Annotated in this window: 57 protein-coding genes and 1 pseudogene (2 of these 58 cut by a window edge); 31 read left to right on the top strand and 27 right to left on the bottom strand. The window is 55.4% G+C overall.

Features of this window, described 5'->3' with window-relative positions:
- Both mepM and lpxM read left to right on the top strand, forming a co-directional pair.
- Positions 1-255 carry the 3' end of a murein DD-endopeptidase MepM gene (mepM, locus tag ACOTZC_RS13525; protein WP_023312231.1) on the top strand. The gene continues 1065 nt to the left of window position 1, outside the view, so only the last 255 of its 1320 coding nucleotides appear in the window; its start codon lies off the left edge, out of view; the stop codon is at positions 253-255.
- A 121-nt stretch (positions 256-376) separates the two neighbouring features.
- Positions 377-1348, top strand: coding sequence for a lauroyl-Kdo(2)-lipid IV(A) myristoyltransferase (lpxM, locus tag ACOTZC_RS13520; RefSeq protein ID WP_023312230.1), 972 nt, complete (start codon positions 377-379; stop codon positions 1346-1348).
- 45 nt (positions 1349-1393) lie between these two features.
- Here lpxM and pyk read toward each other — a convergent pair whose 3' ends face one another.
- Positions 1394-2836, bottom strand: a complete 1443-nt coding sequence (pyk, locus tag ACOTZC_RS13515; RefSeq protein ID WP_008500455.1) for a pyruvate kinase — start codon at positions 2834-2836, stop codon at positions 1394-1396.
- A 140-nt stretch (positions 2837-2976) separates the two neighbouring features.
- The gene (locus ACOTZC_RS13510; RefSeq protein WP_023312229.1) at positions 2977-3846 is read right to left on the bottom strand and encodes a MurR/RpiR family transcriptional regulator; all 870 of its coding nucleotides are present in this window, start codon (positions 3844-3846) and stop codon (positions 2977-2979) included.
- A 356-nt stretch (positions 3847-4202) separates the two neighbouring features.
- Between ACOTZC_RS13510 and zwf the strand changes: the two genes are divergently transcribed.
- The 3 genes from zwf to kdgA all read left to right on the top strand — a co-directional run bounded on the left by zwf (position 4203) and on the right by kdgA (position 8403).
- A complete protein-coding gene (gene zwf, locus ACOTZC_RS13505; RefSeq protein ID WP_023312228.1) occupies positions 4203-5678 on the top strand; it encodes a glucose-6-phosphate dehydrogenase in 1476 nt (491 codons plus the stop codon).
- A 232-nt stretch (positions 5679-5910) separates the two neighbouring features.
- Positions 5911-7722, top strand: a complete 1812-nt coding sequence (gene edd / locus ACOTZC_RS13500) for a phosphogluconate dehydratase (RefSeq protein ID WP_045404461.1) — start codon at positions 5911-5913, stop codon at positions 7720-7722.
- A gap of 39 nt (positions 7723-7761) precedes the next feature.
- The gene (gene kdgA, locus ACOTZC_RS13495; RefSeq protein WP_014884307.1) at positions 7762-8403 is read left to right on the top strand and encodes a bifunctional 4-hydroxy-2-oxoglutarate aldolase/2-dehydro-3-deoxy-phosphogluconate aldolase; all 642 of its coding nucleotides are present in this window, start codon (positions 7762-7764) and stop codon (positions 8401-8403) included.
- Positions 8404-8444: 41 nt separating this feature from the next.
- On the opposite strand, the gene purT is transcribed toward kdgA, so the two are convergent.
- Entirely contained in the window at positions 8445-9623 is a 1179-nt protein-coding gene (gene purT, locus ACOTZC_RS13490) for a formate-dependent phosphoribosylglycinamide formyltransferase (protein ID WP_045404464.1), read from the bottom strand.
- 170 nt (positions 9624-9793) lie between these two features.
- Here purT and ACOTZC_RS13485 point away from each other — a divergent pair, with 170 nt between their 5' ends.
- Together ACOTZC_RS13485 and ptrB are read left to right on the top strand one after the other, a co-directional pair.
- Entirely contained in the window at positions 9794-10441 is a 648-nt protein-coding gene (locus tag ACOTZC_RS13485; RefSeq protein WP_045404465.1) for a tellurite resistance TerB family protein, read from the top strand.
- A gap of 85 nt (positions 10442-10526) precedes the next feature.
- Positions 10527-12587 (top strand): oligopeptidase B, encoded by a 2061-nt coding sequence (ptrB, locus tag ACOTZC_RS13480; RefSeq protein WP_213751476.1) that lies wholly within the window; start codon positions 10527-10529, stop codon positions 12585-12587.
- Here the strand turns inward: ptrB and exoX are convergent.
- The 3 genes from exoX to ACOTZC_RS13465 all read right to left on the bottom strand — a co-directional run bounded on the left by exoX (position 12584) and on the right by ACOTZC_RS13465 (position 14262).
- Positions 12584-13246, bottom strand: a complete 663-nt coding sequence (gene exoX, locus ACOTZC_RS13475; protein WP_045355977.1) for an exodeoxyribonuclease X — start codon at positions 13244-13246, stop codon at positions 12584-12586. The two genes, ptrB and exoX, sit on opposite strands and share 4 nt — an antisense overlap.
- A 24-nt stretch (positions 13247-13270) precedes the next feature.
- Complete coding sequence (locus tag ACOTZC_RS13470) at positions 13271-13921, bottom strand: carbon-nitrogen hydrolase family protein (protein ID WP_045355978.1); 651 nt, start codon at positions 13919-13921, stop codon at positions 13271-13273.
- Positions 13922-14031: 110 nt separating this feature from the next.
- The gene (locus ACOTZC_RS13465; RefSeq protein WP_013096102.1) at positions 14032-14262 is read right to left on the bottom strand and encodes a DNA polymerase III subunit theta; all 231 of its coding nucleotides are present in this window, start codon (positions 14260-14262) and stop codon (positions 14032-14034) included.
- Positions 14263-14398: 136 nt separating this feature from the next.
- On the opposite strand from ACOTZC_RS13465, the gene yobA reads away from it, so the two are divergent.
- Genes yobA through ACOTZC_RS13450 form a run of 3 tightly spaced genes read left to right on the top strand, consistent with a single transcriptional unit; the run spans position 14399 to position 15996 of the window.
- Entirely contained in the window at positions 14399-14770 is a 372-nt protein-coding gene (yobA, locus tag ACOTZC_RS13460) for a CopC domain-containing protein YobA (RefSeq protein WP_045355979.1), read from the top strand.
- A 1-nt stretch (position 14771) separates the two neighbouring features.
- Positions 14772-15641: a copper homeostasis membrane protein CopD gene (gene copD, locus ACOTZC_RS13455; protein ID WP_421635820.1), complete on the top strand. Its 870-nt coding sequence runs from the start codon at positions 14772-14774 to the stop codon at positions 15639-15641.
- Between the two features lie 16 nt (positions 15642-15657).
- Positions 15658-15996 (top strand): YebY family protein, encoded by a 339-nt coding sequence (locus ACOTZC_RS13450; protein ID WP_045404471.1) that lies wholly within the window; start codon positions 15658-15660, stop codon positions 15994-15996.
- Positions 15997-16435: 439 nt separating this feature from the next.
- On the opposite strand, the gene ACOTZC_RS13445 is transcribed toward ACOTZC_RS13450, so the two are convergent.
- Together ACOTZC_RS13445 and ACOTZC_RS13440 are read right to left on the bottom strand one after the other, a co-directional pair.
- On the bottom strand, positions 16436-17332 hold the full coding sequence (locus ACOTZC_RS13445) for a benzoate transporter (protein ID WP_045405219.1): 897 nt from the start codon (positions 17330-17332) through the stop codon (positions 16436-16438).
- A gap of 175 nt (positions 17333-17507) precedes the next feature.
- Positions 17508-18449, bottom strand: coding sequence for a VirK/YbjX family protein (locus tag ACOTZC_RS13440; RefSeq protein WP_047173215.1), 942 nt, complete (start codon positions 18447-18449; stop codon positions 17508-17510).
- A 166-nt stretch (positions 18450-18615) separates the two neighbouring features.
- On the opposite strand from ACOTZC_RS13440, the gene pphA reads away from it, so the two are divergent.
- The gene (pphA, locus tag ACOTZC_RS13435; protein WP_047173214.1) at positions 18616-19260 is read left to right on the top strand and encodes a protein-serine/threonine phosphatase; all 645 of its coding nucleotides are present in this window, start codon (positions 18616-18618) and stop codon (positions 19258-19260) included.
- A 34-nt stretch (positions 19261-19294) separates the two neighbouring features.
- On the opposite strand, the gene ACOTZC_RS13430 is transcribed toward pphA, so the two are convergent.
- The 4 genes from ACOTZC_RS13430 to yebS form a co-directional block, all read right to left on the bottom strand.
- Positions 19295-19534, bottom strand: a complete 240-nt coding sequence (locus tag ACOTZC_RS13430) for a YebV family protein (RefSeq protein ID WP_008500472.1) — start codon at positions 19532-19534, stop codon at positions 19295-19297.
- Positions 19535-19640: 106 nt separating this feature from the next.
- Entirely contained in the window at positions 19641-21083 is a 1443-nt protein-coding gene (gene rsmF / locus ACOTZC_RS13425; RefSeq protein WP_421635819.1) for a 16S rRNA (cytosine(1407)-C(5))-methyltransferase RsmF, read from the bottom strand.
- Between the two features lie 77 nt (positions 21084-21160).
- Complete coding sequence (locus ACOTZC_RS13420; protein WP_045355985.1) at positions 21161-23794, bottom strand: PqiB family protein; 2634 nt, start codon at positions 23792-23794, stop codon at positions 21161-21163.
- Positions 23763-25046, bottom strand: a complete 1284-nt coding sequence (gene yebS, locus ACOTZC_RS13415) for a membrane integrity lipid transport subunit YebS (protein WP_023312213.1) — start codon at positions 25044-25046, stop codon at positions 23763-23765. Before yebS ends, ACOTZC_RS13420 begins: the two co-directional genes overlap by 32 nt.
- Positions 25047-25178: 132 nt before the next feature.
- On the opposite strand from yebS, the gene ACOTZC_RS13410 reads away from it, so the two are divergent.
- The 4 genes from ACOTZC_RS13410 to htpX all read left to right on the top strand — a co-directional run bounded on the left by ACOTZC_RS13410 (position 25179) and on the right by htpX (position 29602).
- Positions 25179-25676 carry a GAF domain-containing protein gene (locus tag ACOTZC_RS13410; RefSeq protein ID WP_008500476.1) on the top strand — a complete coding sequence of 166 codons (498 nt, stop codon included), beginning with the start codon at positions 25179-25181 and terminating at the stop codon, positions 25674-25676.
- 96 nt (positions 25677-25772) lie between these two features.
- Entirely contained in the window at positions 25773-26459 is a 687-nt protein-coding gene (gene proQ, locus ACOTZC_RS13405) for an RNA chaperone ProQ (RefSeq protein WP_421635818.1), read from the top strand.
- Positions 26460-26478: 19 nt separating this feature from the next.
- Positions 26479-28527, top strand: a complete 2049-nt coding sequence (gene prc / locus ACOTZC_RS13400; protein ID WP_029741991.1) for a carboxy terminal-processing peptidase — start codon at positions 26479-26481, stop codon at positions 28525-28527.
- Positions 28528-28720: 193 nt separating this feature from the next.
- Entirely contained in the window at positions 28721-29602 is an 882-nt protein-coding gene (htpX, locus tag ACOTZC_RS13395; RefSeq protein ID WP_014884290.1) for a protease HtpX, read from the top strand.
- Between the two features lie 50 nt (positions 29603-29652).
- Here htpX and ACOTZC_RS13390 read toward each other — a convergent pair whose 3' ends face one another.
- On the bottom strand, positions 29653-31026 hold the full coding sequence (locus ACOTZC_RS13390) for an MFS transporter (RefSeq protein WP_045620335.1): 1374 nt from the start codon (positions 31024-31026) through the stop codon (positions 29653-29655).
- Positions 31027-31205: 179 nt separating this feature from the next.
- Here ACOTZC_RS13390 and kdgR point away from each other — a divergent pair, with 179 nt between their 5' ends.
- Positions 31206-31997 (top strand): DNA-binding transcriptional regulator KdgR, encoded by a 792-nt coding sequence (gene kdgR / locus ACOTZC_RS13385; RefSeq protein WP_045405207.1) that lies wholly within the window; start codon positions 31206-31208, stop codon positions 31995-31997.
- A gap of 68 nt (positions 31998-32065) precedes the next feature.
- Here kdgR and ACOTZC_RS13380 read toward each other — a convergent pair whose 3' ends face one another.
- On the bottom strand, positions 32066-32305 hold the full coding sequence (locus ACOTZC_RS13380) for a YobH family protein (protein ID WP_023312207.1): 240 nt from the start codon (positions 32303-32305) through the stop codon (positions 32066-32068).
- Between the two features lie 161 nt (positions 32306-32466).
- Here ACOTZC_RS13380 and mgrB point away from each other — a divergent pair, with 161 nt between their 5' ends.
- From mgrB to rlmA, 7 genes and pseudogenes are all read left to right on the top strand, one after another.
- Positions 32467-32610 (top strand): PhoP/PhoQ regulator MgrB, encoded by a 144-nt coding sequence (mgrB, locus tag ACOTZC_RS13375; protein WP_006175995.1) that lies wholly within the window; start codon positions 32467-32469, stop codon positions 32608-32610.
- Between the two features lie 74 nt (positions 32611-32684).
- Positions 32685-32975: a YebO family protein gene (locus tag ACOTZC_RS13370; RefSeq protein ID WP_023312206.1), complete on the top strand. Its 291-nt coding sequence runs from the start codon at positions 32685-32687 to the stop codon at positions 32973-32975.
- A gap of 23 nt (positions 32976-32998) precedes the next feature.
- Positions 32999-33988, top strand: a complete 990-nt coding sequence (locus tag ACOTZC_RS13365) for an MBL fold metallo-hydrolase (RefSeq protein ID WP_421635817.1) — start codon at positions 32999-33001, stop codon at positions 33986-33988.
- A gap of 525 nt (positions 33989-34513) precedes the next feature.
- Positions 34514-34658, top strand: a pseudogene (locus ACOTZC_RS13360) (DUF2627 domain-containing protein).
- Between the two features lie 13 nt (positions 34659-34671).
- Positions 34672-34881, top strand: coding sequence for a transcription antiterminator/RNA stability regulator CspE (gene cspE / locus ACOTZC_RS13355; RefSeq protein WP_001062678.1), 210 nt, complete (start codon positions 34672-34674; stop codon positions 34879-34881).
- A 218-nt stretch (positions 34882-35099) separates the two neighbouring features.
- The gene (gene ftsI / locus ACOTZC_RS13350) at positions 35100-36818 is read left to right on the top strand and encodes a peptidoglycan glycosyltransferase FtsI (protein WP_045404379.1); all 1719 of its coding nucleotides are present in this window, start codon (positions 35100-35102) and stop codon (positions 36816-36818) included.
- A 65-nt stretch (positions 36819-36883) separates the two neighbouring features.
- Entirely contained in the window at positions 36884-37699 is an 816-nt protein-coding gene (rlmA, locus tag ACOTZC_RS13345; RefSeq protein WP_126303777.1) for a 23S rRNA (guanine(745)-N(1))-methyltransferase, read from the top strand.
- Here the strand turns inward: rlmA and mntP are convergent.
- The 5 genes from mntP to manX form a co-directional block, all read right to left on the bottom strand.
- Entirely contained in the window at positions 37696-38262 is a 567-nt protein-coding gene (mntP, locus tag ACOTZC_RS13340) for a manganese efflux pump MntP (RefSeq protein ID WP_126303775.1), read from the bottom strand. The genes rlmA and mntP overlap by 4 nt on opposite strands.
- Positions 38263-38660: 398 nt before the next feature.
- On the bottom strand, positions 38661-39119 hold the full coding sequence (locus ACOTZC_RS13335) for a DUF986 family protein (RefSeq protein WP_045404374.1): 459 nt from the start codon (positions 39117-39119) through the stop codon (positions 38661-38663).
- Positions 39120-39173: 54 nt separating this feature from the next.
- The gene (locus tag ACOTZC_RS13330; protein WP_006810994.1) at positions 39174-40025 is read right to left on the bottom strand and encodes a PTS mannose transporter subunit IID; all 852 of its coding nucleotides are present in this window, start codon (positions 40023-40025) and stop codon (positions 39174-39176) included.
- Between the two features lie 12 nt (positions 40026-40037).
- The gene (gene manY / locus ACOTZC_RS13325) at positions 40038-40838 is read right to left on the bottom strand and encodes a PTS mannose transporter subunit IIC (protein ID WP_008500490.1); all 801 of its coding nucleotides are present in this window, start codon (positions 40836-40838) and stop codon (positions 40038-40040) included.
- A gap of 46 nt (positions 40839-40884) precedes the next feature.
- Positions 40885-41850 (bottom strand): PTS mannose transporter subunit IIAB, encoded by a 966-nt coding sequence (manX, locus tag ACOTZC_RS13320; protein WP_045404371.1) that lies wholly within the window; start codon positions 41848-41850, stop codon positions 40885-40887.
- A gap of 266 nt (positions 41851-42116) precedes the next feature.
- Between manX and ACOTZC_RS13315 the strand changes: the two genes are divergently transcribed.
- Positions 42117-42326 (top strand): protein YoaL, encoded by a 210-nt coding sequence (locus tag ACOTZC_RS13315; RefSeq protein WP_416178197.1) that lies wholly within the window; start codon positions 42117-42119, stop codon positions 42324-42326.
- Positions 42314-43873, top strand: coding sequence for a CNNM family cation transport protein YoaE (gene yoaE, locus ACOTZC_RS13310; RefSeq protein WP_126303773.1), 1560 nt, complete (start codon positions 42314-42316; stop codon positions 43871-43873). The genes ACOTZC_RS13315 and yoaE overlap by 13 nt, the downstream gene beginning before the upstream one ends.
- A gap of 6 nt (positions 43874-43879) precedes the next feature.
- Here the strand turns inward: yoaE and ACOTZC_RS13305 are convergent, their stop codons facing one another.
- The 4 genes from ACOTZC_RS13305 to pabB form a co-directional block, all read right to left on the bottom strand.
- Positions 43880-45478 carry an EAL domain-containing protein gene (locus ACOTZC_RS13305; protein ID WP_248162045.1) on the bottom strand — a complete coding sequence of 533 codons (1599 nt, stop codon included), beginning with the start codon at positions 45476-45478 and terminating at the stop codon, positions 43880-43882.
- Between the two features lie 130 nt (positions 45479-45608).
- A complete protein-coding gene (gene sdaA, locus ACOTZC_RS13300) occupies positions 45609-46973 on the bottom strand; it encodes an L-serine ammonia-lyase (protein ID WP_023312197.1) in 1365 nt (454 codons plus the stop codon).
- A gap of 184 nt (positions 46974-47157) precedes the next feature.
- Positions 47158-47736: a CoA pyrophosphatase gene (locus ACOTZC_RS13295; RefSeq protein ID WP_045404359.1), complete on the bottom strand. Its 579-nt coding sequence runs from the start codon at positions 47734-47736 to the stop codon at positions 47158-47160.
- A 6-nt stretch (positions 47737-47742) separates the two neighbouring features.
- A complete protein-coding gene (pabB, locus tag ACOTZC_RS13290; protein WP_421635843.1) occupies positions 47743-49068 on the bottom strand; it encodes an aminodeoxychorismate synthase component 1 in 1326 nt (441 codons plus the stop codon).
- A gap of 61 nt (positions 49069-49129) precedes the next feature.
- Between pabB and ACOTZC_RS13285 the strand changes: the two genes are divergently transcribed.
- Positions 49130-49312, top strand: coding sequence for a YoaH family protein (locus tag ACOTZC_RS13285; RefSeq protein ID WP_008500497.1), 183 nt, complete (start codon positions 49130-49132; stop codon positions 49310-49312).
- 6 nt (positions 49313-49318) lie between these two features.
- Here the strand turns inward: ACOTZC_RS13285 and ACOTZC_RS13280 are convergent, their stop codons facing one another.
- Complete coding sequence (locus tag ACOTZC_RS13280) at positions 49319-49663, bottom strand: RidA family protein (protein WP_008500498.1); 345 nt, start codon at positions 49661-49663, stop codon at positions 49319-49321.
- A 133-nt stretch (positions 49664-49796) separates the two neighbouring features.
- On the opposite strand from ACOTZC_RS13280, the gene ACOTZC_RS13275 reads away from it, so the two are divergent.
- The 5 genes from ACOTZC_RS13275 (at position 49797) to rnd (ending at position 56176) form a co-directional block, all read left to right on the top strand.
- Positions 49797-51707, top strand: coding sequence for an ATP-dependent DNA helicase (locus ACOTZC_RS13275; protein WP_023293935.1), 1911 nt, complete (start codon positions 49797-49799; stop codon positions 51705-51707).
- Positions 51708-51773: 66 nt separating this feature from the next.
- On the top strand, positions 51774-52469 hold the full coding sequence (gene tsaB / locus ACOTZC_RS13270) for a tRNA (adenosine(37)-N6)-threonylcarbamoyltransferase complex dimerization subunit type 1 TsaB (RefSeq protein WP_248162052.1): 696 nt from the start codon (positions 51774-51776) through the stop codon (positions 52467-52469).
- Between the two features lie 37 nt (positions 52470-52506).
- Complete coding sequence (locus tag ACOTZC_RS13265) at positions 52507-53088, top strand: Slp family lipoprotein (RefSeq protein WP_047173205.1); 582 nt, start codon at positions 52507-52509, stop codon at positions 53086-53088.
- A gap of 203 nt (positions 53089-53291) precedes the next feature.
- Positions 53292-54977 (top strand): long-chain-fatty-acid--CoA ligase FadD, encoded by a 1686-nt coding sequence (fadD, locus tag ACOTZC_RS13260; protein ID WP_023312189.1) that lies wholly within the window; start codon positions 53292-53294, stop codon positions 54975-54977.
- Between the two features lie 71 nt (positions 54978-55048).
- Complete coding sequence (gene rnd, locus ACOTZC_RS13255) at positions 55049-56176, top strand: ribonuclease D (protein ID WP_421635816.1); 1128 nt, start codon at positions 55049-55051, stop codon at positions 56174-56176.
- Positions 56177-56250: 74 nt separating this feature from the next.
- Here the strand turns inward: rnd and minE are convergent, their stop codons facing one another.
- The 3 genes in view from minE to minC are tightly spaced (at most 23 nt apart) and all read right to left on the bottom strand, a layout consistent with a single transcriptional unit that may run on beyond the window.
- Entirely contained in the window at positions 56251-56520 is a 270-nt protein-coding gene (minE, locus tag ACOTZC_RS13250; protein WP_008500504.1) for a cell division topological specificity factor MinE, read from the bottom strand.
- A gap of 3 nt (positions 56521-56523) precedes the next feature.
- Positions 56524-57336: a septum site-determining protein MinD gene (gene minD / locus ACOTZC_RS13245; protein WP_023312187.1), complete on the bottom strand. Its 813-nt coding sequence runs from the start codon at positions 57334-57336 to the stop codon at positions 56524-56526.
- 23 nt (positions 57337-57359) lie between these two features.
- Positions 57360-57671: the 3' portion of a septum site-determining protein MinC gene (minC, locus tag ACOTZC_RS13240; protein WP_023312186.1), read on the bottom strand. 396 nt of this gene lie beyond the right edge of the window; the window shows 312 of its 708 coding nt (coding positions 397-708); the start codon falls outside the window, past its right edge; its stop codon occupies positions 57360-57362.

Raw genomic sequence — 57671 nt, 5'->3', positions numbered from 1 at the left:
ACGACCCGCTACATGCACCTGCGTAAGCTGCTGGTCAAACCGGGCCAGAAGGTGAAGCGTGGTGACCGTATCGCGATCTCCGGCAATACCGGACGCTCTACCGGCCCGCACCTGCACTATGAAGTGTGGATCAACCAACAGGCCGTGAACCCGCTGACGGCGAAACTGCCGCGTACCGAAGGCCTGACCGGTAAAGATCGTACTGATTATCTGGCGCAGGTGAAAGAGGTGATGCCGCAGCTGAGCTTAAACTAAGCCCTCTGTTTTTGTTAAAAAAGCCGGCGCACACTGACGCCGGCTTTTTCTTTTGTGCGTGGACGACTGCCTCGCTACACTATCTGAATAAAATTTTGCGTCATCAGACCCTGGATCCAGCATGGAAACCAAAAAAAACAATATTGAATACATTCCTGAGTTTGAAAAATCCTTCCGCCATCCGCGCAACTGGGGCGCCTGGCTTGGTGTTTACGCCTTTGCGGGGATGGCGATGCTGCCTGCCTCTGTTCGCGATCCCGTTCTCGGTAAAATTGGCCGTCTGGCCGGGCGTTTAGGCAAGAGCGCCCGCCGCCGCGCGCAGATCAACCTTTACTACTGTTTTCCTGAGAAAAGCGACGCCGAGCGCGAGGCAATCATTGATGAGATGTATACCACCGCCCCGCAGGCAATGGCGATGATGGCTGAACTGGCGCTGAAAGGGCCGGATAAAATCGTCGATCGCGTTGACTGGAAAGGGCTGGACATCATCGAGGAGATGCGCCGCAACGACGAGAAAGTCATTTTCCTTGTCCCCCACGGCTGGGGTGTTGATATTCCGGCTATGCTGATGGCGTCTCAGGGCCAGAAAATGGCGGCGATGTTCCATAACCAGGGAAATAAAATCTACGATTTTGTCTGGAATACGGTGCGCCGTCGTTTTGGCGGACGTTTGCATGCGCGTAACGATGGCATTAAGCCCTTCATTCAGTCGGTACGTCAGGGCTACTGGGGCTATTATCTGCCGGATCAGGACCACGGCCCCGAGCACAGCGAGTTTGTCGATTTCTTTGCGACCTATAAAGCGACGCTCCCCGCGATTGGCCGCCTGATGAAAGTCTGCCGTGCCCGCGTGATCCCGCTGTTCCCGGTCTATGACGGGAAAACGCATCGCTTGAGTATTGAAGTTCGTCCGCCGATGGATGATTTGCTGACCGCAGACGACCACACGATCGCGCGTCGAATGAACGAAGAGGTGGAGATACTGGTGGGGCCGCATGCCGAACAGTATACGTGGATACTGAAGCTGCTTAAAACGCGGAAACCGGGTGAAACAGAGCCCTATAAACGTAAAGAGCTTTATCCGAGGAAATAAAAAAAGCCCTCTCCATCTGGAGAGGGCTTTTTAACACAGACGTTATTACTCGACGGTCATAACGCGCGTGGTGTTGGTTGAGCCGATGGTGCTCATCACGTCGCCCTGGGTCACAATGACGATATCACCGGATACCAGATAGCCTTTGTCGCGCAGCAGGTTTACGGCATCGTGCGCCGCAGCTACGCCGTCGTTGGTGCTGTCGAAGTGAACCGGCGTCACGCCGCGGTACAGCGCGGTCAGGTTCAGCGTACGTTCGTGACGGGACATGGCGAAGATCGGCAGACCAGAGCTGATACGAGAGGTCATCAGCGCGGTGCGGCCAGATTCGGTCATGGTGATGATCGCGGTAACGCCCTTCAGATGGTTTGCCGCGTACATCGCAGACATCGCTATCGCTTCTTCCACGTTGTCGAACTGCACGTCCAGACGGTGTTTAGAAACGTTAATGCTTGGGATCTTTTCAGCGCCCAGGCAGACGCGCGCCATGGCGGCCACGGTTTCTGCCGGATACTGGCCTGCAGCGGTTTCCGCAGAGAGCATCACCGCATCGGTACCGTCCAGCACGGCGTTAGCCACGTCCATAACTTCTGCACGGGTTGGCATTGGGTTGGTGATCATCGATTCCATCATCTGAGTGGCGGTGATCACCGCGCGGTTCAGCTGACGTGCGCGACGAATCAGCGCTTTCTGGATCCCTACCAGCTCAGGGTCGCCAATTTCCACGCCCAGGTCTCCACGCGCAACCATCACCACGTCGGATGCGAGGATCACATCGTCCATGGCATCCTGATCGCAAACGGCTTCCGCGCGTTCAACTTTCGCGACGATTTTAGCATCGCAGCCTGCATCACGAGCCAGGCGACGCGCATAGTTCAGATCTTCGCCGCAGCGCGGGAAGGAGACCGCCAGGTAGTCAACGCCGATCAGCGCAGCCGTCACGATGTCCGCTTTGTCTTTATCGGTAAGCGCTTCTGCAGAGAGGCCGCCGCCCAGTTTGTTGATGCCTTTATTGTTGGAAAGCGGGCCGCCGACGGTGACTTCGGTGAACACTTTCATGCCCTGAACTTCCAGCACCTTCAGCTGTACGCGACCGTCGTCGAGCAGCAGGATATCGCCTGGCACAACGTCAGCCGGCAGGCCTTTATAGTCGATACCGACTTTCTCTTTATCGCCTTCGCCTTTGCCCAGGTTGGCATCCAGCAGGAATTTGTCGCCGATATTGAGGAAAACTTTACCCTCTTTAAAGGTCGATACGCGGATTTTTGGACCCTGCAAATCGCCGAGGATAGCAACGTGGCGGCCCAGTTTGGCTGCGATTTCACGCACTTTATCGGCACGTAACTTATGGTCTTCTGGCGTACCGTGAGAGAAGTTCATACGCACCACGTTGGCGCCGGCAGCGATAATTTTCTCAAGATTATTATCGCGATCGGTGGCCGGGCCTAAGGTGGTTACGATCTTGGTTCTGCGAAGCCTTCTGGACATGTAATACTCCGTTGACTGAAACAACTTTGGTGTTGCGTGAACATTGAATCGGCCTTCATCTGCTGCAAGGCAGCGGAGAGTGGACCGAATGCCGTAAATCGTTACATCGTAATTATTGGTTACGTCTTCGTTATCAACTATCAGGGAACATCGCTCTTTATAAGCAATTCTTTATCAAAACGCGATTCCTTCAGCGCTTCCTTGACCCGCTTCAAGTTATCCCGGAATTTTGCGCCCCGACGTAAGGTAAAACCGGTTGCCAGCACGTCAATCACGGTAAGCTGCGCCAGTCGGGAAACCATCGGCATATAAATGTCGGTGTCTTCCGGCACGTCGAGGGTGATCGCCAGCGTCGCCTCACGCGCCAGCGGCGTGCCTGCCGTGGTGAGGGCAATCACCATGGCATCGTTTTCACGGGCCAGCTGTGCCAGCTCTACCTGACTCTTGGTGCGGCCGGTGTGCGAAATCAGTACCACGACGTCATCTTCACTGCAATTCATACAGCTCATGCGTTGCAGCACAATGTCATCGGAATAAATAACCGGGACGTTAAAGCGGAAAAATTTGTTCATGGCGTCATGCGCCACGGCTGCCGACGACCCGAGACCAAAGAACGCAATCCGCTTGGCCTGGGTGAGCAAATCCACCGCGCGATTCACGGAACTCATGTCCAGAGACTGGCGCACGTGGTCAAGCGAAGCCATGGCCGATTCAAAAATTTTCGCGGTATAGGCATCAACGCTGTCGTCTTCATCCACATTACGATTAACATATGGGGTGCCGTTAGCCAGACTTTGTGCCAGATGCAGTTTAAAATCAGGAAAGCCGCGCGTTTCCAGGCTACGGCAAAAGCGATTGACCGTGGGTTCGCTAACACCCGCTTCCTGTGCCAGAGCGGCGATGCTTGAATGAATCGCCTGAGCGGGAGAGGCGAGAATGACCTCAGCCACTTTTCGCTCGGATTTGCTAAGGTGTTCCAGTTGAAACTGGATTTTTTCCAGCATGTTCATGTTAACAGGATGCTCATGGGTGTAAACGATTTCATAAATTGATGAAATCGTGATTCGATTTAGCCGATATTACCCCTGTGGCTTCCATTAAGGGTAACAATCGACAAGATAATGTTGTTGTTTTTTTTCATTACTTGATCGGTGTCGGGTTTTGCTGTGACCCTGTTGCGCAAAGAAACGACGGTTGTTGCGTCATTACGCCGTCGTAATCACCCAGATGGTGAAAAATCGCGGTATCGCACGCGACGATAAGCGCTAATGGTTTCGGGAATGACGTAAAAGCAGTACAGTGCATTGTAATAAAATTACAACGATACCTGGCAGAAGTACCAGGTGATCCAACTGAGGAGAATGACATGGCGGTAACGCAAACAGCCCAGGCATGTGACCTGGTCATTTTCGGCGCGAAAGGCGACCTTGCACGCCGAAAATTGCTGCCTTCCCTGTATCAACTGGAGAAAGCGGGCCAAATTCATCCGGATACCCGTATCCTGGGTGTCGGGCGCGCTGACTGGGACAAGGACGCTTATACCAAAGTCGTCCGCGAGGCGCTCGAAACTTTCATGAAAGAAAAAATTGATGAAAGTTTGTGGGATACCCTGAGTGGACGCCTCGATTTCTGCAACCTGGACGTCAACGACGTCAGCGCGTTTACCCGCTTAGGCGCGATGCTGGATCAGAAAAACCGTGTCACCATTAACTATTTCGCCATGCCGCCAAGCACCTTCGGCGCCATCTGCAAAGGTCTGGGCGAAGCCAAACTGAACGCCAAACCGGCGCGCGTCGTGATGGAGAAGCCGCTGGGTACGTCGCTGGCAACCTCGCGTGAAATCAACGACCAGGTGGGCGAGTTCTTTGAAGAGTGCCAGGTCTACCGCATTGACCACTATCTCGGTAAAGAGACGGTTCTGAACCTGCTGGCGCTGCGTTTCGCTAACTCCCTGTTTGTGAATAACTGGGACAACCGCACTATCGACCACGTGGAAATCACCGTAGCGGAAGAGGTGGGGATTGAAGGTCGCTGGGGTTACTTTGACCAGGCCGGCCAGATGCGCGACATGATCCAGAACCACCTGCTGCAAATTCTGTGCATGATTGCCATGTCTCCACCGTCTGACCTGACGGCTGACAGCATCCGTGACGCAAAAGTGAAAGTGCTGAAGTCACTGCGCCGCATCGACCGCTCCAACGTGCGTGAGAAGACCGTCCGCGGTCAGTACACCGCCGGGTTTGCGCAAGGCAAAAAAGTGCCGGGCTACCTGGAAGAAGAGGGCGCGAACAAGTCCAGCAACACCGAGACGTTCGTGGCGATCCGCGTGGATATCGACGACTGGCGCTGGGCGGGCGTTCCGTTCTACCTGCGCACCGGTAAACGTCTGCCGGCTAAATGTTCCGAAGTGGTTGTGTACTTCAAAAACCCGGAACTGAACCTGTTCAAAGAGTCCTGGCAGGAACTGCCGCAGAACAAGTTGACCATTCGTCTGCAGCCGGACGAAGGGGTGGATATCCAGATCCTGAACAAAGTGCCGGGGCTGGATCATAAACACAACCTGCAGACCACCAAGCTGGATCTGAGCTACTCCGAAACCTTCAACCAGACGCACCTGGCCGATGCTTACGAGCGTCTGCTGCTGGAAACCATGCGCGGTATCCAGGCGCTGTTCGTGCGTCGCGACGAAGTGGAAGAGGCGTGGAAATGGGTCGACTCCATCACCGAAGCCTGGGCTGCCGATCAGGATGCGCCAAAACCGTACCAGGCTGGTACATGGGGACCTGTCGCGTCGGTGGCGATGATCACCCGCGATGGCCGCTCCTGGAACGAGTTTGAGTAAGATAATCCTCTAGCTCGAAAGTGTTATTTTACCGGTAACATGATCTAACACAGCTAGTGGCACAATTTTCAACTTTTAAGCTCCGCGTGGATTCACCCGCGGAGCTTTTTTTATTACACTGCCGGAAGTGATTTTGCCCCTGAGCTCCGGACAGCAAGCGTTTCAGCGTTGTTAACAACTGCCAGCGACTTTGTAAACTCCCGAGCCGGACAGATAATTTAGAGGAGCTTTTATGAATCCGACATTGTTACGCGTAACACAGCGCATTATCGAGCGCTCGAAAGAGACCCGTTCGGCCTACCTCGCCCGGATTGAACAGGCAAAGAGCAGCACCGTCCACCGATCTCAGCTGGCCTGCGGGAACCTGGCGCACGGCTTCGCCGCCTGCCAGCCTGATGATAAAGCGTCGCTGAAAAGCATGTTGCGTAACAATATCGCCATCATTACCTCCTATAACGATATGCTTTCCGCCCACCAGCCGTATGAGGTCTATCCCACTATCATCCGTAACGCGCTGCACAGCGTGAATGCGGTGGGCCAGGTGGCGGGCGGCGTGCCTGCCATGTGTGACGGCGTGACGCAGGGGCAGGACGGTATGGAGCTGTCCCTGCTGAGCCGCGAAGTGATTGCGATGTCTGCCGCGGTGGGCTTGTCACACAATATGTTTGATGGCGCGCTGTACCTCGGCGTGTGCGACAAGATTGTCCCGGGCCTGGTGATGGCGGCGCTGTCGTTTGGGCATCTGCCTGCGATCTTCGTCCCGTCCGGCCCAATGGCGAGCGGTCTGCCGAACAAAGAAAAAGTGCGTATTCGCCAGCTGTACGCGGAAGGGAAAGCAGACCGTCAGGCGCTGCTGGAGGCGGAAGCTGCGTCTTACCATGCGCCGGGGACCTGTACGTTCTACGGTACGGCTAACACTAACCAGATGGTCGTTGAGTTTATGGGGATGCAGCTTCCGGGCTCGTCCTTCATCCAGCCAGATGCACCGCTGCGCAAGGCGCTGACCGAGGCCGCGGCCCGTCAGGTCACGCGTCTGACCGGCAACGGCAACGAATGGATGCCGATGGGTAAAATGGTTGACGAAAAAGTCATTGTTAACGGGATTGTCGCGCTGCTGGCAACCGGTGGCTCAACTAACCACACCATGCATCTGGTGGCCATGGCGCGTGCGGCGGGCATTCTGATTAACTGGGATGACTTCTCCGAGATCTCTTCTGTAGTGCCGCTGATGGCGCGTCTGTACCCGAACGGTCCGGCGGATATTAACCACTTCCAGGCTGCAGGCGGCGTACCGCTGCTGATGCGGGAGCTGCTGAAAGGCGGACTGCTGCATGAAGACGTAAATACCGTGGCTGGCTTTGGCCTTCAGCGCTACACCCAGGAGCCGTGGCTGAACAACGGCGAGCTGGACTGGCGTGAAGGGGCGAGCGCTTCCCTTGATGCGCAGGTGATTGCCACGATCGACAAACCGTTCTCTCCTCATGGCGGCACCAAAGTGCTGAGCGGCAACCTCGGTCGTGCGGTAATGAAGACCTCTGCCGTACCGGAAGAGAACCAGGTTATCGAAGCGCCGGCGGTGGTGTTTGAAAGCCAGCACGACGTATTACCCGCCTTTGACGCCGGTCTGCTTGATAAAGACTGCGTAGTGGTGGTGCGTCACCAGGGGCCTAAAGCTAACGGGATGCCAGAATTACATAAACTTATGCCACCACTTGGTGTATTATTGGACCGCCGTTTCAAAATTGCGCTAGTCACCGATGGACGCCTCTCCGGGGCATCCGGTAAAGTGCCTTCAGCCATCCACGTGACGCCGGAAGCCTACGACGGCGGTTTACTGGCGAAAGTACGCGATGGTGACATGATCCGCGTGAACGGCCAGACGGGCGAGTTAACCCTGCTGGTGGATGACGCCGAGCTGGCGGCACGTCAGCCCCATATTCCTGACCTGAGCGCATCGCGCGTGGGGACCGGACGCGAAATGTTCAGCGCGCTGCGTGAGAAACTCTCCGGTGCGGAGCAGGGCGCAACCTGTATTACGTTTTAAGACGACTTGATTTTAACGATCTGGCGAGAGAAAACTCTGATGAAAAACTGGAAAACAAGTGCAGAAGCAATCCTGACCACTGGCCCTGTCGTGCCGGTTATCGTGGTAAACAAGCTGGAGCACGCTGTACCGATGGCGAAAGCGCTGGTTGCGGGCGGCGTTCGCGTTCTGGAAGTGACCCTGCGCACCGCCTGCGCGATGGATGCTATCCGCGCTATCGCCAAAGAAGTGCCGGACGCCATCATCGGTGCGGGTACCGTTCTCAACGCGCAGCAGCTGGCAGAAGTGACCGAAGCGGGCGCGCAGTTCGCCATCAGCCCTGGCCTGACCGAGCCGCTGCTGAAAGCCGCCACTGAAGGTACCATTCCGCTGATCCCTGGCATCAGCACCGTCTCTGAACTGATGCTGGGCATGGACTACGGTCTGAAAGAGTTCAAATTCTTCCCGGCTGAAGCGAACGGCGGCACCAAAGCGCTGCAGGCGATTGCGGGTCCATTCTCTCAGGTGCGCTTCTGCCCGACGGGCGGTATCTCTCCTGCCAACTACCGTGACTACCTGGCGCTGAAAAGCGTGCTTTGCATCGGTGGTTCATGGCTGGTTCCGGCGGATGCGCTGGAAGCGGGCGACTGGGATCGCATCACCAAACTGGCTCGCGAAGCGGTTGAAGGTGCGAAACAGTAAGCCATTCGCCGCATGAAAAACGGGCCTTACGGCCCGTTTTTTTATCCTGCAACCTTGACGTTCGCAGCGGCCGCTTTCGCTCTCGCCACGGCGTCGTCAACGTTATCCCCGGTGGCTAATGCCACGCCAAGACGGCGGGTTCCGTCGATCTCCGGCTTGCCGAACAAACGTACCTGCAATCCTGCACCCACCGCCCCGTCGACGTTATCAAACGTGACGTTCTGGCTGGTTAACTGCGGCAGGATCACCGCCGAGGCGGCCGGGCCATACTGACGAATCCCGCCGACGGGCAGGCCGAGGAACGCGCGCACGTGCAGGGCGAACTCGGAGAGATCCTGCGAAATCAGCGTCACCATGCCGGTGTCATGCGGGCGAGGGGAGACTTCGCTGAAAATCACCTCATCACCGCACACAAACAGCTCCACGCCGAACAGGCCATAGCCGCCCAGCGCCAGGACGGTTTTACGGGCGATCTCCTGAGCACGCTCCAGCGCCAGGGTGCTCATCTGCTGCGGCTGCCAGGATTCGCGGTAATCGCCATCTTCCTGACGGTGCCCAATCGGGTCGCAGAAATGGACGCCGTCAACGGCGCTGACGGTCAGCAGGGTGATTTCGAAATCAAACTTCACGACGCCTTCGACGATGACGCGACCGGCTCCGGCCCGGCCACCCTGCTGGGCATAATCCCACGAGCTATCCAGGGTGCTGCTGTCGCGAATAAAGCTCTGTCCTTTTCCGGAGGAGCTCATCACCGGCTTAACGATGCACGGGTAGCCAATCTCTTCGACGGCCTTCAGGAATGCGGCCTTATCGCCCGCAAAACGGTAGCTCGAGGTGGGCAATCCCAGCTCTTCCGCCGCCAGGCGACGAATGCCTTCGCGGTTCATGGTGAGCTTTGCGGCTTTCGCGCAGGGCACCACGCGCTGGCCTTCCTGTTCCAGAGCGATCAGCGTATCGGTGGCGATGGCCTCAATTTCCGGCACAACAAAATCGGGTTTTTCGCGCGTAATCAGCTCACGAAGGGCATCGCCATCCAGCATGTTAATCACATAAGAACGATGGGCGACGTGCATGGCGGGTGCGTCGGCGTAACGGTCTACGGCAATGACTTCCACACCTAAACGCTGGCACTCAATGGCGACCTCTTTTCCCAGCTCGCCCGATCCCAACAGCATCACTCGCGTCGCCGCAGGTCGCAGCGCAGTTCCTAAACGAATCATAACAATCCCCCTGAAAAAGTTGCGCGCAGTATAAACGAAAACGTTTGCGTCTGTCTTGCGCAGGGATAAACGCGAGGGCAGAAATTTGCGCTTCTTTAGCCCGACCAGACATTTCCTGACGCCCGCTCGCTTACGCTGTGGAACATGTTCACCGTTAAGTGAGGGAAACCATGTCTGGCTGGTTAAATCAATTGCAATCCCTGTTAGGGCAGAAAACATCGTCTGGCGAACGGGGCCTCAGCAAACTGCTGGTACCCGGGGCGCTCGGCGGGCTGGCAGGCCTGCTGGTCGCGAATAAATCCTCACGCAAGCTGCTGGCAAAGTATGGTACAGGCGCGCTGCTGGCCGGCGGCGGCGCCATCGCGGGCACCGTGCTGTGGAATAAATACAAGGACAGGGTACGGACCGCGCACAGCGATGAACCGCATTACGGCGAGCACACCTCGCCGCTGGATCTGCGTACCGAACGGCTCATTCTTGCGCTGGTCTTTGCCGCGAAAAGCGACGGGCATATTGACGATAAGGAACGAACGGCGATCGAGCAGCAGCTGCGCGAGGCCGGTGTTGAAGAGAAGGGAAGAGTGCTGGTGGCGCAGGCGATAGAACAGCCGCTCGAGCCGCAGCGTCTTGCGCAAAGTGTGAAAAATGAGGAAGAGGCGCTGGAGCTCTATTTCCTCAGCTGCGCCGCCATCGATATCGATCACTTTATGGAACGCAGCTACCTTAACGCTCTGGGCGATGCGTTAAAGATCCCTCAGGACGTGCGCGAGGGTATTGAGCGGGATATCCGGGAGCAAAAACAGGCGTTACAGGGATAGCCGTCGCCGTCGCGACGCTGTTTCGCTTGCATCATGCGTGGGTTTTGCCAACCTTATAGGGTGTAAAACTTAAAAGAATGATGACATGCCACCGAAAGCCCGACGTACTCCTTATGCGATCACCACGCATGGCGATACGCGTATAGACAACTATTACTGGCTGCGGGACGATTCTCGCTCCCGGCCAGAGGTACTCGACTACCTGCACGAGGAAAACGACTATGGCCGAAAGGTCATGTCCAGCCAGCAGACGCTTCAGGACCAGCTCCTGAATGAAATGGTGCAGCGTATTCCCCAGCGCGATATCTCCGCGCCCTGGACCAAAAACGGCTATCGCTATCGCCATATTTACGAGCCCGGCAATGAGTATCCCATCTACCAGCGTCAGTCGGTGTTAAGCGCCGAATGGGATGAGTGGGATATTCTGCTCGATGCCAACCAGCGGGCCGCCCACAGCGAGTTTTATACCCTGGGCGGCATGTCCATTTCCCCTGACAACGCGGTGATGGCGCTGGCGGAGGATTATCTCTCCCGCCGCCAGTACGGCCTGCGGTTTCGCAATCTGGACACCGGCAACTGGTATCCGGAAATGCTGGAAAACGTCTCCCCGGATTTTGTCTGGGCGAATGATTCCGAGACGGTCTACTACGTCAAAAAGCACGCGTCGACGCTGCTGCCTTACCAGGTGTGGCGACATACCGTGGGAACAGACTCCGCTGACGACGAGCTGGTTTATGAAGAGAAAGACGAAACGTTCTATGTCAGCCTGCATAAAACCTCCTCACGCCACTATGTGATTATCTTCCTTGCCAGCGCGACGACGTCGGAAGTTCTGCTGCTCGATGCCGAACTGCCGGACGCCCAGCCGCTCTGTTTCCTGCCGCGCCGTAAGGATCACGAGTACAGCCTGGATCACTTCCAGCACAGCTTTTATCTGCGCTCCAATCGCGAGGGCAAAAACTTTGGTCTCTATAAAACCAAAGTGCGCGATGAGCGCAAGTGGGAGGTGCTTATCCCCGCGCGGGATCAGGTGATGCTGGAAGGGTTCACCCTGTTTACCGACTGGCTGGTGGTGGAAGAGCGTCAGCGCGGGCTGACCAGTATCCGGCAAATCAACCGTAAAACCCGGGAAGTGGTGGGGATTGCGTTTGATGACCCGGCCTACGTGACGTGGATTGGGTTCAACCCTGAACCCGAATCGTCGCGGTTGCGCTACGGCTACTCCTCCATGACCACGCCGGACACCCTGTTTGAGCTGGATATGGATACCGGGCAGCGCCAGGTGATTAAACAGACCGAGGTAAAAGGTTTTGAGTCCGAAAACTACCGCAGCGAGCATCTGTGGGTCACCGCCCGTGATGGTGTGGAGGTGCCGGTCTCGCTGGTCTATCACAAAGGCCATTTCCAGAAAGGCAAAAACCCGATCCTGGTGTACGGCTACGGCTCGTATGGCTCAAGCATGGATGCCGATTTCAGCAGCAGCCGGTTAAGCCTGCTCGATCGCGGCTTTGTTTTCGCCATCGCCCATATTCGCGGCGGCGGTGAGCTGGGCCAGAACTGGTATGAAGACGGGAAATTCCTGAAAAAGAAAAACACCTTCAATGACTACCTCGACGTCTGCGATGCGCTGATTGAGCAGGGCTACGGCGCTCCGCAGCTCTGCTTTGGGATGGGGGGCAGCGCGGGCGGCATGCTAATGGGGGCGGCGATCAACCAGCGTCCCGACCGCTTTAAGGGGATTGTCGCGCAGGTACCGTTTGTCGATGTGGTCACGACCATGCTCGATGAATCCATTCCGCTTACCACCGGAGAGTTTGAGGAGTGGGGGAATCCGCAGGATGAGATGTACTACCGCTATATGAAAGAGTACAGCCCGTACGATAACGTTGAGGCGAAAGCCTACCCGCACATGCTGGTCACCACCGGTTTGCATGATTCTCAGGTGCAGTACTGGGAGCCGGCAAAATGGGTGGCAAAGCTGCGGGAGCTGAAAACCGATGACAATCTGCTGCTGCTGTGTACCGACATGGATTCCGGACACGGAGGGAAATCGGGGCGATTTAAATCGTACGAAGGCGTTGCCCTGGAATATGCCTTTTTAATAGGCCTGGCGCAGGAAACGCTGCCAGGCCGTGCGGAGCGTTAAGCTTCGCCCAGATAATGTTTCAGCGTTAAGCGCAGTTCCGGGCTCATTCTGTCGAGGTTGTTATACAGCCAGCGCAAATAGCCCGGGTCTTTATCCGCCACCTCGGACACCGGCTTCCCGCGATATTTACCAAAGGTAAACGTGGTCAGCAGCGCGGGACGTCCGGTGATCGTCGCCATGTCATCCGGCGTCCAGCCAGAGATATTCATAATATCAATCAGCAGCGCGGCGGTGATATAGCAGTCATACAGGGCGCGGTGATGGTGAAGCCCCTCAGGGGTACGTACGCTGAGCTTGCGGGACTTGTACAGCGCCATATTGCTGTATTTAATCCCCGGCCAGAGACGACGCGCCAGCTTCATGGTGCAAATCCATTCCCCCGGCATTTCAGGCAACACCCGGCGGTCAAAGCTGGCGTTATGCGCGACGTACCACGGACTACCGTAGTAGTGAGGGATGATCTCTTCGATCCACGGCTTATCCGCCACCATCGATTCGGTAATGCGATGGATAGCCATTGCCTGAGGGCTTATGGGGCGATCGGGACGCACCAGATGGCTCATGGGGTTGACGATTTTACCATCAACCACGTCGACAGAGGCCACTTCCACTATTCCGCCCTGAAGATCGCAAGTTTCGGTATCGATGACGCGCAGCATTGAAAACTCCTGAGCTTAAAACGCCTAGCCTAAAGGAATGATATCGCCTTGCCAACCCTCTCCGCCGAGCGTGCCGGTCACCAGAAGCTCGCCCTTATCCGCGCGCACGACCAGCTGGCCTTTTTCATCCCACAGCGCGCTGCCGCCGCAGGCGTTCGCCATCAGCACCGCAATGGCATATTTATGCGCGAAGCGCTGCAGGTTACTGATGGACTGCCGCCAGCGATTATCCCCCACCGACTGGCAGCTGGTAACAAGCGTTGCCCGGGGATCGAGATTGGGGGAATCGGGATGTGCATCAAGGATGCTAAGGTGTTTATCCCCCGGCACGAGGCTGGCACCGCGCCCTTGCGGATAGCGCAAAATGCGATGGCGGGCGGGCGAAAACAGCACAAGGCCTTTCTGGCGCTGGCCATTCTGTTCCAGGGGGAGCCCGGCAATAACGGTAATCTGGTGTAGATGTGCCGCGTTGAGCAGCGGCTCCAGCTGCGCGTCATCGGGCGGGGGAGGTAACGTCGGCGCGCCAGAGCCCGTTAATGAGAGTTCAGGGAAAACCAGCAGTTCGCACCGCTGCCGCGCTGCTTCGGCGATGAAGCGCAGGTGGTGCGTAACATGGTCATCTACGGTCTGATGCAGCCCGCCATACTGGGCTGCCGCTATATTCCAATGTGACATCGTGACTTCCTTATACACTGAGTCGCAGAGATTTAAGAATAGACCCATATTTATCAGGGTTTTCTTATCCTGCCAGATTACGCGTAAGGAAGTGTAACGACTCGTTAAGCTTATTTAACTTTAGGCTCGTACGGTAAACGGGAGAGATTGACCGAGGCAAGACGGTGGGCGATGAGTCTTTCGCGGAACCAGTCGCGCAGATGGGCGGGCTGTTCCCGTTCCACGACTTCAGCCACGATGGGCATGTTGTAACGCTCTTTGAACGCGACGCCAGCGGCAGCGAGATCGACATTCACTTTATCCATCTCGTCCTGCGGAAGGGCGGCCAGATTGATCTTCATTACCTTCTCCTTTTTATACGGCGGCAACGTTACCGCGATTGCACGATGATGACAAGCGGAGGCAGGATGATCCTCGACTCGTTTATTATACAGCGTTATTCTTTAGCATACAGACATAACAAAAAGGAATGATTGGATGGGTTTCTCCGCTTCCCGCGCAGTTTGCGCACTGGTTTTTGTGGCCTCGACAATGATGACGCCCTCCGTGCTTGCACATGCGCATCTTAACCAGCAGGTCCCGGCAGCAGACAGCGTGGTGACCGCACCTCAGGCACTTACGCTGAATTTTTCGGAAGGTATCGAACCTGGTTTTAGCGGTGTGGTGGTAACGGATGCGCAAAATCAGGTCATCAAAACGGGAACCGTTACGCGCGACGAAAAGAACAAAGCTCAGCTTACCGTGCCGCTGGAACAAACGCTGGCAGCAGGAACTTACCAGGTGGACTGGCACGTGGTCTCCGTAGACGGCCATAAAACCAAAGGCAGCTATCACTTTAGCGTGAAATAGCATGCTGGCGCTGTGTTATGTCGGGTTACGCTTTATCCATTTCGGGGCGCTGATGCTGGTGTTTGGCAATGCGCTTTATAGCGTCTGGTTTGCGCCTTCCTCTCTCCACCGTCTGCTGTCCCGGCGTTTTCAGTCTCAGCAGAAAGTGGCGGCCCTAGTGAGCCTGGCGGCTGCGGTCCTGATGTTTATGCTGCAGGGTGGATTGATGGGCAACGGCTGGGGAGATGTGTTTGCGCCACAGGTCTGGTTCAGCGTGATGGGAACCCGGTTTGGCGGCGTCTGGCTGTGGCAAATGATCCTCGCTGCGATAACGGTCAGTGCCGCATGGCTCGCGCCGCTGAAAGGTTCGCGTCTGCTGCTGCTCGCAATGGGCCAGCTTATCCTGCTGGCTGGGGTAGGTCACGCGGCGATGAACGACGGTCCGATGGGGGCGCTGCAGCGTCTTAATTATGCTTTTCACCTGATCTGTGCCGCCACTTGGCTTGGCGGATTACTGCCCCTGCTGTTCTGCATGCGACTGGCGAAAGGGCGCAGGCAGAATGCCGCCATCTTTACCATGATGCGCTTCTCGCGCGTGGGGCATTATGCCGTTGCGGGCGTGCTGCTCTCCGGGGTGATAAATGCGCTCATGATACTGGGCCTCGATATTCCCTGGCAGGCTGGCTACGTGCAGTTTTTGTTGTTCAAATGTGCGCTGGTGGCATTGATGGTGGTAATTGCGCTGGCAAATCGGTATTTTCTGGTGCCACGGTTTCGTCCGGAGAGCGGACGAGCACAACAGATTTTTATCAGGATGACACAGGCAGAAGTGGTGCTGGGAGCGCTGGTGCTGGCAACGGTCAGTCTGTTCGCCACCTGGGAACCCTTCTGACAAGGTTAAATATCATATGAAAAAGACAGTACTTTCTCTCTTATTGCTGGCCTGTACGGGGAGCGCGTTTGCCGCACCGCAGGTCATCACCGTGAGCCGTTTCGAGGTGGGTAAGGACAAATGGGCGTTCAATCGCGAAGAGGTGATGCTGACCTGCCGTCCAGGCCATGCGCTGTATGCCATCAATCCGAGCACGCTGGTGCAATACCCCCTGAATGATACCGCAGAGCAGCAGGTAGCCAGCGGCAAGAGCAGCGGCCAGCCGATTAGCATTATTCAAATCGATGACCCGTCGCATCCGGGACAAAAAATGAGTCTGGCACCGTTTATCGAGCGCGCCGACAAGCTCTGCTAACGTTCGGGTTTCCAATAAAAAACCGCAGATGCTTGCGAAAGCACTGCGGTTTTTCACTTTTAATGATGCTCTGGCGCTTTTTTTCCGACCGCTTTAGCTGTGGACTGGAAAACCTGGCGTCGTCATCTATTCTTAAAAGGCAAGGCGACTTAGCCTGCATTAATGCCAACTTTTAGCGCACGGCTCTCTCCCAAGAGCCATTTCCCTGGACCGAATACAGGAATCGTATTCGGTCTCTTTTTATCTATTTGTTTTTCAATGGTTTTTTCGGTTTTAACATGAAATCCCCCGAAAATTACTCGAACATTCCATATCCTCTCTAAACCATAACATACTCAGGACCGCGTGCGTCCAGGGTTTTTTGGGATCTTTGTTAAAATTTTGTGGCCGAGCGACCGCTGAGCAAACGCCTTCTGGGGAGCAAAAGGGCAGCCCTAGGTTAAATAATGAACGTGCTGAATTTGTCTTTGTGGCGGACAATGTACTCCGGGAAGTTTTCAACCGTTAGCTCTTGCTTGATTAATGTCCTGTCGCGCCCCCAGATATCTTCCGCGTTTTTAATGACCTTCATGATGTGTTCCGGGTTGTTAAACTCAGGAAGATCGTATTCTGTATGGGATATGGTCGACATTTTTTCTGAGATGCGCTCGGGTGTCATTACCCAAGAGAAATGCCAGCCACCATTTTCAATGATGCTGTTGTTAATCTTGAACCAGTTCCACTTTAGCCAGGACCAGTTTTTAACGCTTCGAGTGCGTTTAAGATTCCTGAATGATTCAGGTTCGCCGCCAAAGAAACTAACGAGATTTTTATATTGTGTGGCTCTCGGTAATTTGCATTTTCTTGGCGTGTTGTCAGTATTAAAAACCTGCAGGTTGAACTGATAGTTATAGAAATTCTGATAAATAGTAGTGCAGAGCTTTTTGGGGTTTATCGATGCTACCACCTGGGGTGAAAATATCTCATCGACATCGGAAACTAAAATCAAATCATCATCGTTGGCATGCGTCAAACCCTGCATGATGGCATTCCTCTGCGCGGCTTCATTTGCCCACGCATCCACCACCATACCCTCTGGCAGACCCGGAATCACTTCTCGGGCTGGATGAGATTCTTCGGCGGCTATCGTAATCGGTTCTTTATCATGCACAATGTAGATAATTTTATCTTTAAACTGACTGTATTTATTAATGTCAAAATGCAGCTGCCTCTTTTTACCGGTAAAGGTATGCGTTGACTCAACGATAACGAAGCGATCGACAACGTCCGCGAGCGTGTTCAGTCTGATTTCGAGAAGCATATCTTCATCGTAATATAAGAAGCAGTCATAGATCATTACCGAAGTCCCTCATTTTATGCGCCCACAGTGCGCTTTTCCCAACGCATTCGCCGGTATCATTTCGCGCAATGCTAACTGAGCGCACTCGCCCTGCGCAAGAGTGCACTGCTTTATCATTCCTCTTTTAAACAGAATGCATCCGCTATGCAGTGGGCGAAGGCGCCAGCCAGGCTTAAAAATGGGACTTAACGGATACCTCTATTTCATCGAGCAGCTCAAAGCGACGGCGATATTCGGCACGTTTTTTACTGGCAATCTCTTCAAGCGATTTACGCTCCATCTGCCGCGGCAGCTGCCAGCAGAAGGCCGAAAGCTTTTTACCGTCCAGAGATGCCCAAAATTCATCATAGCTGGCGTGGAAATGGCGGCCTTTGCTCAGGCGATATCGCAACGCGCGGAAAACGTGCCCCTCGTCGCTGACGGCAAAAATCGCCCGGACAGATGACTGCGCAGCCAGCTGAAAAAGAACTTCCATCAACACGCGCTTAGGGAACAGGCCGTGACAGGCGCGGGTGGCCTGTTTAATGACGTCTCGCGATACGCAGCGACGGGGCCCCTGAAGCCCGCCAATGACCATGACTTGCTGACCGTTGCTGCGCGCGACGCTAAAGGTCAGGCTGGCCAGCAGCGTATCCTCGTTGTCGTGTAGCCACAGCGTGCTTTCTCCTTCGCGCTCGGCTTTTCCCGCAGAGGAAGCATTGACCCTATAGGTTACGCCGTCTTTAGCATGGAACTGCACAACGGTTTGCTCCTGCTGGCTCGTCAGGGCCTGAGCGAGACCGCTCTCTTTCAGGCTATCAATCCAGTAGTAATGGTTGACGATAGCGTCGGCGCGATCGTTAGCCGTCAGGCCGCGCATCAGATATTGTCGGTGGGTTTTACTGGGCAACGTAATTTGAGAGGCCAGCAGCCTGTCGAAATCGTCGCGACCCGAAAGGGCTTCCAGCATGCGATGGGTAGAGGACCAGAACAGAAGCGAGCGTAAAAGGAACTTCAGACGATATTCGCGTTTGCGCCAGATCGGACCCGGCACGCGTTTGCCGTTCACCAGCTCGGAAATAATATTTGTGCGATGCGGATAAAAAACATCGTTATGCAGGTGCGTATTAGACACGTGAAGACCCCTCTTTTTTTATACCCTTATTCTAAAGAGCCAATAAAAAGGGATTAATAGCGCGAGGATCTTTATTTCTGTTTGGTTTACCGTTTGTTTGACTTCGTGATGACCGCGCCTGTCTGTTGCCTTTTCTGCGGCGGCTATACTGTTTAAAGGAGGTCCTATGTATCAGCGAATTGAAGGTGGGATGTGGCGTCACGTCTGGGTTGTCAGCGATATACACGGTTGTTACCAGTGGCTCATGGATGAGCTTAAACGCCGTCATTTTAACCCATATGAGGATTTACTTATTTCAGTCGGGGATGTGATCGATCGTGGCCCTGATAGCGTTAAATGCCTGCAGTTAATTCATGAAAAATGGTTTCGTGCCGTGCGTGGAAACCATGAGCAAATGGCTCTCGACAGTCTGGATAATAACGATTTTTCTCTCTGGACGATGAATGGTGGAATATGGTTTTCGCATCTTGAACGCGACCAGCAACAGCTTGCCCTGTCGTTGCTCGACGCCTGTCGCGATTTACCGCATATCATCGAGATAACCTGTGCGAACGGTCTGAATGTGATTGCCCATGCGGATTATCCGGCCGCGGAATACTGTTGGCAAAAACCGGTTAGCGCCCAGCGCGTCTTATGGAACCGCGACAGGCTGATGGGATTTATGGTGGGCAAAGGAGAGGGCATCAGCGGCGCGGATCATTTCTGGTTTGGGCATACGCCCCTCGACAGAAGATACGATTTTAATAATCTTCACTACATTGATACGGGGGCTGTGTTCGACGGTTACTTCACGCTGGCGCAGCTGCAGTAATAAATAACCCGCCTTCGGGCGGGTTCTCTTTAGGTCAGGCAAGACGCATGACCCAGGCATCGGTTTTACTATCGTAATGCTCACGGTAAAGGACAGAATGTTCGCCATCAAGTATTGCCGGGACGCTGGTATCTGCATCCCATGCATCGAGCTGCATGCACAAATCCGGGTCGGATTTGCAGGGAATACTTAACGTTCGATCGCCTTGTGCTTCGCCGCGCAGCTCTGCGTCGTCGATCTCAAAAGCGCCAATACGCACGCTGGTTTTCGTCATAGTGCTCTCCGGGTCGGTTGTCAAAATCTGGTATGACCAGTGCGATCATCCATTTATGATCGTAGACAAGGAGAGCAAAATCGCCAGTAAAAAAATGCGCTTTTTTTCAGGCTGTGCGATCGTTACCGGTAAACAGACGGCCATCACGAACCAGCTCGCGCGGATAGCTGTTTTTCAGCCTTGAGCCGACTTTTTTTGCCAGCCCCAGCGGATATCCCTGATACGTTACGATCACTTCATCGCCTGACGGCGTGCAGTCCGGATAGACATCGCGACCACGGTACCACTCTTCGGCTTCCTGATGCGTCAGGGCAAAGGTATTCTCGCATCCGGCAAGGGCAATAACGGCCTCATGCTGCCAGCGATAGCCTTTGTTATGCACTTCAGCCAGGCGGATCCCGATTCGCGAAAAACGGACCTTTCCGATGAGCGGCTCGATCTGTGCCGGGAACAGCCATATCTCTTTATCACGCATCCAGGGGTGCAGACTCTCATCCCAGACCAGCCCAACCTTTTTGGCGGCGGCTTCAAGCTGTGCTGCATCGCGACCTTTAAGGGGAGCAAACGGGAAGTTGCCGACCTTAAATTTAGGCGCGGGCAGGGGAGCAACCGCCTGCGTTTTACGCAGACGCGCCACAAAGAACCCTTCGCAGTCGTAAATCTGCGGGAACACGTGGAGGAAACCCTCCGGCGTGACCGCCTCCTGTGCCGAGACGAACAGATCGTTAAGCGGCAGAAACTCCACGGCATCCGGGTAGTTCGCTTTCAGCCACAGGCAGACGTCTTCGTTTTCATCGCGGTTTAAGGTGCACGTTGAATAGACCAGCGTGCCGCCGGGGCGCAACGCGTGAAATGCGCTCTCGATCAGCTCGCGCTGCGTGGCGGCGATCTCAAGGTTGCTTTCCACGGACCAGTTTTTTAACGCATCGGGATCTTTACGCACCACCCCTTCGCCGGAGCAAGGGGCGTCCAGCAGAATGGCATCGAAGGCTTCCGGTAAGGCGGCGCCAAACACGCGTCCGTCGAAGTGCGTCAGGGCAACATTATGAATACCGCAGCGGCTGATGTTGGCATGCAGCACCTTCACGCGGCTGGCGGAAAACTCGTTGGCGAGGATCGCCCCGTGGTTACCCATCCGGGCGGCAATTTGCGTGGTTTTTGAGCCGGGCGCCGCGGCAACATCCATCACGCGTTCAGGCGCATTGCCATCGGCGAACAGGGCGGCCACCGGCAGCATCGAGCTGGCTTCCTGAATATAGAACAGACCGCTCAGATGTTCAGCGGTACTGCCCAGCGGCAGCGAGGCTTCGTCATCGCGTTCGATCCAGAACCCCTCGGCGCACCACGGGACCGGCGTAAGCTGCCAGCCGTACGGCGAGATCAGCGCCAGAAAATCATCGACGCTGATTTTCAGCGTGTTGACGCGAATACTTCGGCGTAACGGACGCTGGCAGGCGGCGATAAAATCGTCTAACGACAGGTGAGAGGGAAGCGCCTCGCGCATCTGCGCCAGGAATTGTTCAGGAAGAAATACGGAGTTTTGAGCCACGGGCACACCACAGGGAAAAGTTCAGGTGCGCAGTGTAACATAAAGGCTCCGGTGCGTTGACACCGGAGCCTTGCAGATTAACGCGGCAGGGCGGTTCCCCATTCACGCCACTCTTTCGGTTCGCTTTCGAGCAGCAGGAAGTGTTTACCCGGCTGCGCTTTCGGTGCCAGCGGCGTGCCCGGCGGCGTGGCAAACGCGATACCGCCGCGAATGAACTGGTTGAAGGTGCCGGTTTTCACCACGCCACCCGTCAGGCCAAAGTCCAGTGAATAGCCGGACGCCAGCCAGAATACCGAGTTATTGCGTACCAGGTGCTGGTAGCGTTCGCTGATGCGTAACGCCACCATCACGCGGTCGGAGAGCGTACCGAGCGTCAGGCCCGTGACCGTACCCACCTCAATGCCGCGGAACAGTACCGGGGTGCCGATGCTGAGCGAGCCCGCTTCCGGCACTTCCACCACGATGCTCAGGCCGCCAAGGTAGCGCGAGTCGGTGATCGTGGCTTCCTGAAGCTCGAAATCACGACGGGCATTGCCCTGGCCCGGCTCAACGTTGATGTACGGCTGCAAAATGGTGTCGAGATGCTCAACGCCCGCGGCCGAGATCTGCGGCGTCACCACCGAGAAGCGCGAACCCGTGCGGGCGAAGGTCTGCACATATTCCGGGTACAGCACGGCGGTGGCCTGCACCTCGTTGCGCGAGGTAATCAGCGTCAGCTTCTGGATCTGCCCGATATCAATGCCGAGATAGCGAATTGGCATACCTTCCGCCAGCTTGCCGGCATCAAACGCGTGCAGGGTAATCTGTCCACCCACGGCGCGTGCGGCGGTTTCGGACGGGAAGAGAATACGCTTATCGCCTTTACGCAGATTCGCGCCCGCGCCGCTGAGGTTATCGAAGCTAATCGCTCCGCGCAGCGCGCGTGAGAGCGGGGAGGCCTGCACGGTCAGCCCGTTACCGTTAAGCTGAACTTTCGCGCCGCCCTCGGCCCAGAAGACGCTGTTTGGCGTCAGCAGCTTGCGGTACTCCGGCTTGATATGCAGTTCGATATCAAACGCATCCGCACGCGGGCGAACGGTGATAACTTCCCCGACCTCAAACTTGCGGTAGAGCACCACGGAGCCCGCCTGTACGTCCGGCAGCGTCTCGGCGCTTAGCGTCAGCGTGGTGGTAGGGAGATCGCTCAGGCTGTTTTCAACCGCTTTCTCCAGGTTGGCATACAGCGGATAGCTGTCGCGAACGGGGCCTTTATCGCCGGGCAGAATGCGGATGCCGCCGTTAACCCATTCGCTGGCGCTGGCGCCGAGGAACTCCACGCCGTCCAGTCCCACCTTCACATCGACGCGACTGTTCACCACGAATTTGCTGTCACCGTGCACCAGGTCGCTGTACTGCGGATCGATGGCGACCGAGAAGGTCACGCCATTCGCGGAGAGCTTACGCTCCAGCACCTGACCGACCTGCACGCCGTGTAAAATTAACGGCTGACCGGCTTCGATTCCGTAACTTTCTGGCGCATTCAGGGTGACGGTCACTACGCCCGGCTTTTGCAGCAGGGATTTATCCGCCGGGGCAATCACGAAGCTATTGCTGGGTTTACCTTCGCCGGGGATGAGCTCAAACGTATTGCCGGTCAACAGCGTGCTGAGGCTGGCATCGTTCAGAGAGAGCTTTGGACTGCGCATTTCGATACGCGTTTTCTCGCGCAGGAGATCGACCACGCTCGGATCGACAGTCATTTCGCCGGTGACCGAGCCGCCCGGGTTGAGCGTCATTTTGGTGAGCTGACCAACCTGCAACCCCTGATACATCAGCGGCGTCGAACCCGCTTTTAGCCCCTTAGCATCGGGCAGGGCGAGTTTAACGAGCACGCCGCGCTGGCTGTGCGCCAGGTCAGCGTACAATCCAAATGAGTCATCAGCGGTGGCAGGGCTTGAGTTTTCCGGGGAGTCAAAGGCAATGGCACCATTCACCAGCGCGGCCAGACTTTCCAGCTTCACTTTCGCACCGCTCAGGCTGACGTCCGCATCCACGCCGGAGACGTTCCAGAAGCGGCTGCCTTTTTTCACCAGATTGGTGAAGCGACGCTCGATCAGCACGTCGATGGTGACGCCCTGTTTATTCGGGTTGATCGCGTAATCGTACACGCGGCCAACCGGGATTTTGCGGAAATAGACCAGCGAACCGCTGTTCAGAGAACCGAGATCCGGCGCCTGCAGATGGATCATTAAATCGCCGTTGTTGAGGCGGTACTTGGGCTGTGTATCCAGGGCAACAAAGTGATCCTGCGGCTCACCTTTACCCGGCATCATGCCGATATAGTTACCGCCCACTAGCGCATCCAGCCCGGACACGCCGGCCAGAGACGCTTTTGGCGTCACCAGCCAGAACTGCGTTTCGCTGCGCAGGGCATCCTGCATGTCAGATTTAATACTGACCCGCACCTGAATCTTGTTCAGCCCTTTTCCAAGGGAGATATCCTGAACCGTACCCACTTCAACCCCCTGGAAGCGAACGGGCGTTCGCCCGGCGACGATGCCGTCTGCGGTCTGGAAATCAATAGTGACGGTACTCCCGCGATCTTCATAGCTCGTCCAGATAAGCCAGCCTGCAATCATCAGGGCGATGACGGGCAGCAACCAGAATGGCGAAATGCGGCGTTTTGTTTTAATTCTCGCTTCAGTCGGCGAAGCGGGGGTTTCCTGACTCATGTGCATCCCAAAGTAAGCGGCTATCCAGCCATTCCACAGCAAGAATAGTCAATATCACCGCAGAGCCGAAATAAAAAGCCGCGGGTCCCATTGTAAAAGCAAGTAGCTGGTCGCGATTGATGAGCGACATCATCAGTGAAATCACGAACAGATCTAACATTGACCAGCGGCCAATCCAGGTGACGAACCGCAGCAGCAGAATGCGGGTCCGTAAGCCTTGTTCACATTTAAAGTGAATGCTGATGAGCAGGGTAAACATCACCACCACTTTGGTAAAGGGAACCAGGATACTGGCAATGAAGACGATCGCCGCCACCCCGACGTTGCTGTGCGCAAGGGAGATAATCCCGGAGAGGATAGTATCCTCCTGACGCCCGCCATTCACGTAAATGATGGAAATCGGCAACATATTGGCTGGGATCAGAAACACCAGGGAGGCGATCAGCGCGGCCCAGCATTTTTGCAGGCTGTTGTTGCGCCGCAGCCTCAACGGAATGTGGCACCGCGGGCAGCGACCACGCGCGTCGGGCAAGCCGGTATAGTGACATCCCAGACAGACGCGCAGATTTTCATCAGGACGCGTGGCGGGGCGCTGAGGGTAAAATCGCTCCCAGAGCTGTTCAACGTTCAGGTGGATAAGCGTCAGTATGCTCAGCAATACCAGGCTGATGAAAGCAAAGAGTCCGATGCCGGGCTGCAAAAAGGCGTAGTCCTGTACCTTTATTGACGCAACGCCCACGCCCACCAGATAAATATCCAGCATCACCCACTCTTTGAGCTTATCCAGCATCAGCAGTACCGGCCGAAGGTTCATGCCGAGAATATTGCCAAACCACAGATAGGCAATGGCGGCGACCAGCACCAGCGGCGCGCCAACGGTACAGAACAGCACCATTGCAGCGGTGATGGGATCCCCCTGACGGGTCATCTGCCAGATACCCTGCAGCACGTTGGCGTCAATGCGCACGCCAAGCAGGTAGAGTTTCAGCAGCGGTTCGCTCCAGGCGAAGGGCATCAGCAGCAGCATGGTGACGGCCATGGCGGCGAGGCGGGTGAGCGACCAGTCGCGGCCATCGCGAATTTTGGCGTCGCAGCGGGGACAAAAGGCACTTTGGTGCGATTTCATCTTCGGCAACATAAAAAGCGTATCGCACTGGGGGCAACGCTGATAATGTGCACGTGGCAAAGCTTCGCTTACCGTATGGACAGTTATCTTTCTTGTCGGCGTAATTTTGGTTGTTTTTAAGGCCATCAGCTGCGCACAAATAAGTATTGTTGAAAGTTATAATAACTCATGAACGGATTCATCTTGAGCATGAGCGCATTTAATGCTTATTTTAATAGGCTATGCGGTAAATTTGTAAGACAACTAAGTGATTGAATAATGAACAAAACAGAATTCTACGCGGATCTGAACCGCGATTTTAAGGCATTGATGGCGGGTGAGACCAGCTTCTTAGCTACTCTGGCAAATACTAGCGCATTGCTGTTTGAACGTCTCTCTGACGTGAACTGGGCCGGCTTTTACCTCCTGGAAGGTGAAACGCTGGTGCTCGGCCCGTTCCAGGGCAAACTGGCCTGCGTGCGTATTCCGGTAGGGCGTGGCGTATGCGGCACGGCGGTGGCCGAAAATCAGGTCCAGCGTGTGGAAGATGTTCATGCGTTTGACGGGCATATTGCCTGTGATGCTGCCAGTAATTCTGAAATCGTTCTGCCGCTGGTGGTAAAAAATCAGATTATTGGCGTTCTGGATATCGACAGTACGGTCTTCAGTCGCTTTACAACCGAGGACGAACAGGGGCTACGCGAGCTGGTGGCGAATCTGGAAAACGTACTCGCTGCAACCGATTATCAAAAATTCTTTGCGAGCGTCGCAGGATAATCAACGGATAACGTAGCATTTACTGATAGCGTCATTATAATGACGCCTGTTCATGCCTGCGCTTGTTGGCAACGTCCGTTGTAATCAGGAAATTTCATGGAAAATCAACCTAAGTTGAATAGCAGTAAAGAAGTTATCGCATTTCTGGCCGAGCGTTTCCCGCAGTGCTTCAGCGCGGAAGGTGAAGCTCGTCCCCTGAAAGTCGGTATTTTTCAGGATCTGGTGGCGCGTGTTGAAGGGGAAATGAACCTCAGCAAAACTCAGCTGCGTTCCGCCTTACGTCTTTATACTTCGAGCTGGCGTTACCTGTACGGTATCAAACCAGGCGCGACCCGCGTGGACCTCGACGGCAACCCTTGCGGTGAGCTGGACGAGCAGCACGTTGAGCACGCGCGCAAGCAGCTTGAAGAAGCCAAAGCACGCGTTCAGGCACAACGTGCAGAACAGCAGGCGAAAAAACGCGAAGCCGCAGCGGTAAACGGCCAGGAAGAAGCGCCTCGTCGTGAGCGTAAACCACGCCCTGCGCCGCGCCGTCACGATAATAACGATCGCAAACCGCGTGCAGACAAACCAGCAGCAAAAGCCCCGCGTGCCCCTCGTGAAGAGCCGCGCCATACGCCGGTTTCTGACATTAACGCCCTGAGCGTAGGTCAGGCACTGAAGGTAAAAGCGGGTAACAATGCTATGGACGCCACCGTACTGGAAATCACCAAAGATGGCGTTCGTGTACAGCTGACTTCTGGTATGTCAATGATTGTACGCGCAGAACACTTGTTGTTCTGAAACGGAGGCCAAGCCTGGCATGAACACTTTTTTTAAGCTCACCGCGCTGGCGGGCCTGTTTGCCATAACAGGTCACGCTTTTGCAGTGGACGATATCACGCGTGTTGATCAAATTCCGGTACTCAAGGAAGAGACGCAACATGCGACGGTGAGCGAGCGCGTGACCTCACGTTTTACCCGCTCGCACTATCGTCAGTTCGATCTCGATCAGGCCTTTTCGGCCAAAATCTTTGACCGCTATCTGAACTTGCTGGATTACAGCCATAACGTTTTGCTCGCCAGCGATGTCGAGCAGTTCGCTAAGCGCAAATCCGAGGTGGGTGATGAGTTGCGTTCAGGCAAGCTGGATCTGTTTTACGATCTCTACAACCTGTCGCAAAAGCGCCGCTTTGAACGCTATCAGTACGCGCTGAAAGTGCTGGAACGTCCGATGGACTTCACCGGCACTGACACCTTTAACCTGGATCGCAGTAAAGCACCCTGGCCGAAAGATGAAGCCGAGTTGAATGCGCTGTGGGACGGTAAAGTTAAATACGACGAACTGAGCCTTAAGCTGACCGGCAAAGACGAAAAAGAGATCCGTGATACGCTGACGCGTCGTTACAAATTTGCCATTCGTCGTCTGGCGCAGACCAACAGTGAGGATGTTTTCTCACTCGCGATGACCGCCTTTGCGCACGAAATTGATCCGCACACCAACTATCTCTCTCCACGCAACACCGAACAGTTCAATACCGAGATGAGCCTGTCTCTGGAAGGTATCGGCGCGGTGCTGCAGATGGACGATGATTACACGGTGATCAATTCCATGGTCGCGGGTGGCCCGGCGTCCAAAAGCAAAGCGATTAGCGTAGGCGATCGCATCGTGGGTGTAGGACAAACAGGCCAGAACATGGTCGACGTGATCGGCTGGCGTCTCGATGACGTGGTTGCGCTGATCAAAGGTCCGAAAGGCAGCAAGGTTCGTCTGGAAATTCTGCCTGCCGGTAAAGGCACTAAAACCCGTATAGTTACCCTGACCCGCGAGCGTATCCGTCTGGAAGACCGCGCGGTGAAAATGTCGGTGAAAACCGTGGGTAAAGAGAAGGTCGGTGTCCTGGATATTCCTGGCTTCTACGTAGGGCTGACTGACGATGTGAAAGTTCAGCTGCAGAAGCTTGAGAAGCAGAACGTCAGCAGCATTATCATCGACCTGCGCAGTAACGGCGGCGGGGCGCTGACAGAAGCGGTTTCACTCTCCGGTCTGTTCATTCCATCTGGCCCTGTGGTTCAGGTGCGCGATAACAACGGTAAAGTGCGTGAAGATGCCGACAACGACGGTGTGGTCTACTACAAAGGCCCGCTGGTGGTCCTGGTTGACCGCTTCAGTGCTTCCGCGTCTGAAATCTTTGCCGCTGCAATGCAGGACTATGGTCGCGCGCTGATTGTCGGTGAGCCAACCTTCGGGAAAGGTACCGTACAGCAGTATCGCTCTCTGAATCGTATTTACGATCAGATGCTGCGTCCGGAATGGCCTGCGCTGGGCTCGGTTCAGTACACCATTCAGAAATTCTACCGCGTGAACGGCGGCAGTACGCAGCGTAAGGGCGTAACGCCGGACATCATGATGCCGACAGGCACGGAAGAGACGGAAACCGGCGAGAAGTTTGAAGATAACGCCTTGCCGTGGGACAGCATCAATGCCGCGACCTACGTGAAAGCGGGTGATATGACGCAATTTGGCCCAGAACTGCTGAAAGCGCATAACGACCGCATCGCGAAAGATCCGGAGTTCCAGTACATCATGAAGGACATTGCACGATTCAATGCCCTGAAAGATAAGCGGAATATCGTTTCTCTGAACTATGCACAGCGTGAGAAAGAGAACAACGAGGATGATGCAACCCGCCTGGCGCGTATCAACGATCGCTTCAAGCGCGAAGGCAAGCCTCTGCTCAAGAAACTGGACGATCTGCCAAAAGATTACCAGGAGCCGGATCCGTATCTGGACGAGACGGTGCATATCGCTCTCGACCTGGCGAATCAGGAAAAAGAGAAACCAGCCGTACAGCCCGCTCCGGCAAAATAACCTCCCAACAGGCACAAGAAATTGTGCCTGTTTCTTTTTGTTCTGCATCCTTCCGTCAGTCAGATTTCCAATTGTGTAAAGTTGTGTCTTTCTGGTGACTTACGCCCGCCGGATGCTTGAAAATAGCCGCAATACCCATACGATGTGGGTAATCGCATAGTGCGTTTTGTTAAACTGAGGTAAAAAGAAAATTATGATGCGAATCGCGCTCTTCCTGCTCACCAACCTGGCGGTCATGGTGGTTTTCGGGCTCGTGCTAAGCCTGACAGGAATTCAGTCGAGCAGCGTTCAGGGTCTGTTGATTATGGCGCTGCTGTTTGGTTTTGGTGGCTCGTTCATCTCCCTGCTGATGTCGAAGTGGATGGCACTGAAATCGGTGGGTGGTGAGGTTATTGAACAGCCGCGTAACGATATGGAACAGTGGCTGATGAACACGGTGGCTCAGCAATCCCGTCAGGCCGGGATCGCCATGCCGCAGGTGGCGATTTACCATGCCCCGGACATCAACGCTTTCGCCACGGGCGCCCGTCGCGATGCGTCACTGGTTGCCGTCAGCACCGGATTGCTGCAGAACATGAGCCGTGACGAAGCCGAAGCGGTTATTGCCCACGAAATCAGCCATATCGCCAACGGTGACATGGTGACCATGACCCTGATTCAGGGCGTGGTGAACACCTTCGTGATCTTCATCTCCCGTATTCTGGCGCAGATCGCGGCAGGCTTTATGGGCGGAAACCGTGATGAAGGTGAAGAGAGCAACGGCAACCCGCTGATCTACTTCGCCGTTTCGATGGTTCTGGAACTGGTATTCGGTATTCTGGCCAGCATCATCACCATGTGGTTCTCCCGCCACCGTGAATTCCACGCGGATGCCGGCTCGGCGAAGCTGGTTGGTCGTGAGAAGATGATTGCCGCGCTGCAGCGTCTGAAAACCAGCTACGAGCCGCAGGAAGCGAATAGCATGATGGCCTTCTGCATTAACGGTAAATCCAAATCGCTGAGCGAGCTGTTTATGTCTCACCCGCCGCTGGATAAACGTATCGAAGCGCTGCGCAGTGGGGAATATCTGAAGTAACGCTAAGAACTCTAATAAGCCGGGCAGGAGAACACTCAGCCCGGCTTTTTTTATGCCTGAACCCTGGGCTGGGTCACGCGCAGGCCGCTGACGACCGCCGCGAGCGAGGCAAGGGCTCCCGCGGTGAGAAGCGCAACATGGTTGCCGTTTTGCCCGGCGAGGTTAAACATCAGGGCGACCAGGGCTGCGCCGCTGCTTTGTCCCAGAAGGCGCGCGCTCCCCAGCATGCCGCTGGCACCACCGCTGCGATGGCGCGGCGCGGAGGTGATGATGGTGTGATTGTTAGGGGACTGGAACAGGCCAAACCCAGCGCCGCACAGGATCATGCGCCAGATGATGTCCAGATCGGTTGGCGATGACGGTAGCAGAGCCAGCGCGAATAGGCCTGTCGCCATCACCGCAAGCCCCAATGCTCCCAGTAAACCGGCATGGACGCGTTCAATTAAGTAACCTGCCAGCGGCGCCATCACCATGGTCGCTAGTGGCCAGGGGGTTAACAGCAGGCCGGTCTCCACTTCTGAACGGCCGATCACGCTCTGCAGAAAGAAGGGCAGAGAAACCAGAGCCAGCATTTGGGCGCAGAACGAGCAGACAGACGTGCAAATGGAGAGGGAAAAGAGGGGAATACGCAGCAGATCCACCGGCAGTAAAGGCACGGGGAGAGTGAGCTGGCGGCGAACAAAGAAGAAGCCGATCGCCAGCAGGGCGATGAGCTCCGCGGCGGTAAGCATCAGAGACTGTCCCTGCGCAAAGCCGCTCAGCGCCGTAATCAGCAGGCCAAAGGTCAGGGCATTCATCACTGCACTCGCCACATCGAAGCGCGGCATGGTGCTTTTAGGGCCGTTAGCGGGAAGAAAGCGCAGGGCAAAGAATATAGCGACAATGCCCAGCGGCACGTTAATAGCAAACAGCCATTGCCATGACGCAACGGAAAGGATCGCCGCCGCAATAGTCGGCCCGGCGGCGGAAGAGACGGCGACAATAAACGAGTTTATCCCCATGCCGCGCCCCAGATGACGCTGGGGATAAATTAAGCGGATCAACGCCGTGTTTACGCTCATGAGCGCCGCGCCGCCAAAACCCTGCGCGATGCGGGCAAGCGTCAGGGTATGCAGCGAATCTGAAAGGGCGCATAGCAAGGACGTGAAGGTGAAAACCACCAGACCGCACTGATACACCCGACGGTAACCGAACATATCGCCCAGGAAAGAGAACGAGAGCAGGGAAACCACAATCGCAATCTGATATGCGTTAACGATCCATATCGAACTGGCGGGAGAGGCATGCAGGTCGCTGGCGATGGTTGGTAGGGCAACGTTCGCGATTGCGCCGTCAAGGACGGCCATTGAGATACCGATAATGATGGTCGCTATAGCGCCATACCGCTGGGGTAAAGGCAGGCCATCGGAAAGGGTCTTTTCCATTAGGATTAAAAAAGCTCAGCGTGAAATTATTCTCAGGATAACTATTTTAGCATTGTTACAGCCGCGATATGTCGCAGATTTGTAACGAAGTAAACGCGGATTGATTGCAGGTGACATGACGGGAACTTATAATAAAAACCGGTTCTGATTTTTATAAAACACTCTCTATGAGGTGGTAAATGGCTATTGCGGATTTGGATAAACAGCCAGATTCTGTTTCTTCCGTGCTGAAGGTGTTTGGCATCTTACAGGCGCTGGGGGATGAGCGTGAAATAGGTATTACAGAGTTGTCGCAGCGCGTGATGATGTCTAAAAGCACCGTATATCGCTTTTTACAAACCATGAAGTCGCTGGGCTACGTTGCCCAGGAAGGCGAATCTGAAAAATACTCTCTGACGCTCAAGCTGTTTGAGCTGGGCGCTCGTGCGCTGCAAAATGTTGACCTGATCCGCAGCGCTGATATCCAGATGCGTGAAATCTCTCGCCTGACCAAAGAGACCATCCATCTCGGTGCGCTGGATGAAGACAGCATTGTTTACATCCATAAAATCGACTCCATGTACAATTTGCGCATGTACTCGCGCATTGGTCGTCGCAACCCGCTCTACAGCACCGCGATTGGTAAGGTTCTGCTGGCCTGGCGCGATCGTGAGGAAGTGAAACAGATCCTCGAAGGCGTGGAATACAAGCAAAGTACCTCGCGAACCATTACCAGCACAGACGCGCTGTTAACGGTGCTCGATCGCGTACGCGAGCAGGGGTATGGCGAAGATAACGAAGAGCAGGAAGAAGGGCTGCGCTGCATCGGCGTTCCGGTGTTTGACCGCTTTGGCGTAGTAATCGCGGGCTTAAGTATCTCCTTCCCAACCTTACGCTTCTCCGAAGAGCGCCTGCATGAGTATGTGGCTATTCTGCACACTGCCGCACGTAAGATTTCTGAACAAATGGGTTATCACGACTACCCGTTTTAATCTCTGATCGCATAAAAAAACGCCGCATCTGTTGCGGCGTTTTTTATATCAGTCATGTCACCGGCTGATTAGCCATTATCAATCACGACGGATGTCTTTCGCAGGACCGGACAGTTGGTCAAGCCAACGATCCCGCTGTCAGTATGCAAATATTGCGCAGTGCTCACGCCCTGTGCCGTTAAATATTTACATTGAATCCCTAACCCGGCTGCGTTTTCGGTGCTTCCCACAAGCACGCCATAACCCGTGAGCAGAAGGCCAATCCAGACGATAGCCAGTGCAATAATTGTTCGAATAATGAAGCGCATCATTAACCTCTTTTGTCGTTGTTATCATAAAGCTAGCGTAAACGGTTTACACCATGAAACAAGTGCAGGATTCTGAAAAAAGTGCGATGGCGGTACAGTTAGCCCTTGTTTAAGATAAGCGTGTTAACCTCGTTACATCAGGTTTTTAGACGGAGTGTGGAGTGAAAAAAATACGCTGGGTAATTCTGATTATCGTGCTGATAGCGTGCGTGGTGTTATGGACGCAGACGATCAATGTGATGTGCGATCAGGATGTACAGTTTTTTAGCGGCGTTTGCGCAATCAATAAGTTTATTCCGTGGTAATACGCATTTTTTCTCAAGGTGATTTCCTTCCTTCGCGCCAGTGGTAAAATAGACGTTTTTATTGAGGTGGTGAAATGGGTGAGTTACTGAATTCAGGGCTGCTGAATATGGCATCCCTGATGATTTCTTTGGTTGTTCTGCTTGTGGGCCTGGTCATTTGGTTTTTTGTGAACCGCGCCAGCTCCCGTACTAACGAGCAGATTGAACTGCTGGAAGCGCTGCTCGATCAGCAAAAACGTCAGAATGCGCTGCTACGCCGTCTGTGTGAGGCTAACGAACCGGAAGAGAAAGACGCGCCGAAAGACGCGGTCGCTGAAGAAAGCAAAGACGAAGACGACTTTATCCGCCTGGTGGCTGAGCGTTAATCTTTTTATGCTGGGAGGTGGCTGTGGTCTGGAAAAATCCCTGGTATGACCCCTCCCTGAAACATCACACCCCGAACGGTTTTCGTAATACCGATCCTGTCGGACATCAACCCGGCGATCTTGACCGTTGGCGCAAAGCGCGTAAAGAGGCCGGTTTACCGAAGCCACCCGCGCTGGGCTATGAAGACTTTATCCAACAGTGGTGGCAACCGGTTGAGCTTACGCAACCTCATGAAGATGGGGTATGGTGGCTGGGACACGCGAGCGTAATGCTGCAGCTGGACGGCAATATCATCCTTACCGATCCGGTTTTTTCACAGCGCGCTTCTCCACTCCCTTTCCTGGGACCCCAGCGCAAAACACCTCCCGCGCTGTCAGTCTGTCAACTCAATCAGCTTGATGCGGTCGTCATCTCCCATAATCATTACGATCATCTTGATGATGCAACCCTTCGCCGAATCCTCAAACGCTTTCCCGACGTCAGTATTTTTGTTCCTTTGGGCCTCGCCGACTGGTTTCGCCGCCGGGGGGCAAAACGCGTGGTTGAGCTCGACTGGTGGCAGAGCTTCACCTGGCAGGGGATGACGCTGACCGCCGTACCGGCACAGCACTGGAGTATGCGCACGCCATGGAACCGCAATCGCTCATTATGGTGCGGCTGGGTTATGGAAGGTCGACATCATCGTTTCTGGTTCAGCGGAGATACGGGGTATTCGCCTGAGCTGCTATTGATACCTGAACGCCTTGGCCATATTGATGCTGCCGCGTTACCAATAGGTGCCTATGCCCCACGATGGTTCATGGCTGTCCATCATATGGATCCGCAATCTGCGGTGGCATTGTGGCAGCAGCTGGGTTGTCCTCTGGCGTTTCCCATTCACTGGGGCGTGTTTGAACTGGCAGATGAAGCCCTCGATGAACCTGTGCGGGAGTTAACTGACGCGCTAGATAATTTAGCGCCAGTTAATCATTCTTTCAGGGTACTGAAAGTTGGTGAATATTTATCCTTATAAGCGAAGCGATAACGTAGTGCATATATTCTGTATGTAAACGCGTGCAGGAATGTTTTATTTTTATCGAAACGTTTTGCTTGCCTTCTTTTGATGCAGAGTCATAAAAATTTCATTATTTTGGTGCATAACACTATTTAATAGTTGGTGCATTTTAATACAGTTCGGCGCGGGTTATTAACAGTGTTTTTTCTCTGAAACAATTTGGTCGCGTTACAATGATTTAAGCATAAGTTTTCACAAATTGTTCTAACTCAATCAGGACGTAAGATTTCTTTTCCCGTTTGCTGGACGCTTCGTAATGATTGAGCTATGTTAAAAAAGTCTTAGATTACAGCGCTTGTGAAAGCAACGCTGGGTCTTTGTTATGCAGCAGAGCTGTCTGTAAGTGATGCACATAATTGTGCAAAACCTGACAGGCACTGTTCGAATTTGTGCGGCGGATCGAGACATGTTTAAAAATGGCTTGCCATATTAAACATAGTGTGTGATAACACGTTTTGGGTCAAACGAGGTACAGTTCTGTTTATGTGTGGCATTTTCAGTAAAGAAGTCCTGAGTAAACACGTTGTCGTTGAATACCGCTTCTCTGCCGAACCTTATATTAGTGCCTCATGCAGTAATGTCTCAGTTTTATCTCAGTTAATGCCTGCGGGCTAAGAAAACACTCTAAGGAATTTTGCAAAATGGCAAAGATTAAAGGTCAAGTTAAGTGGTTCAACGAGTCTAAAGGTTTTGGTTTCATTACTCCTGCTGACGGCAGCAAAGACGTGTTCGTACACTTCTCTGCAATCCAGGGTAACGGCTTCAAAACTCTGGCTGAAGGCCAGAACGTTGAGTTCGAAATTCAGGACGGCCAGAAAGGCCCAGCTGCAGTTAACGTAACTGCTATCTGATCGAACCGCTGCTGACTGAAGCGCTTAGCACTTCAATCTCAGACATAAAGCCTCGCATAATGCGGGGCTTTTTATGTCCCTTATCTTTCAAAATATTACCATTGGCGGTCTTGTTAGTAACTTGTTGCAAAGCTGCGATGTTAGTAGCACTGTTTTGCCACCTTAACCCCATCTTTTCCCGTTAAATCAGGGCGTTGTTTAACAGTCCTGGGGTTCAGGTGAAGAAGAAATTGATAACCACCGCTGGCAATTTCACGCCAGCGCGTTTTGTGCTGCTCTGTTTAGCTATTTTTTGTAGTCTGGCTTTTTTGCTGGGCCGCGTTGCCTGGCTGCAAATCATCAAGCCTGACAATCTGGTGAAGCAGGAAGATATGCGATCCCTCCGCCAGCTGGCGATTGATGCGCCGCGGGGCATGATAATGGATCGCGAAGGTCGCCCCCTGGCGGTGAGCGTGCCCGTCCGGGCCGTCTGGGCCGATCCTAAAACGGTGCTGGCAAAAGGGGGCGTTGGCATTGACGAACGCTGGCAGGCGTTGGCAAACGCGCTGCATCTCTCCCTGGGCACACTTTCGGCGCGAATCAGCGCCAACCCGCAGGGGCGTTTTATTTATCTTGCCCGTCAGGTCGATCCCGCACAGGCGAAGTGGATCGATAAGCTGAATCTGCCCGGTATCAATTTACGCGATGAATCCCGCCGTTTTTATCCTGCCGGCCATGTGGCAGCGAACCTGATTGGCTTCACCAATATTGACGGGCAGGGCATTGAAGGTGTGGAAAAAAGCTTTAACGCGCAGCTGACCGGCAAGGCCGGAGTGCGGCAGGTAAGGGAAGACCGCTACGGTCGCGTGGTTGAAAACCTGACGGAAGTGGCGCCCGCGCCGGCGCATAACATCCAGTTAAGTATCGACGAGCGGCTGCAAACCATCACCGAAGATGCACTCGATAATGCCGTGGCCTGGAACAAGGCCGAGTCTGGCGCATCGGTGCTAATAAATATCCCAACCGGGGAAATACTCGCCATGGCGAGCTATCCGGATTTCAACCCCAATAATAGGGAAGGCGCGACGATAAACGATTTTCGTAATCGCGCGATCAGCGATACGTTCGAACCCGGTTCGACGGTCAAGCCGCTGGTGCTGATGACGGCCCTGCAGCAGGGCCTGGTCCAGCCGGACAGCGTGATTGACACTCACCCGTATACCCTTGACGGGCATCGTATCCGCGACGTGGGCTATTATCCTGAACTGACGATGACCGGGATCCTGCAAAAATCGAGCGACACCGGCGTATCCCGACTCTCTCTGGCAATGCCTGTCCAGCATCTTATTGATACCTATCGAAACTTTGGGTTTGGCACGAATACGGGGCTTGGCTTAACGGGCGAGAGCGCGGGGCTGTTGCCAAATCGTAAATACTGGAGCCAGCTCGATCGTGCGACCTTTGCCTTCGGCTACGGGCTGATGGTGACGCCGCTCCAGCTGGCGCACGTCTACGCCACGATCGGCGGCTTCGGGCTCGAGCGACCTCTCTCGATTACGCGTATCGATCCACCCGTTATCGGGCACCGGGTCATGCCGGAAGAGATCGCACACGAGGTGGAACACATGATGGAGAGCGTTGCGCTGCCCGGCGGCGGGGGCGTTAAGGCCGCCGTTCGCGATTACCGGGTGGCGGTGAAAACCGGCACGGCGAAGAAAATTGACGACAGCGGAAAGTATGTCGATAAATACGTTGCGTATACGGCCGGCGTTGCGCCCGCCAGCGATCCGCGCTTTGCCCTGGTGGTGGTCATTAACGATCCGCAAAATGGCGCCTACTACGGCGGTGCCGTTTCCGCGCCTGTTTTCAGCGAGATTATGGGTAACGTGCTGCGTCTGGAGAATGTAAAACCTGACGGGTTACCGGCGGGTTCCGACCACCTTATCGTTATGCGTTAACCGGGCGTTTATAACCAGGGCGAATAGCGGTACACTTCGCCCTTTGATTATGCTCCGGAGTCACCATGTCCTTCAGCTGTCCCCTTTGCCACGCCCCCCTGACGCATTCAGATAAAAGCTATACCTGTCCGCAGGGGCATCAGTTTGATATGGCAAAAGAAGGCTACGTGAATCTTCTGCCGGTGCAGCATAAGCGCTCCCGCGATCCAGGCGACAGTGCAGAGATGATGCAGGCGCGTCGTGCGTTTCTGGATGCCGGGCACTATCTGCCGCTGCGGGAGACCGTCGCGCAGATGCTGAATGACATCCTGCCGGGTTCAGCCACCGCCATGCTCGATATCGGCTGCGGGGAAGGGTACTACACCGCACGGTTTGCCGGGATCGCACGCGAGAAGGGCGCGTTGACATTCGGTCTGGACGTGTCGAAAGTGGCCATTCGCGCGGCGGCAAAGCGTTACGCGGACGTGACGTTCTGCGTGGCATCCAGCCACCGGCTGCCGTTTGACGATGCCAGCATGGATGCGGTTATCCGCATTTACGCGCCCTGCAAGGCGGAAGAGCTGGCTCGCGTGGTGAAACCGGGCGGATGGGTCGTCACCGTGACGCCGGGCCCGCGTCATCTGATGGAGCTGAAAGGGCTGATCTACGACGAAGTGCGACTGCATGCCCCTCATTCTGAACAGCTGGCCGGTTTTACCCTGAAGCAGGAGCAAACCGTAGCGTATGAAATGACGCTGAAAGGGGAAGAAGCAACCGCGCTGCTGCAGATGACGCCGTTCGCGTGGCGGGCAAAACCGGAAGTGTGGGAAGCGTTAGCTCTACAATCAATATTTAACTGCCAGACGGATTTCAGTATCCACGTCTGGCAGCGCGAAGATTAACCGGCGAAGTGTGCCCAGAGGATCTGGGCACCAATGCCAATCAGCACAATTCCTCCCAGGATCTCGGCGCGTTTACCCAGCAGCGGGCCGATAAACCGTCCGACCATCATGCCCAGCGTGGACATGATCAGCGTTGCGCAGCCGATGGCCAGCGCGGTGGCGATAATATTGACCTGCAGGAATGCCAGACCGACGCCGACGGCCATCGCATCAAGGCTGGTGGCAATCGCCGTGGTGACCAGCAGCCAGAACCCGTGGCGGTGCTGCGGCTCCTCGTCTTCATCATCACTGCCGCGAAAACCTTCTATCACCATTCGGCCACCGAGAAACACCAGCAGTACGAAGGCAATCCAGTGGTTCCACTCCAGCACGAACTGGCTGGCGAGCATGCCAAGTCCCCAACCGATAAGCGGCGTCAGCGTTTCGATAGCGCCAAAAATGAGGCCGGTACGCAGGGCTTCTGAGAACTTAGGTTTGTGGAGCGTGGCACCTTTTCCGATGGAAGCCGCAAAAGCGTCCATGGACATGCCAAAAGCGAGGAGGATCGTAGCGGAGATATTCATAACAGCGTCCAGACCGGGGATATCCATATGACACATCACTGCCCCCAGTAAACAGCAGTTGATGTATCTATGGTCTCGCCTGATCGCGCCGCACATAAGATGTGCTGTCAGCGATCCGTACGCGCCACGTTTTTCAACGAGTATGTTGACACGTACATTTCCTGCGAACAGGAAATCGGCTACTCCCCAACGACGGGCGCAACCTTAACATATTTTGAGAATATAAAACAACAACGAAGAGGCATTATTTAAAATGCTTGGTGATAACGATTTTCATTTGTCTTTAAGCGTGAAAATATCGTTAACAAATAGAGAACAAATTAACGAAGGGGATATAGCTTCGGCTATATTTCTTGCGCAAGATAAACACAGAATATAGCCATTGCTATATATTTAACTCATTGAGTTTTAACAAGTAACTTGTATATTTTTTCCAGGTCGTCAATATTCTTCACCCGAATAAGCAGGCGGCGTTGTTCTAATTGCATCACCAGCACGCCGTCTTCGGATAAATTCATCTCTTTAATACGGTTATATTCTATCCACACATTGGCGAAGAAAAATCCGCGGGATTTAAAAATGATTTTCGGCGTGCGGATCCAGAACAGATAAACCGCCATTAATGCCAGCGCACATAATAACCATGTGGTTAATATTGCACCATGGCTGGTGACGTTATTGTAAATAAGAATAACGATGAGACCCGCGAAGATAAACGCATCCACGCGCCCGCGTCGCAGAAGGGGAAGGGAGAGCAGCGTCTCGCCGTGACGGCGGGGCATGATGAATTCGTCATAGATCGCGTATGCCAGAAGGGCGGCAATAAATAAAACCAGTACGATGTCCGTGACAGTCATTCATCCTCCAGATAAAAAAACCGGGGGCAAGCCCCCGGCCTATAGCATTGAAACTTACAGACCCAGCAGGCCGACAGCGTAGCCCGCGATACCGATGACGAAGAAGCCAACGATAATCCACAGCGGGTTCACTTTCTTACGCAGCAGCCACATGCAGGCAAAGGTCAACAGCAGCGGTACCAGGCCTGGCATCAGCTGGTCCAGAATCGTCTGCACGGTGGTGACGCGGGTCTGACCATCCTGACCGGTGATGGTTGATACCACCAGCGGGATGTTCACGTGCGTCCACTTGTTAACCAGCGCCCCCATGACAAACAGGCCGAGGATTGACGCCCCCTCAGTCAGTTTTTGCAGGAAGCCGCCGCCCATGTCCTTAACGATGTCCACCCCTTTACGGTAGCCGTAGGCCACACCGTAGTAACGGGTCAGCAGGCGCACGGCGTTGAACAGGATGAAGAACAGCAGCGGGCCAAGCAGGCTGCCGCTCATCGCGATACCGGCACCCAGCGCCGCGAAGACCGGACGCACGGTACCCCAGAAGATTGGGTCACCGACGCCGGCCAGCGGGCCCATCAGGCCGACTTTGATACCGTTGATGGCACCGTCGTCAATCTCTGCGCCGTTCGCACGCTGTTCTTCCATCGCCAGCGTTACGCCCAGAACCGGAGCCGCTACGTAAGGATGGGTGTTAAAGAATTCCAGGTGACGCTTGATCGCCTGACGGCGCGCTTCGTTGTTTTCCGGGTACAGGCGTTTGATCGCCGGCACCATGGAGAAGCAGAAGCCCAGCGCCTGCATACGTTCGAAGTTCCATGAACCCTGAAACAGGTTAGAACGGATGAACACGCCACGAATATCACCCGGAGTGAGTTTTTTCTCGGTGGTAGTTTTTGTCATATCAACCATTTCGCTCACCTGCTAGTCCAGTTCGTTATCGAGATCGTTGTTACCAGCAGCCTGCGCTGGGGCACCCGCGACGCGGTTATATTTCGGGCTGAGCTGGATGTAGAGAATCGCCATTACCGCACCAATCACACCCAGTGCAACCAGGTTGAAGTTGGTGAAGGCAGCGGTCACGAAGCCGAGGTAGAAGAACGGCATCAGATAGCCTGCGCGCATCATGTTGATGACCATCGCATAACCGACGACCACGATCATGCCGCCCGCGATGTTCAGACCGCCGGTGACCACTTCTGGAATGGCGTTCAGCATGCTCTGCACTTCACTGGTACCAACAGAGATCGCCACGATAACCGCCGGGATCGCGATACGCATCGCCTGCAGGAACAGGGATGAAACGTGGATCCACGACAGTGCCGTGAGGTTGCCGTTTTCGGCCGCCTTATCCGCCGCGTGCTGGAAGGCAACGGTGATAGTACGAACGATGATGGTCAGAACCTGGCCAGCTGCAGCCAGCGGGATCGCCAGCGCGATACCGGCACCAATACTCTGGTGACCAGCAATAACCAGAACGGTCGAAATGATAGAGGCCAGCGCGGCATCGGGCGCAACCGCCGCGCCGATGTTCATCCAGCCCAGGGCGATCATTTCCAGGGTACCACCGATGATGATACCGGTTTTCATGTCACCCAGAACGGCCCCAATCAGCGTACAGGCCACCAGAGGGCGGTGGAACTGAAATTCATCAAGTACGGATTCCATACCCGCAATACATGCGACGACGAACACCAGCACAATCTGAAGAGTGGTAATCTCCATTGCACTTCTCCTATTACATAAACTTTATATGAGAACCGGCGCGGGCTTATTTCCCAACTTTGCCGATCAAATCCATCATTTTCAGTTTTTGATCCGTAGAAACCTTACGGGCTTCCAGTTCAATACCGCGCGCATTCAGCTTGTTGAATGCCTCGATATCTTTCGCATCGACTGAAATGGCGTTGTTGACCTGCGTTTTGCCCTGACGGAATGCCATACCACCGATGTTCACGGAGGTGATTTTCACGCCGCCTTCAACAATGCGCTCAACGTCTGTCGGGTTAGTGAACAGGAGCATTACGCGTTCACCCGCGTATTTCGGGTTGTTGTAAACGCGGATCATCTTGGCGACATCCACGACGTGCGCGGTAACGCCAGGAGGAGCAACCTGAGTCAGAAGGGTTTTACGTACGGTATCGGCGGCAACTTCGTCGCTGACCACAATAATGCGTCGAACGTTGGTCTCTTTGGTCCAGCGCGTCGCGACCTGGCCGTGGATTAAGCGGTCATCAATACGCGCCAGGCCGATGACCATGTAATCGTTCGGGCCCATCGGTTTTGCCGGTGTAGCCGCTTTTGGTGCCGCTGCGGGAGCAGGGGCAGGTTTTTCAACCGGCTGCGCCTTCAGGGCTTTTACCCCTTCGCGACCGGTTTCAACGGCCAGCGCCACCAGCTCATCAAACGCCGGATTGTCGTCGCGCGCCATGAAGGTTTCCACCAGCATGGGAATATTAACCCCGGCGACAACTTCATAGTGCTCTTTATCGACGACAATGCGGCTGGCGGCATTGAACGGGCTGCCGCCCCATGTATCAACGAGAAACAGCACGCCTTTGCTGGTATCCAGCTTCGCGAGTTGAGCGTTGTACTTCTCTATCAGCGTCTCGGCGTTTTCACCGGGAACGAAATCGATCCAGCCGACGTTTTCCTGCTCGCCCAACAGCATCTCTGCCGTTTTGAGTAGCTGCTCAGCAGCCCAACCATGTGTGCCTATGACAATAGCAATGGTCACTTGCTACCTCCTTTTATTATCATTAATACGCCTGCCAGGCAGCCGTACTGAGAATCGTATTGGCGAACCGAATCGATTCAGATAAGGGTTAGAGTTCAAAAAAACTAAGACTTCCGCGAATTATTTTAGATAGTGAAAAAATAATTTATGTGATGAAGATCCGTAATTTAGCCACGCGTGACAGATTTATCTGTAGCGTAAAGCCGCTGTGTTACAGAACTTTGCAAAGGAACGTAAATCTTTGCTAAAAACACAGTGTCTCTGATATGTTTAGCCTCCGTTTAATCGTTCAGGAGTATAGGGTTACAGCCCACTATATGGACCGTCACCGACGTCAGTCATCTGCCAGGCCATTTCGCGCCTTATTCACCGGCGATCCTCGCCACGTATCAACTCTGTTTGCCTCTGTTTTGCCCACGATGAGTGGGGCACCGTTTCGTCATTCCTTTAGCAGGAGCTTGTCATGGAATTCTTAATGGACCCGTCAATCTGGGTGGGATTGCTCACGCTGGTGGTGCTGGAGATTGTTCTCGGCATTGATAACCTGGTGTTTATCGCCATCCTTGCGGACAAACTGCCGCCAAAACAGCGTGATAAAGCGCGTCTGATTGGTCTCTCGCTGGCGCTGGTTATGCGACTGGGGCTGCTCTCCGTCATCTCCTGGATGGTCACGCTGACCAAACCACTATTCTCCATCATGAACTACACCTTCTCCGGGCGTGATTTAATCATGCTGATTGGGGGGATATTCCTGCTTTTCAAAGCGACGACGGAGCTACACGAGCGGCTGGAAAACCGTCAGCACGATGACGGGCACGGTAAAGGCTATGCCAGCTTCTGGGTGGTGGTGCTGCAGATCGTGGTGCTTGATGCGGTCTTCTCGCTGGATGCGGTGATCACGGCGGTCGGCATGGTGAATCATCTGCCGGTAATGATGGCGGCTGTCGTTATTGCGATGGCGGTCATGCTGCTGGCCTCGAAGCCGCTGACGCGCTTCGTTAACCAGCATCCAACGGTGGTCGTGCTGTGTCTGAGCTTCCTGCTGATGATTGGTCTGAGCCTGGTGGCGGAAGGTTTTGGCTTCCATATTCCGAAAGGCTACCTGTACGCCGCGATTGGCTTCTCGATTCTGATCGAGCTGTTCAACCAGATTGCGCGCCGTAACTTTATCAAGCAGCAGTCGAATCAGCCGCTGCGCGCCCGTACCGCAGACGCGATACTGCGCCTGATGGGCGGTCGTCGTCAGGTGAACGTCCAGTCTGATTCCGAAAACCATAACCCGGTTCCGGTCCCGGAAGGGGCGTTTGTGGAACAAGAGCGCTACATGATTAACGGCGTGCTCTCCCTGGCCTCCCGTTCGCTGCGCGGCATCATGACGCCACGCGGGGAAATCAGCTGGGTTGATGCAAACCTGAGCGTCGATGAAATTCGCCAGCAGCTGCTCTCTTCTCCGCACAGCCTGTTCCCGGTGTGTCGCGGTGAGCTGGATGAGATAATCGGCGTGGTGCGGGCAAAAGAGATGCTGGTGGCCCTGGAAGAGGGCGTCAACGTGGAAGCCGTTGCCGCCGCGTCGCCTGCGATTGTCGTGCCGGAAACGCTGGATCCTATCAACCTGCTCGGGGTGCTGCGCCGCGCTCGCGGTAGCTTTGTTATCGTCACCAACGAGTTTGGCGTGGTGCAGGGGCTGGTTACGCCGCTGGACGTGCTGGAAGCGATTGCCGGTGAATTCCCGGATGCCGACGAAACGCCAGAGATCGTTGCCGACGGTGAAGGCTGGCTGGTTAAAGGTACCACCGACCTGCACGCGCTCTCGCACACGCTGGGCCTGGAAAACGTCATCAACGATGAAGAAGACATCGCGACCGTTGCCGGTCTGGTTATCGCGGTTAACGGGCAAATCCCGCGCGTCGGAGATGTTATCGAGCTGGCACCGCTGCACATTACGATCGTTGAAGCCAACGACTATCGCGTTGATATGGTTCGCATTGTTAAAGAACAATCAGCCCACGACGAAAATGAGTAGGCCGGCTTAGCGCAGCGGCATTAAGGGCACGATGTGCCCGTTATGATGCGCTGGCGGGGGCGCGCCTCCCGCCAGCCACTTCGGAAAATCCCGTAGCGGCATGGGCCGCGCATAGAAAAACCCCTGCAGGACAGGTACGCCATGGCGGCGCAGGTAGCGCGCCTGCTCCTCCGTTTCGACCCCTTCAGCAACCAGTTCAATATTCAGCCGCTGGCCCAACGCAATAATCATATCCGTCACCGTCGAGTTCACGGCGTCGGTGCCGATGGCGGTGGTAAACGACCGATCGATTTTCAGCACGTCCGGGTGCAGCTTTTCAAGCCAGGAGAGGGAGCTGTTCCCGGTCCCGAAATCGTCGATGGCCAGCTTTACCCCTTTGCGATGCAGTTCGCGAACGATGCGATAATCCGCATCCAGCAGCGCATCCCGTTCCGTAAGTTCAATCACCAGCTGCTGGCACGGACGGGCGCTGAACCAGAGATGGTTCAGGTCCTGTATCAACGCCGCGTGACGGAAATGGCTGGCGGCGACGTTAATAGCGATGTGAAAACCGGCGCTGGAAGGGAAGTAGCCTATCTGGCGCACCGTTTCGGCGATGACGTAGCGGGTCAGGGGGACAATCTGGTTATGTTCTTCTGCCAGAGGGATAAACACCTCCGGGGAGATCCATCCCTGACGCGGATTATTCCAGCGCAGCAGGATCTCCACGCCGGTGCAGGCCTGGGTACGGGCATTCACCAGCGGCTGACAGAAAAGCTCAAATTCCCGCCCCGCAATCCCCATATCGATCTCCCACGTAAAGCTCATCCGGTTTGCCGTTGCCAGCCAGGCGAGATAACCCAGCAGCAGGCTAAGCATGAGCCCGAGAGGCAGCTGGGCTGGCAGGCTTTTTAAGGCTAATTCTCCAGGGCCTGGCCCGCTAACCGTAATGGTGAAAGGATTTCGGGCTGAAGATTGCTGGAAAAGAGAGCCCTCCTCGTCGAAGGTCAGGCTGTCGCTGACGCGTTGTCCATAGCGCAGAAAGCGATCGCCCACGGTCAGCGCCACGTCATTGATGAGCGGGCGCTGGGGCTCCAGGATCATTTTGGCGATCAGATCGATATTGATGATCTCGATAACGCCAGCTTCACCGTCCTGAGAGACGGGATACCACTGGATCAATATCGGGCTACCCTTAAGCAGCCACTGATCGCTCGATAAAATCAGCTTCGCCGTGCTGGCGGGTAATTCTTTCAGGAAGTCGCGAACGGGCACATTGCGGCTGCCGAAAATACTCGAGCAGTACAGAATACCGTCTTTAATCAGGGCGATGGAGCGTACCGTCTGCAAAATGGCTGCCTGCTTTCGCAGCGCGAGGTGCGCCTGCGGGCAGGGCTGCCCCACCAGGGGCTGCAGCACGCTGCGGCGGTTCTCTAAAGAAAGCAGGACGTTATCAAGGGCGCGAACGGTGTGGCTGGTAAAATCGAGGATCCGCTGTTGGTTAACATTGCGCTGCGAAATAAAGCGAATGCCTAACGTCAGGATGAGCGTGAGGAGCGCAACCGTCACACAGACGATAGCGCGTTTTCGGCGATAGTTTTTAATGATCGTTTGTGCAGTTTGCATGAACGGTCGCCTGATAAGCCACCAGCCACAAAAGCCGGACGCAACAGTAAAAGTGTAGTGGGGAAAGCAGAAGGAGACGAGAAAGAAGAGGGAAATTCGCCCATCCGTTGCAGATGGGCGAAAGGCAGTATTAGTCGCACTGCACCTTAATGGCCAGGCCACCGCGGGACGTCTCGCGGTATTTCGCGTTCATGTCCTTGCCGGTTTCGTACATGGTTTCAATCACCTTATCCAGCGATACGCGAGGTTCGCTGGTACGGCGCATCGCCATCCGTGAGGCGTTGATGGCTTTCACCGAGGCAATCGCGTTACGCTCGATGCACGGCACCTGAACCTGGCCCGCGACCGGGTCACAGGTCAGACCGAGGTTATGTTCCATACCGATTTCCGCCGCCACGCAGACCTGCTCAGGGCTTGCGCCCAGCAGCTCTGCCAGACCGGCCGCCGCCATGGAGCAGGCAACGCCCACTTCACCCTGACAGCCCACTTCCGCACCGGAGATGGAGGCATTCATTTTGTACAGCGCACCAATGGCACCTGCCGCCAGGAAATAGCGGATATAGATGTCCGGCGTTACGGGCTCAATAAAGTGATCGTAGTAGGCCAGCACTGCCGGAACGATACCGCACGCACCGTTGGTTGGCGCCGTCACGACGCGGCCACCGGCGGCGTTCTCTTCGTTAACCGCCAGGGCAAACATGTTTACCCAGTCAACCACGTTCATCGGGTCGTTGGAGAACTTGTCCGTGGTCACCAGCATACGGCGCAGGGCAGAGGCACGACGCGGTACGCGCAGTGGACCCGGCAGAACCCCTTCGGTGTTCATCCCGCGGTCGATACAGGCGCGCATGGTTTGCCAGACGTTCGCAAAATAGTCTTCAATCTCTTTTTTGCTGTGCAGGGCCAGTTCGTTCTGCATCACCATGCCGGACAGTGAAAGACCGGTCTCTTTGCAGTAGCCAAGCATTTCGGTAGCCGATTTGAACGGGTACGGTACGCTGACGTCGCCGACGCTGTCTTTGCCAAAATGCTCTTCATCCACGATGAAGCCACCGCCGATGGAGTAGTACGTTTTGCTGTAAATCTCTTTTTCACCGCTGTAAGCGTGAATGGTCATGCCGTTTTCGTGCAGCGGCAGGTTGTCGCTGCGAAAACGCATGCCGTCATCCTGCGGGAAATCGACTTCCTGCTGGCCGTTTGCCAGCAGCAGGCGGCCGCGTGTTTCCACGTCGCGGATGAATGCCGGGATGGCATCAATATCTACGGTATCCGGCATATTGCCTGCCAGACCCATAATAATGGCGATATCGGTGTGGTGGCCTTTACCCGTTAATGACAGCGAGCCGTAAACATCCACGGCGACACGGGTAACGCTTTCCAGTAATCCTTTTTCGACCAGATCATCGACGAACTGTTTACCGGCCTTCATCGGGCCAACAGTATGGGAAGACGAAGGGCCAATTCCCACTTTGAACATGTCGAATATACTAATCACTTTCACACTCCTGACAGGGTTACCGGGGTTCCAGTAACGATGTTATAACTGCGCATAGTGTAAGAGGGAACACCGACCTCGGCTTAACTATTCACATGAATTAAACTAATGGTTAACGATGGGTTTTGCTAATAGCGCGACGCGGATCGCAAACCTGCGAAAAAGGGTGGAATGTAAAGTATAGTCAAGGTTTCAGGCCGATTTGCAGCGCCAGCTCACGAATGATGCCCGCCGTCATGCCCCAGACAAAATAATGCTGATACCAGGACAACCAGACCCGATGGTCATGCCCCCGTCGATGGATATCCAGCGGATGATAACGACTTAGCCGGAGCGCCTCTTCAAGCGGCATTTCAAACACCGCAGAGACTTCATCGACGCTGGCGTGATACTGCAGGCCCGGAGGGATAATGCCCACCACCGGCGTGACCTGAAAACCGGTAACGCTGTCGACGGGCGGCAGCACGCCGATGACCTCAACGGCCTCCGGCGGAATGGCAACTTCTTCCTGAGCTTCCCGCAGCGCGGCGGCAATCAGCGATGCGTCGGAGCTGTCCACTGCGCCACCCGGAAAGGCGACCTGACCCGCGTGCTTACGTAAATGGGGAGAACGCTGGGTGAGCAGCAGGCCCGGTTGCGTGCGACGCACGACCGGGATCAGCACGGCCGCCTGACGCTGGTTCAGCGCCTCGCGGTTGACCTGCGGTCGTAATAGCTGAAAGCGAGATAAAAAATCGTCCAGCGTCAGGTTCTCTTTTTCCACCCGTGATTACTCCAGTTGTTTCAGAATACGGTTAACTTTATCAAAGGTTTCCTGATATTCCGCGTCGACCTGGCTGTCGGCAACAATACCGCCCCCGGCCGAACAGTAGAGATTTCCGCTGCAGGCGGTCAGCGTGCGAATGGTGATGCTGGTATCCATGGTGCCGCACAGGCTGATATAGCCGATGCTGCCGCACCAGGCGTTGCGGCGGTGCGGTTCCAGTTCGTCGATGATTTCCATGGCGCGAATTTTGGGCGCGCCGGTGATGGAGCCACCCGGAAACGCGGCGCGGAGCAGATCGCAGGCGGCGCGAGAGGCGGGCAGACGCGCGGTTATGGTGCTGACCAGATGATGGACTGCCGGGAAAGGCTCGACGACAAACAGTTCCGGCACGCGCACGCTGCCCGGTTCGGCGACGCGGCCGATGTCGTTACGCATCAGATCCACAATCATCAGGTTCTCGGCGCGGTCTTTCGGAGAGGCGGCCAGTTTTTCCGCCTGCTGGCGATCGGCGTCGGGATCGGCAAGACGCGGCAGGGTGCCTTTAATCGGACGGGTTTGGATCGTGCCCTCGGCCAGATGAATAAAGCGCTCGGGCGACAGGCTGAGGAGCGCCCCCTGTTCCAGACGCACAAACGCGCTGAACGGCGCCTTATTGCTGGCGTTAAGACGGGTAAACGCCTGCCACTCATCTCCCCGGTACGTCGCCTGGAAGCGCTGGGCGAGGTTAACCTGATAGCAGTCACCGCTTTGCAGATACGCCTGAACGCGCGAGAATTTTTCGGCGTACTCCGCTGCGCTCATATTTGAGCGCCAGCCTGAGGTCAACGTAAACGTCTGTGCCGGTGCAGGCTGTTGCGCCTCAAGCCACGCCAGACGCGCCTGCACGTCATGATGGCTCAGCAGGGAAACCGTTTTTTTCTGGTGATCGACTATTAACGCCCAGTCATACAGCCCCACGGCCATGTCTGGCAGGGGAATATCAGCCTGCGCATGCTCCGGCAGCGTTTCGAAACGGCGACCCAGATCGTAACCAAACAGGCCCAGCGCGCCCCCCTGAAAAGGGAGATCCGGGTTCGGCGCGGCAGATAAGCCCAGCGCGTTAATGGCTTGCTGAAGCTGCGTCAGCGGATCGCCAGTTAAGGACAGGTCATCGGTTGTCAGCGTGTTTAGCGGATCGGCCACCAGAATGTCGAAGCGGCTGTAGGGGTGGTCCGCATGGCCGGAGTGCAGCAGCATCGCAAACGGAAGATGGCTCAGGCGGGCAAACCAGTATTCAGCGGCGTCTGTTCGCCAGGGCAGGGTAATAACAGTGGGGAAGCGCATGTTCATGTGTGGCATACTACCGGGCAGCGTGAAATAATTAGCGCGAGTAATTTAGCAGGAGTTGACGATGTTTGCAGGTTTACCTTCTCTGAGCCATGAACAGCAGCAGAAAGCGGTTGAGCGAATTCAGGAACTGATGTCCCAGGGGATGAGCAGCGGACAGGCGATTTCCCAGGTGGCGGAAGAACTGCGCGCCACGCATACCGGCGAGCGGATCGTGGCGCGTTTCGAGGATGAAGATGAAGAGTAATCGGGCTTAAACCGCCGCGATAATCTTAATCTCTACCTTGTATTCCGGCTTCATCAGCGTGGCCTGTACGGTGCAGCGTACAGGCGCGTGACCCGCCACAACCCACGCATCCCAGGCTTTGTTCATTGCCGCGAAATCATCTTTGTTTGCCAGGAAAATCGTCGCATCCAGAATGCGGGATTTGTCGCTGCCCTGTTTTTCCAGCACCGCATCAATCTGCGCCAGAGTGTTAGCCGTCTGCTCGAACGCATCCGCGTCCAGGTTAGCCGGTACGCCGGTGTAGTAGAGCGTCTGGTTATGGATCACCACATCAGACCAGCGGGCTTCGGCATCAATGCGCACAATTGTCATAAACGTTTCCTCGTTATTTTTCGTCGTCAGGCGGCAAGACTGCCATATTGTTCTCGTGTCGTCACTATTTGGGGTGGCACAGGAGAGGATGGGCTGACATAATCCCTGTGCAAAAATACAGTGAGAGAGCACCGTGGCAGACGATTTTTCCCCTGAAGGTCAATTAGCGCAGGCTATTCCCGGCTTCAAACCCCGTGAACCTCAGCGCCAGATGGCGCACGCCGTTGCACGCGCCATCGATAAGGCTCAGCCGCTGGTGGTCGAAGCCGGAACCGGCACGGGTAAAACGTATGCTTACCTTGCTCCGGCGCTGCGCGCGAAGAAGAAGGTGATTATTTCCACCGGTTCGAAGGCGCTGCAGGATCAGCTCTACAGCCGCGATTTGCCCACGGTGGCGAAAGCGCTGAAATATAAGGGGCGTCTGGCCCTGCTGAAGGGGCGCTCTAACTATCTCTGCCTGGAACGTCTTGAGCAGCAGGCGCTGGCGGGCGGCGACCTGCCGGTGCAAACCCTCAGCGACGTCATTATTCTTCGCGCCTGGGCGAACCAGACGGAAGAGGGCGATATCAGCACCTGCGCGAGCGTGCCGGAAGATTCCCCGGCCTGGCCGCTGGTGACCAGCACTAACGACAACTGTCTCGGCAGCGACTGTCCGCTGTATAAAGACTGCTTCGTGGTGAAAGCGCGCAAAACGGCGATGGATGCGGATGTGGTGGTAGTGAACCACCATCTGTTCCTCGCGGATATGGTCGTCAAGGATAGCGGTTTCGGCGAGCTGATTCCGGAGGCGGACGTGATGATCTTCGACGAGGCCCACCAGCTTCCGGACATCGCCAGCCAGTACTTTGGTCAGTCGCTTTCCAGCCGCCAGCTGCAGGATCTGGCGAAAGATTTCACCATTGCCTACCGGACCGAACTCAAAGATACCCAGCAGCTGCAGAAGTGCGCCGACCGTCTGGCGCAGAGCGCGCAGGATTTCCGCCTGCAGCTCGGCGAGCCGGGCTATCGCGGCAACCTGCGCGAGCTGCTGGCGGACAAAAACATCCAGCGCGCGCTGCTGCTGCTCGATGATGCCCTTGAACTCTGCTACGACGTGGCGAAACTGTCGCTTGGACGCTCCGCCCTGCTGGACGCGGCCTTCGAGCGCGCCACGCTGTATCGCGGGCGGCTCAAACGGCTTAAAGAGATCAATCAGCCGGGGTACAGCTACTGGTATGAATGCACCTCACGGCACTTCACGCTGGCGCTCACGCCGCTGACGGTGGCGGATAAATTTAAAGAGGTGATGGCGCAAAAGCCGGGAAGCTGGATCTTCACCTCGGCAACCCTGTCGGTGAATGACGATCTGCATCACTTCACCGAGCGTCTCGGCATTGAGCAGGCGGAATCCTTGCTCCTGCCCAGCCCGTTCGATTACGAAAAGCAGGCGCTGCTCTGCGTTCCCCGTAATCTGCCGCTGCCGAACCAGCCGGGTGCGGCGCGCCATCTGGCCGCGATGTTAAAACCGATGATCGAGGCCAACAACGGCCGCTGTTTTATGCTCTGCACCTCTCACGCTATGATGCGCGACCTCGCCGAGCAGTTCCGCGCCACCATGACGCTGCCGGTGCTGCTGCAGGGCGAAACCAGCAAAGGCCAGCTGCTCCAGCAGTTTGTCAGCGCCGGAAATGCCCTGCTGGTCGCCACCAGCAGCTTCTGGGAAGGGGTGGACGTGCGCGGCGATACGCTCTCGCTGGTGATCATTGATAAGCTTCCGTTTACCTCCCCGGACGATCCGCTGCTCAAGGCGAGGATGGAAGACTGCCGCCTGCGAGGCGGCGATCCGTTTGATGAGGTTCAGCTGCCGGATGCGGTCATTACCCTTAAGCAAGGGGTAGGGCGCCTAATCCGTGACGTCACCGATCGGGGCGTGCTGGTCATTTGCGATAACCGGCTGGTGATGCGTCCTTACGGGGCAACCTTCCTCGCAAGCCTGCCGCCCGCGCCGCGGACGCGGGACATAAAACGCGCGGTGCGTTTCCTGGCAAACCCAACGGCGGAGTAATTTACCCCGGAGTATGCTAAGATGCGCGCCATTTTGTGACTGACCCTTGCGAGAGCGCGACGACTGATGCGAATTCTGGCTATTGATACCGCGACAGAGGCTTGCTCTGTCGCTCTGTTGAACGACGGTGCTGTTTCTGCCCATTTCGAAGAGTGCCCCCGGGAACACACCCAACGCATTCTGCCCCTGGTAAAAGCCATTTTAACTCAGGGCAACACCTCCTTAACCGACCTCGACGCGCTGGCCTTTGGCCGCGGCCCCGGCAGCTTTACGGGCGTACGTATCGGGATTGGCATTGCGCAGGGCCTGGCGCTGGGCGCCGAACTGCCGATGATCGGCGTCTCTACCCTCGCCACCATGGCGCAGGGCGCATGGCGCATGACCGGGGCAACGCGCGTTCTGGCCGCGATTGATGCCCGCATGGGCGAAGTTTACTGGGCCGAATACACCCGCGACGAGCAGGGCGTGTGGCACGGTGAAGAGACGGAAGCCGTGCTTAAGCCGGAAGCGGTCACTGAACGACTGCAGCAGCTGTCAGGCGAGTGGGCAACCGTCGGCACCGGCTGGCCAGCGTGGCCTGAGATGGCGAACGACACCGTGTTGACGCTGGTGGACGGCAACATGCTTCTGCCGGCTGCGGAAGATATGCTTCCGATTGCCAGCCAGCTGCTCGCAGCAGGCAAAACCGTGGCCGTTGAACACGCGGAGCCGGTTTATTTGCGAAACACCGTTGCGTGGAAGAAACTTCCGGGCCGCGAGTGAATCTCAGTAACAGGAACTGAGAAAAAGGAGTCGCATCATGGCGGTCCAGACTAAAGTAGTACGCCTTATTATGGCAGGCGCGGTTGCCATAGCACTGAGCGGATGCGTTTCCGTTCCTGATGCGATTAAGGGCAGCAGCCCGACGCCACAGCAGGATCTGGTGCGAGTGATGAATGCGCCTGAGCTTTACGTCGGCCAGGAAGCGCGCTTTGGCGGTAAGGTCATCGACGTACAAAACCAGCAGGGGAAAACCCGTCTGGAGATCGCGACCGTTCCGCTGGACAGCGGCGCGCGGCCGGTACTGGGTGAGGCCTCTCGCGGGCGTATCTATGCGGACGTCAGTGGTTTCCTGGACCCGGTCGATTTTCGCGGACAGCTGGTGACCGTTGTCGGGCCGATTACCGGCGCCGTGCAGGGCAAAATCGGCAGCACGCCGTATAAATTTATGACCATGCAGGTCAACGGGTATAAACGCTGGCGGCTGGCACAGCAGGTAGTCATGCCGCCTCAGCCGATGGATCCGTGGATGTGGGGTCCACATCCTTATCGTTACGGCTACCCGGGCTGGGGCTGGTATAACCCGGGCCCTGCACAGGTTCAGACGATCGTTACTGAGTAACTCACTGTTATTGTTAGAAAAGAGACAGCGGCTCAGCCGCTGTCTCTGTTTTTTTACGGATAAAACGAAAAAAAAGAGTGACGCGCTTCGCAACCTTAAATGTGAACAATTAATAAACTGGTACGCTGAGTTAATATAATGTTAACAAACTGTTTATTATCGGGGTTGTGATGACGACGAACACTCATTTCAGAGGTGATGCATTGAAGAAGGTTTGGCTTAACCGTTATCCCGCAGATGTTCCTGCTGAGATCAATCCTGACCGTTATCAATCCCTGGTGGAATTATTTGAGCACTCGGTAAGGCGCTACGCGGACCAGCCCGCATTCGTGAATATGGGCGAGGTCATGACGTTCCGTAAGCTTGAGGAGCGTAGCCGCGCGTTTGCGGCGTATCTGCAGGAAGGGCTGGGGCTGCAAAAAGGGGACCGCGTCGCGCTGATGATGCCGAACCTGCTGCAATACCCGGTGGCGTTGTTCGGTATCCTGCGAGCCGGGATGATTGTCGTCAACGTCAACCCCCTGTACACCCCGCGTGAGCTGGAGCATCAGCTGAACGACAGCGGCGCGGCCGCGATTGTCATTGTGTCCAACTTCGCCCATACCCTGGAAAAAGTGGTCGACAAAACCCAGGTTAAACACGTCATCCTGACGCGCATGGGGGATCAGCTCTCTACCGCTAAAGGCACGCTGGTTAACTTTGTCGTCAAATACGTCAAGCGCCTGGTGCCAAAATACCACCTGCCGGACGCCATCTCCTTCCGCCGCGCGCTGCATGCGGGCTACCGTATGCAGTATGTGAAACCCGAAGTGGTCGCGGAAGATCTTGCGTTTCTGCAATACACGGGCGGGACCACCGGCGTCGCCAAAGGGGCCATGCTTACCCACCGCAATATGCTGGCAAACCTTGAACAGGTCAACGCCACCTACGGGCCGCTTCTGCATCCGGGCAAAGAGGTGGTGATCACCGCGCTTCCGCTGTATCACATCTTTGCGCTGACCATGAACTGCCTGCTGTTTATTGAACTGGGTGGTCAGAACATCCTCATCACCAACCCGCGCGATATCCCGGGCCTGGTGAAAGAGCTGGCGAAATATCCGTTCACCGCCATGACCGGGGTTAATACCCTGTTTAACGCGCTGCTTAATAACAAAGAGTTCCAGCAGCTGGATTTCTCCACGCTGCATCTCTCTGCGGGCGGCGGCATGCCGGTTCAGCAGGCGGTCGCCGAGCGCTGGGTCAAGCTCACCGGTCAGTATTTGCTGGAAGGCTATGGGCTGACGGAATGTGCTCCGCTGGTCAGCGTGAACCCACACGATATCGACTATCACAGTGGAAGCATTGGTCTGCCGGTTCCTTCGACAGAGGCCAAACTGGTCGATGATAACGATAACGAAGTCGCGCCGGGCGAGCCGGGTGAGCTTTGCGTCAGAGGTCCGCAGGTGATGCTGGGTTACTGGCAGCGTCCCGATGCGACCGACGAAATCATCAAAGACGGTTGGCTGCACACCGGTGATATTGCGGTAATGGATGACGAGGGCTTCCTGCGCATCGTCGATCGCAAGAAAGACATGATCCTGGTCTCCGGCTTCAACGTCTATCCGAATGAGATCGAAGACGTGGTTATGCAGCACAGCGGCGTACTTGAAGTGGCGGCTGTCGGCGTTCCTTCCGGCAGCAGCGGTGAAGCGGTGAAGATATTTGTGGTCAAGAAAGATCCTTCACTCACCGAGGAAGCGCTGGTAACGTTTTGCCGTCGTCAGCTAACGGGCTATAAAGTGCCGAAGCTGGTGGAATTCCGCGACGAGCTGCCAAAATCCAACGTCGGGAAGATATTACGACGAGAATTACGTGACGAAGCCCGTGGCAAAGTAGACAATAAGGCCTGAGCTTCACGCTAATCGCCCAGACGCCGGTTAAGCCGGCGTTTTTTATGGGCGCAAACAAAAGAGAACCCGTTTTGAATTACCAGATGATCACGACCAACGACGAGCTGGCTTCGCTGTGCGAAGTGACGCGCGACTTTCCTGCCATTGCCCTGGATACCGAGTTTGTCCGTACCCGGACCTATTATCCGCAGCTGGGTTTGATTCAGATGTACGACGGTAAACACGTGTCGCTGATTGACCCTCTCGGCATTACCGACTGGACGCCGATGCGTGACCTGCTGCTCGATACGGCCGTGACGAAATACCTGCACGCAGGCAGTGAGGATCTGGAAGTCTTTCTGAACACCTTTGGCATCATGCCCCAGCCGCTGATTGACACGCAGATCCTCGCGGCATTCAGCAATCGTCCGCTCTCATGGGGCTTTGCTGCCATGGTGGAGGAGTATACGGGCCTGACGCTGGATAAAAGTGAATCCCGTACCGACTGGCTGGCGCGCCCGCTTACCGAGCGTCAGCTGGAGTATGCGGCGGCAGACGTGTTTTACCTGCTGCCGATTGCCGGACAGCTGATGAAAGAGGCAGAAGCCTCCGGCTGGCTCGCTGCTGCGCTGGACGAATGCCGTATGACCCAGCAGCGTCGTCAGGAAGTGGTTGACCCGAAAGAGGCCTGGCGCGATATCAGCAACGCCTGGCAGCTGCGCACGCGTCAGCTGGCATGCCTGCAGCTGCTGGCAGACTGGCGCTTGCGTAAAGCGCGCGAGCGCGATCTGGCCGTTAACTTTGTGGTTCGCGAAGAGCATCTCTGGGCAGTCGCGCGCTATATGCCGGGCAGCCTGGGCGAGCTGGACAGCATTGGCCTTTCGGGCAGCGAGATCCGCTTCCACGGTAAAACCCTGCTGGCGCTGGTCGCAAAAGCGCAGGAGCTGCCGGAAGACGCGCTGCCGGAACCGCTGCTGAACCTGATGGACATGCCGGGCTATCGCAAGGCTTTCAAGGACATCAAAGCGCTGGTGCAGGCAGTTGCAACCGAAAGCAAACTGAGCGCGGAACTGCTCGCCTCACGTCGTCAGATTAACCAGCTGCTGAACTGGCACTGGAAGCTGAAGCCGCAGAATGGCGTGCCGGAAATGATGGCGGGATGGCGCGGGGAATTGATGGCCGATCGCCTGAATTCGCTGCTGGAAGGCTATCCGCGATAAAAAATATGCCGGGTGATAAACCCGGCATATTCCCCCGGTGGCGCTGCGCTTACCGGGGCTATGAAACCACAAACCTACGGACGCGACTCTTCCGCTTCCGGGAGCGTAACGTTCAGCTCCAGAATCGAAATATCCCCGTCTTTTTGTTCCAGCTGCACCGTGACCATCTCCGGGTCAATCTGCACATACTTACAGATCACTTCCAGGATGTCCTTGCGCAGCTGCGGCAGGTAGTGAGGCTCGGCGTCGCTACGGCGACGCTCCGCAACGATAATTTGCAGACGTTCTTTTGCGATGTTGGCGGTGTTCTTTTTCCGCGAGAGAAAAAAGTCCAGTAATGCCATAACTTATCCTCCGAACAGGCGTTTGAGGAAACCTTTCTTCTCTTCTTCAATGAAGCGGAAAGGACGTTCTTCTCCCAGCAGACGGTCAACGGTATCGGCGTAAGCTTTACCTGCATCTGCCATTGTATCAAGGATCACTGGCTCGCCCTGGTTAGAGGCGCGTAACACGGACTGATCTTCCGGGATAACGCCCACCAGCTTAATGCGCAGGATCTCCAGCACGTCTTCCATGCTCAGCATGTCACCTTTGTTCACGCGGCCCGGATTGTAGCGGGTGAGCAGCAGGTGTTCTTTAATCGGGTCTTCGCCATTTTCCGCACGACGGGATTTAGAGGCGAGGATCCCCAGAATACGGTCTGAGTCACGCACGGATGAAACTTCAGGGTTGGTGGTGATGATCGCTTCATCCGCGAAGTAGAGCGCCATCAGGGCACCGGTTTCGATGCCGGCAGGGGAGTCGCAGACGATGAAGTCGAAATCCATTTTTTTCAGATCGTCGAGCACCTTTTCCACCCCTTCACGGGTCAGGGCGTCTTTGTCACGCGTCTGAGATGCCGGGAGAATGTAGAGGTTCTCGGTGCGCTTGTCTTTGATCATCGCCTGGTTAAGCGTGGCATCGCCCTGAATGACGTTCACGAAGTCATACACGACGCGACGCTCACATCCCATGATGAGGTCGAGGTTACGCAGACCGATATCGAAATCGATAACGATGGTTTTCTTTCCCTTCTGGGCCAAACCAGTAGCGATGGCCGCGCTGGAGGTGGTCTTGCCAACGCCTCCTTTACCCGAAGTAACAACAATAATGCGTGCCATAGAAATTCCTTGTTAAAAAGGGATCAATTCAACGGTTGAACGGTCAACGCGTCGTCTGCCAGAAGCAGGCGAGCCGCTTTGCCATAAAATTCGGCTGGGATCTTGTCGCTCAGCCAATATTCACCTGCGATGGACACCAGTTCCGCCGTCAGGTGAGTACAAAATATTTGCGCATCTCGATCGCCACTTGCACCGGCGAGCGCACGTCCACGCATCATACCGTATACGTGAATATTGCCATCTGCAATCAGCTCAGCGCCAGCACTGACGTGGCTTGTAACAATCAGATCACAGTTTGGTGCATAAATGCGCTGACCGGAACGAACCGGCACATC

Origin of the sequence: Enterobacter cloacae complex sp. SHL009 (assembly GCF_049237205.1) — a bacterium.
In the GTDB taxonomy this organism is placed as follows: Bacteria; Pseudomonadota; Gammaproteobacteria; order Enterobacterales; family Enterobacteriaceae; genus Enterobacter; species Enterobacter cloacae_M.
This window is presented reverse-complemented; position numbering and strand designations above follow the sequence as displayed.

Coding starts and splice junctions, on each gene's coding strand:
- minD (WP_023312187.1), bottom strand. CDS start 57,336: ATGGCACGCATTATTGTTGTTACTTCGGGTAAAGGAGGCGTTGGCAAG.
- ACOTZC_RS13430 (WP_008500472.1), bottom strand. CDS start 19,534: ATGACGAAAACCAGCGTGCGTATTGGCGCTTTTGAGATCGACGACGCA.
- ACOTZC_RS13305 (WP_248162045.1), bottom strand. CDS start 45,478: ATGCAAACTGCACAAACGATCATTAAAAACTATCGCCGAAAACGCGCT.
- ACOTZC_RS13465 (WP_013096102.1), bottom strand. CDS start 14,262: ATGAAGATCAATCTGGCCGCCCTTCCGCAGGACGAGATGGATAAAGTG.
- ACOTZC_RS13410 (WP_008500476.1), top strand. CDS start 25,179: ATGAACAAAACAGAATTCTACGCGGATCTGAACCGCGATTTTAAGGCA.
- kdgA (WP_014884307.1), top strand. CDS start 7,762: ATGAAAAACTGGAAAACAAGTGCAGAAGCAATCCTGACCACTGGCCCT.
- ptrB (WP_213751476.1), top strand. CDS start 10,527: ATGCCACCGAAAGCCCGACGTACTCCTTATGCGATCACCACGCATGGC.
- ACOTZC_RS13335 (WP_045404374.1), bottom strand. CDS start 39,119: ATGACTGTCACGGACATCGTACTGGTTTTATTTATTGCCGCCCTTCTG.
- kdgR (WP_045405207.1), top strand. CDS start 31,206: ATGGCTATTGCGGATTTGGATAAACAGCCAGATTCTGTTTCTTCCGTG.
- proQ (WP_421635818.1), top strand. CDS start 25,773: ATGGAAAATCAACCTAAGTTGAATAGCAGTAAAGAAGTTATCGCATTT.
- ACOTZC_RS13445 (WP_045405219.1), bottom strand. CDS start 17,332: ATGATCTATGACTGCTTCTTATATTACGATGAAGATATGCTTCTCGAA.
- ACOTZC_RS13380 (WP_023312207.1), bottom strand. CDS start 32,305: ATGCGCTTCATTATTCGAACAATTATTGCACTGGCTATCGTCTGGATT.
- copD (WP_421635820.1), top strand. CDS start 14,772: ATGCTGGCGCTGTGTTATGTCGGGTTACGCTTTATCCATTTCGGGGCG.
- ACOTZC_RS13315 (WP_416178197.1), top strand. CDS start 42,117: ATGTTTAGCCTCCGTTTAATCGTTCAGGAGTATAGGGTTACAGCCCAC.
- minE (WP_008500504.1), bottom strand. CDS start 56,520: ATGGCATTACTGGACTTTTTTCTCTCGCGGAAAAAGAACACCGCCAAC.
- zwf (WP_023312228.1), top strand. CDS start 4,203: ATGGCGGTAACGCAAACAGCCCAGGCATGTGACCTGGTCATTTTCGGC.
- yoaE (WP_126303773.1), top strand. CDS start 42,314: ATGGAATTCTTAATGGACCCGTCAATCTGGGTGGGATTGCTCACGCTG.
- ACOTZC_RS13450 (WP_045404471.1), top strand. CDS start 15,658: ATGAAAAAGACAGTACTTTCTCTCTTATTGCTGGCCTGTACGGGGAGC.
- pphA (WP_047173214.1), top strand. CDS start 18,616: ATGTATCAGCGAATTGAAGGTGGGATGTGGCGTCACGTCTGGGTTGTC.
- yebS (WP_023312213.1), bottom strand. CDS start 25,046: ATGGCCTTAAAAACAACCAAAATTACGCCGACAAGAAAGATAACTGTC.
- ACOTZC_RS13510 (WP_023312229.1), bottom strand. CDS start 3,846: ATGAACATGCTGGAAAAAATCCAGTTTCAACTGGAACACCTTAGCAAA.
- exoX (WP_045355977.1), bottom strand. CDS start 13,246: ATGCTGCGCGTCATCGATACCGAAACTTGCGATCTTCAGGGCGGAATA.
- purT (WP_045404464.1), bottom strand. CDS start 9,623: ATGATTCGTTTAGGAACTGCGCTGCGACCTGCGGCGACGCGAGTGATG.
- ACOTZC_RS13470 (WP_045355978.1), bottom strand. CDS start 13,921: ATGTCACATTGGAATATAGCGGCAGCCCAGTATGGCGGGCTGCATCAG.
- pyk (WP_008500455.1), bottom strand. CDS start 2,836: ATGTCCAGAAGGCTTCGCAGAACCAAGATCGTAACCACCTTAGGCCCG.
- tsaB (WP_248162052.1), top strand. CDS start 51,774: ATGCGAATTCTGGCTATTGATACCGCGACAGAGGCTTGCTCTGTCGCT.
- ACOTZC_RS13330 (WP_006810994.1), bottom strand. CDS start 40,025: ATGGTTGATATGACAAAAACTACCACCGAGAAAAAACTCACTCCGGGT.
- ACOTZC_RS13285 (WP_008500497.1), top strand. CDS start 49,130: ATGTTTGCAGGTTTACCTTCTCTGAGCCATGAACAGCAGCAGAAAGCG.
- mntP (WP_126303775.1), bottom strand. CDS start 38,262: ATGAATATCTCCGCTACGATCCTCCTCGCTTTTGGCATGTCCATGGAC.
- lpxM (WP_023312230.1), top strand. CDS start 377: ATGGAAACCAAAAAAAACAATATTGAATACATTCCTGAGTTTGAAAAA.
- cspE (WP_001062678.1), top strand. CDS start 34,672: ATGGCAAAGATTAAAGGTCAAGTTAAGTGGTTCAACGAGTCTAAAGGT.
- ACOTZC_RS13370 (WP_023312206.1), top strand. CDS start 32,685: ATGGGTGAGTTACTGAATTCAGGGCTGCTGAATATGGCATCCCTGATG.
- manY (WP_008500490.1), bottom strand. CDS start 40,838: ATGGAGATTACCACTCTTCAGATTGTGCTGGTGTTCGTCGTCGCATGT.
- rlmA (WP_126303777.1), top strand. CDS start 36,884: ATGTCCTTCAGCTGTCCCCTTTGCCACGCCCCCCTGACGCATTCAGAT.
- yobA (WP_045355979.1), top strand. CDS start 14,399: ATGGGTTTCTCCGCTTCCCGCGCAGTTTGCGCACTGGTTTTTGTGGCC.
- ACOTZC_RS13390 (WP_045620335.1), bottom strand. CDS start 31,026: ATGGAAAAGACCCTTTCCGATGGCCTGCCTTTACCCCAGCGGTATGGC.
- ACOTZC_RS13280 (WP_008500498.1), bottom strand. CDS start 49,663: ATGACAATTGTGCGCATTGATGCCGAAGCCCGCTGGTCTGATGTGGTG.
- edd (WP_045404461.1), top strand. CDS start 5,911: ATGAATCCGACATTGTTACGCGTAACACAGCGCATTATCGAGCGCTCG.
- ACOTZC_RS13485 (WP_045404465.1), top strand. CDS start 9,794: ATGTCTGGCTGGTTAAATCAATTGCAATCCCTGTTAGGGCAGAAAACA.
- pabB (WP_421635843.1), bottom strand. CDS start 49,068: ATGAACATGCGCTTCCCCACTGTTATTACCCTGCCCTGGCGAACAGAC.
- ACOTZC_RS13265 (WP_047173205.1), top strand. CDS start 52,507: ATGGCGGTCCAGACTAAAGTAGTACGCCTTATTATGGCAGGCGCGGTT.
- ACOTZC_RS13420 (WP_045355985.1), bottom strand. CDS start 23,794: ATGAGTCAGGAAACCCCCGCTTCGCCGACTGAAGCGAGAATTAAAACA.
- prc (WP_029741991.1), top strand. CDS start 26,479: ATGAACACTTTTTTTAAGCTCACCGCGCTGGCGGGCCTGTTTGCCATA.
- htpX (WP_014884290.1), top strand. CDS start 28,721: ATGATGCGAATCGCGCTCTTCCTGCTCACCAACCTGGCGGTCATGGTG.